This is a genomic window from Kitasatospora sp. NPDC058492 (genome assembly GCF_042720685.1).
GTDB lineage: Bacteria > Actinomycetota > Actinomycetes > Streptomycetales > Streptomycetaceae > Kitasatospora.
Window position 1 is genome coordinate 1 of the sequence record NZ_JBHXMU010000060.1, and the last position, 55,024, is coordinate 55,024.

Here is a 55,024-nt window from a genome sequence, read left to right on the forward strand (position 1 = left end):
CCGACCCGAAGCCCTACGTCTGGACCAAGACCGCCGACGAGATCCTCGAACGCCTCGCCGGATATCTGAAGCGAATTCCAGACTCAAGACACTAGAAGAACACCGACCGGCGCTGCACCAGCAGCTTGTAGAGCGTGTGCTGGATCGTCTCGCGCACCTCGTCGGCCAGGTCGAAGACCAGCATCGGGTCGTCCGCCGCCTCCGCCGGGTACCCGTCGGTGGCGATCGGCTCCCCGAACCGGATGGTCCACTTGGTCGGCAGCGGCAGCACGCCCAGCGGCCCCAGCCACGGGAAGGTCGGCGTGATCGGCACGTACGGCAGGCCCAGCAGCCGGGCCAGCGTCTTCACGTTGCCGATCATCGGGTAGGTCTCCTCGGCGCCGACGATCGAGCACGGCACGATCGGCACCTTCGCGCGCAACGCCGAGGAGACGAAGCCGCCGCGCCCGAAGCGCTGGAGCTTGTACCGCTCGGCGAACGGCTTGCCGATGCCCTTGAAGCCCTCCGGCCAGACCCCGACCACCTCGCCGCGCTCCAGCAGCGCCTGGGCGTCCTCGTTGCAGGCCAGCGTGTGGCCGGCCTTGCGGGCCAGCTCGTTGACGCCCGGCAGCACGAACACCAGGTCGGCGGCGAGCATCCGCAGGTGCCGGTGGTGCGGGTGGTGGTCGTGGATGGCGACCTGGGTCATCAGGGCGTCCAGCGGGATCGTCCCGGAGTGGTTGGCGACGATCAGCGCGCCGCCCTCGGCCGGGATGTTCTCGACGCCCTGGACCTCGATCCGGAAGTACTTCTCGGACAACGGGCGCAGCAGGGCGAGCAGCACCTCCTCGGTGAGCTCCCGGTCGAAGCCGAACTCGTCCACCTCGTAGTCGCCGGTGATCCGGCGGCGCAGGAAGGCCAGCCCGTCCGCGGCCCGGCCCTCCCAGCCCTTGCCGAACAACCGGGTGGCCGCCGAACCGAGCTGCCCGGACAGCGCCCCGCCGACGGCGTCGGCGAGCCGGTCGGCTGGCCGGTCGGCGGGCCCGGGGTCGTCGGGCGAGGTCCAGCTGGGGGCGGACTCGATCGGGATGACCCTGGCCTCGCCCGGCGCGTTCTCGGCTGCGGCACTCATCGCGGGTTCAGCTCCTGGGTCGGCGGGGGCGGTCGGTACGGACGGTGGGGACGCCGGCGGCCGGGGCCCGCACCGGGCCGAGCAGGGCGGCCAGCCGGTCGGTGACGGCGGCCAGCCGCTCGGGCGGCAGCAGGCCGGACCCCTGCGCGGCGGCGAAGTCGGCGAAGGCCTCCGGGGTGGTGAACGCCGGGCGGTAGCCGAGCGTCTCGCGCAGTCGCGTGGTGTCCACCACCCGGCCGTGGGTGAGCAGCCGCAGCTGCTCCGGCGAGACGTCCAGCAGCCGGGTCTGCCGGGCCAGCCCGGCCATCCAGCTGACCGCGGGCAGCAGCAGCGGCACGGTCGGCCGGCCGAGCCGGCGGGCGCACTGGGAGAGCAGCAGGACGCCCTCCCCGGCCACGTTGAAGGTCCCGGTGTTGACGGTGCCCGGTTCGGCCTCGGCGGCGGCCCGGCAGAGCACCGCGACGGCGTCGTCCTCGTGCACGAACTGCAGCCGGGGGTCGTAGCCGAGGACGGTCGGCAGCACGGGCAGCGCGAAGTACTCGCTGAGCGGGGTGTCCGCGGCGGGGCCGACGATGTTGGCGAAGCGCAGGACCGTCACCGCGACGTCCGGGCGGCGCCGGGCGAAGCCGCGGACGTAGCCCTCGACCTCCGCCGCGTCCTTGGCGAAGCCGCCGCCGGGCGGGTTCTTCGGCTGGATGCGCTCGGTGAACACCGCCGGGTCGCGGGGCGCGGAGCCGTAGACGCCGGTGGTCGACTTCACCACCAACCGGCGCACCCCGGGCGCCTTCTGGCAGGCGCCGAGCAGCTGCATGGTGCCGATGACGTTGGACTCCTTCACCGCGGAGCGGTTGGTGGAGCCCAGGCCGGTGGCGCTGACGCTGAGGTGGACCACGGTGTCGACCCGGTGCTCGGCGATCACCCGGGAGACCGCCGGGCGGCGCAGGTCGAGCTGGTGGAAGCGGTACTCGGCGGCCGGTCCGTCCGGCTCCTCGACCGGCAGCCGGGGCGGCTGCACGTCCACGCCGACCACCAGGTCCACGCCCGGACGGCGGCGGACCTCGGCGGCGAAGCGGGCACCGAGATGGCGTGCCACGCCGGTGACGAGCACGACCACGCCCACGGTGTGCACCCCATTCCCTCGGCCCGAGCGGCCTGCGTGCACCGTACCGCGCCGCCCTGCCGGGCCGTGAAACGACACCGCCCGCCCAGGCCGAGGCCTGGGCGGGCGGTGGAACGCCTGAACCCCGCCAAGGCGGGGCGCACTACTTCTTCCTGCGCCGTTGTACGCGAGTCCGCGAATAACCCCCGCCTGGGCGGGGCCGAAGCGCAGGCTCAGGCGTTACTTCTTGTTGCGACGCTGGACCCTGGTCCTCTTCAGAAGCTTGCGGTGCTTCTTCTTGGCCATACGCTTGCGACGCTTCTTGATGACAGAGCCCACGGAACAACCCTCGCTCACTGAGACTCGCGCCCGTGAGAGACGGAGTCCATACGACTGACGGACGGCCTAGCCTACCGTCCACGGGCCCTGGGCCGTAATCGTGCTCCCGGTGACCGGGAAACTCGCGGGGAATCCCCGGCGAACGGGGGTGGGATCCGCAGCTGCGGCCCCACCCCCGCCCACCCGGAACTACGCGCTCTCAAGCCTCACGTAGGACTCCTTGAGGTACTCGTGCACCGCCTGCTGGGGCACCCGGAAGGACCGCCCGACCCTGATGGCCGGCAGCTCTCCGCTGTGCACCAACCGGTACACCGTCATCTTCGACACCCGCATGACCGAGGCAACCTCCGCCACGGTCAGGAAGACGACTTCCTGCAAGGGGCGTTCGCCGGAACTCATGACCATCACCCGACCCTTCACCCGTGTGCAAGGCACCGGCTTCCCCTCCGGTGACTCCACCGGCACACGTGTATCCCCAGAGTAGTTATGGGTGGTACCAGTGGGAAGAGGGGAGGTGCGGTCCTCGTACGGTGAGAGATAGGACTGTTGCAGTACGTAGTCACTCGGCGGAACGCGGGAGCGGGCATACGCACGGCCCACCCGCACCTGGGCCGGGAGGCCGGTCTCAGGCCAGGAGTCCGAGGTGGGGGAACACCGCGCGGCGGCTGGCGAGGATGGCCTGATCGAGTCGGTCGGCCGGATCGTAACCCGCGTCGAAGTCGCGCCAGACCGGTCGGGCGCCGTCGGTCATCCGCAGCGGGGCGGGCCGGCGGGTGCGGCGGTAGACCTCGGCGCGCCAGGACTCGGGGGTCTCGGTGGCCGGGTCGACGGGCCGTCCGGCGGCGGTGGCGACCAGGTGGGTCCAGGTGCGCGGGACGACGTCCACGACGGCGTAGCCGCCCCCGCCGGTGGCGATCCAGCGGCCGCCGGTGAGCTGGTGGGCGAGGTCGTGCAGTTCCTCGGCGATCATCCGCTGGGCGTCCAGCGTGACGGCGAGGTGGGCGAGCGGGTCCTCCAGGTGGGTGTCGGCACCGTGCTGGGTGACCAGGACCTGCGGGCGGAAGGCGGTGAGCAGTTCGGGCACCACGGCGTGGAAGGCGCGCAGCCAGCCGGCGTCGCCGGTGCCGGCCGGCAGCGGCAGGTTGGCGGCGGAGCCGGGGGCGTCCGGGCCGCCGGTCTCGGTGGGCCAGCCGGTCTGCGGGAAGAGCGTGGCGGGGTGCTCGTGGAGCGAGATCGTGAGCACCCTGGGGTCGTTCCAGAAGGCCTGCTGGACGCCGTCCCCGTGGTGGACGTCCACGTCGACGTAGGCGACCCGCTCGGCGCCGAGTTCGAGCAGCCGGGCGACGGCCAGCGCCGGGTCGTTGTAGACGCAGAAGCCCGAGGCCTTGGCGGGCATCGCGTGGTGCAGCCCGCCGGCGAAGTTCACCGCGTGCGGGGTCTCCCCGCGCCAGACCGCCTCGGCGGCGGCCACGGACTGACCGGCGATCAGCGCGGAGGCCGAATGGATCGCGGGGAAAGCCCAGTTGTCGTCGGTGCCGAGCCCGTGCCGGGGATCCGACTCGTCGGGGTGGGCGGCGGCGTATTTGACCGCCTCGACGTACTCCCGGGTGTGCACCAGCCGCAGGGTGGACTCGCCGGCGGGCGGTGCGGCCCGCACCGTCACCCCGGGCCCGGCGTCCAGTCCGAGGGCCTCGACCAGGCGCATGGTGAGCGCCAGCCGGGTCGGGTCCATCGGGTGGCCGGGGCCGAAGTCGTAGGCGGTGACGGCCTCGTCCCAGAAGAGGTGCAGGCCGCAGGGGGTGTCACGCTCGGCGTCGGGCATGGCCTCCACCGTAGCGGGTGGGGGTGGCCGGGCCTTGTCCAGGGCGCGCCGGGGGCGGGGCTCAGGGCCCCCGCGGAGGCCCTACAGACAAAACCTTCACGACTTCATATCCTCTCCGCCATGAAGCCATTCAGCGCGCAACGCCTTGGGGTAATTCTCGCTGCATTACTGGGACTTGGCCTGCTCTTTGCCGCCCAGCCGGCCTCCGCCGCGGTCAGCGGCAGCTCGTTCGCCGTCGACAAGAAGACGGCGGCGCCGGGCGACCAGCTGACCCTGACGCTCTCGCTCACCAACACCGAGACCACCGACATCTACTTCGCCTACGAGTACATCCAGCCGATCTGGCCGGCCAACCAGCAGACCGGCGCGTTCACGGTCACCGGGTGCTCCGGTGACTCCACCGACTGCGCCGTCAGCGGGAACAACGCGAACTTCCACTTCCGGGCGCCGATCGCCCCGGGCGAGACCCGCACCGTCGCGGTCACCGTCCAGATCACCTCGGCCCCGACCTGGACCGGGCCGTACACCCTGAACTGGGCACCGTACGTCTACTACGAGTACTACCAGTCGGGTGGTGGCATCAAGGACCAGCTGTGGGCCAACGGCCTGCCCGAGCTGGCCACCGTGATCGGCTGACCTCCCTTCCCGCCCCAGCTCGCCCCCGTCACACCCTGGCGGGGGCGAGCGCCGGGGCCGGGGCGAAGCGCTCGGCCAGCGGCAGGACGGCGAGCACCAGCAGCATCGGGGCGAGCAGCGCCCAGCGGTACGAACTCGCGTCGGCGATCGTCCCGACCAGCGGCGAACCGATCAGGAAGCCCACGTAGTTGAAGAGGTTCAGCCGGGCCACCGCGGCGTCCGAGTCGGCCGGGAACAGCCGGCCCCCGGCCGCGAACACCTGCGGGATGATCGCGCAGATGCCGAAGCCGAGCACGGTGAAACCGGCGATCCCCACCCAGGCGGTGGGCGCGGCGGCGGCCAGCGCGAAGCCGAGCGCGGCCAGCCCGGCACCGGCCCGGACCACCGGGACGGCGCCCCAGCGCTGCACGGCGCGGTCGCCCAGCGCGCGGCCCAGCAACATCGCGACCATGTAGCCGAGGTAGGACAGCTTGGCGACGTCCGCGGCGCTGCCCAGGCCGTCGGTGAGGTACTTGACGCTGTAGTTGGAGACCGAGGCGTCGGCGATGTACGCGAACGCCATCGCCAGGCACAGCGGCAGCAGCGGCCGCCAGGGGATGGACCGCGCGGCGGCCTCGGCGGCCTCCCGTACGGCGTCCCCGAGTTCGGCCGGTCCGGCGAATCGGGTGCCGGTCAGCAGGGCCAGCGGGGCGATCACCGCCGCGGCCGTGCCGAACAGCACTGGCAGGCCGAGGTCGTAGTGCGAGCCGAGGCCGGCGAGGGCCGCCCCGAGGATGCCGCCGAGGCTGAACGCGGCGTGGAAGCCGATCATGATCGAGCGGCCGTAGCGGTGCTGCAGGCCCACCCCCAGCATGTTCATGCTCGCGTCGAGCGCGCCCACCAGCAGGCCGAACGCCCCGAGCGCGACGGCGAGTTGCCAGAGCGTGTCGCCGAGGCCGGCGCCCGCGAGGCTGAGGCAGACCAGCGGCTGGACGACCCGCAGCACGGCCCGCGCGCCGGTGCGCTTCACCAGCTGCTCGGAGGTGATCGAGCCGACCCCGGCGAGGATCGGCACCGCGGCCAGGAACAGCGGCAGCAGCGCGTCGCTCAGCCCGTACCGGTGCTGGATCTCCGGAATGCAGGTGACCAGCAGCGCGAAGGTGGTGCCCTGGAGCAGGAAGCTGACGGCGAGCGCGGCCCGCCCGGCGCGCAGGCCGGGCGGGATCGCGGGTGACGCGGCACTCATGACGGACCTCGCTACTGGCCGGTACGACGATGTTGGCGAGAGCGTAGGCGGTGGACCGCGATTGCGGGAGGGGTCGCGCAGGGACTTTCCTCCGTCGGGCACCAGGCCGGGCGGAGAGCCGGGCGGAACGGGTCGGAGCGGGGCGGGTCGGAGCGGGGCGGGTCGGAGCAGGGCGGGTCAGAGCAGGGCGGTGACCTCGGAGAGGTCGGCGATCAGCCCGGTGGCCCCGGCGGCGGTCAGCTTCGCCGGGTCGGTGAGCGCGGTGTAGCCGTACACGCCCATGCCCGCGGCCCGGGCCGCCAGCACGCCGTTGGGGCTGTCCTCGACGACCAGGCAGCGGGCCGGGTCGACGCCGAGGGTGCGGGCGGCGTGCAGGAAGAGGTCCGGCGCGGGCTTGCCCACGCCGACGTCCTGGGCGCTGAAGATCCGCTCCTCGGCGACGTACCCGCGCAGGCCGGTGACGTCCAGCGCGGTGCGGATCCACACGTGGTGCGCCGAGGAGGCCAGGCAGTAGGGGACGGAGCGCTGCCGCAGTTCCTTCAGCAGCAGCTCCGCACCCCGGACGGCCGTCAGCTCGGTGCCGAACGCGTCGAAGACCCGGCCGTGGAACAGCTCGTCGAAGCCCTCCGGCAGCGTCGCGCCGTCGTACCGCTCGGCGATCACGTCGTGGATGCGGTGGGCGGCGCAGCCCATGAAGTCCCGGTAGGAGTCCTCGACCGTGGTCGGGTAGCCGAGTTCGGTCAGGTACGCGGCCAGCACCCGGTTGGAGAGCGGCTCGCTGTCCACCAGGACACCGTCGTTGTCGAAGATCACCAGGTCGTAGGCCATGCCGTCGAGCCTACCCAGTCGGCTACTTGCCCCCGGAGGCGAGCTCCCGGGAGCGGTCCCGGGCCGCCTCCAGGGCGCCCAGCAGCGCGGCCCGCACCCCGTGGTTCTCCAGCTCGCGGATGGCCGCGATCGTGGTGCCGGCCGGGGAGGTGACGGCCTCGCGCAGCTTCACCGGGTGCTCGCCGGAGTCGCGCAGCATCACCGAGGCGCCGATCGCGGACTGCACGATCAGGTCGTGCGCCACCTGCCGGGGCAGGCCGAGCAGGATGCCGGCGTCGGTCATCGCCTCGACCAGGAAGTAGAAGTAGGCCGGGCCGGAGCCGGAGAGCGCGGTGGCCGCGTCCTGCTGGGCCTCGGGCAGCCGCAGCGCCTTGCCGACCGAGCTGAAGATCTCCTCGGCCCGCTCCAGGTGCTCCTCGGTGGCGTGCGAGCCGCCGGAGATGACGCTCATCCCCTCGTCCACCAGGACCGGCGTGTTGGGCATCACCCGGACCACCGGGGTGCCGGCCGCCAGCCGCTCCTCGAACCAGGCGGTGGGGATGCCGGCCGCGGCCGAGATCACCAGCCGGTCCGCGCCGACGTGCGGGGCCAGCTCCTCCAGCAGGGTGCCCATGTCCTGCGGCTTGACGGCGAGGATCAGGGTGTCGGCGAGCTTGGCGGCCTCGGCGTTGGAGGCGGCCACCACGCCGTAGCGGGCGGCGAGTTCGGCGGCGCGCTCGGGGCGGCGGGCGGTCACCAGGACGTCCGCCGGGTCCTTGCCGGCCCGCAGCAGGCCGGAGAGCAGGGCCTCGCCGATCTTGCCCGTGCCCAGGAAGGCGATCTTCTGTCCGTGTGCTGCGCTGGCGCCCATGGCCGCTCCTTACCTCGGTACTGCGGCCATCCTCGCACCGCGCGGGGGCACCCGCCGGGACCGTCCAGCCCGTGGTCGGCGACGAATTGCCCGACCTCGTCCCTAGGGAGAATCTCGGGGGTTTCCCCTATGGCCTCCGGCGCCGCGCGGGAGCACCGTGGAGTCATGGCACACGACGAAATGTCCCGACGTGAGAACCGGCAACTCGCCGTCGCCTCGGCGACCGTGGGACCGTGGCGGACGGCCGCGGGGGTCGGTGCGGTGGTGGGTGCGACCGCCCTGGGGATCGACGCGATCTCCGGGCACTGGTCACTGGGCATGCTGGCCGGGCCGGCCGGCTGGGCCCTGTTCTTCTTCTTCCTGGTCGGCACCGTCGGCGGGCAGCTGCGCCGCGACACCTCCGAACGGCGGCTGCGCCGCTGGGCGAACGACCACCCGTGGCAGTCGGCCCTCCCGGCGGCCGGCGGGCTGCTGGTGCTGGACATGCTGGCGCAGCTGCTGCTCGGGGACGCGGGCCTGTTCGGCGCGTTCTTCCTGGCGCTGCTGCCGGCCGGCATCCTGCTGGCCGTCGCCGGGATCGTGGGGTCGGTGAAGCAGGCCCGCACCAAGGACTGACGCCCCCACAGGGCGGCCCGGACTCGCCCGGACCCGGCCGGAACGGCACAGGCCGGGACGGATCGCCGCGCCCGCGCACGAGTTCACCACAAGGTGTGCCCCCGATCGACGAATCGTCACACCCCGTCGGCATACTGGCGCGATGCCGATAGCCGAAGATCCACAACCGCGCCCCGCCGAGGGCCGTGAGCCGGGCGGGTCCGACCCGTCCGGAGCGGGCGGGAAGGACCCGTTCGCCGACCTCGTCCTGGACGAGGAGTTCGTCAAGGGGGCCGCCGTCACCGAGCAGTCCGGGCGCACCCGGATGCTGGCCGCCCGATGGAAGCACACCCCGCCGGTCGACCCGGGCGGCCGCCGCTCGGTCAACGACGGCCCGGCCAAGGCCGGCCGCCGGTTCGGCCGCACGCCGAAGCCCCCGGTGACCGACCCCTGGGGCAACCCGCGCCCGCGCCGCCGCCGGCTGGACTGGCGCGCGCCGCTGTACGTCGTGCTGACCATCGCGGTGCTGCTCGCGGCCCTGAACCTCGACGGGCTGCGCAGCTGGTACTCCGACCACTACGGCGGGGGCTCCTCGAACGCCCACACCCCCGTGCCCACCGTCGCCCCGGAGACGGCCCAGCCGACCGCCGCGCCGCCGAAGGTCGACGAGCAGCAGCCGACCGTGGACCACCCGTGGGCCGGTTCCGTCGCCGAGGGCTGGCCGAACGGCGCGGAGGCCTTCGTCCTGCCCGACGCCCGGGCCACCGGCGTGTTCTCCGCCGAACAGGTCGGCGCCCAGCTGCAGTTGGTCAAGGACTACCTGACCGCCGCCAACCTGGACCCGCAGGTGATCGCGGGCGGCCGGCCGGAAGCCGCCCTGGCGCTGCTGGACCGGGAGGACCGGGACCGCGCGATCAACGCGCTGGCCAACCCCGCCAAGGACACCGACCCGACCACCTGGTTCAGCCGCTTCGACCAGCGCGAGGCCGTCCAGGTGGGCGACACGGTCAAGGTGCAGGGCCGGATCACCTTCGAGGGCGACGGGGACAAGGGCCTCCTCGTCCACGCCGACTTCAGCTACGTGTACGCGATGCGCCCCGGCCCGGACGCCGCCAAGCGCGCCGCGTCACCCCAGCCGCCGACGGGCGGGCAGCCGCCGACGAAGCCGGCCGCGCCGAAGGACGGCACGGCCAAGCCGGTGGGTCTGCTGGTGCCGACGGCCGACGTGGCCGGGGACACCTGGACCACGCGCACGATCGTGCGCCGGGTCGAGAACTTCCGCTTCTACGACCCGGCCCGCTACCGGGTCAACCCGAAGAAGCTCGTGTTCGGCGAGGGCGGCGGGTCGGAGTCCGCCAACTCGTCCTGCGACGTCTACGACGGCTACTACCACCCGGAGTTCGACCAGTTCGCGGCGCAGTCGCCGGACGCCCCGGGCAGCCGTCCGACCGGCCCCACGACCGACCCGTACGACCGCCGCAAGGACCTGTCGACCCGCGACGAGTGCGGCGCGGCCAGCCGCCTCTGAGGCTCAGCCCCGGCGCTTGCCCCGGCCCGGCGCCTTGGTGCCGGGCCGGCCGCTGCGGCCCGCCTGGCGCTTCTCGTACTGGGCGACGGCCCGCTCGTACGAGGAGCGCCTGACCGCCTCGCCGGGGGCCTCGACCAGGCTGCGGGCGAAGTAGGCGGCCAGGCTGCCGGCGCCGCCGATGAGCCAGACCGCGCCGAGCGACTTGTCCTCGGCCATCCAGCCGCTCAGCTGGTCCTTGCCCTCGGTGAGGACCTTCCAGGTGCGCATGACGCACATCATCGAGCAGACCGCGATCGCGGCCGTCAGCAGCCCGTTCAGGAAGCCGCCGCCGTCGGAGAGGGCGACGCCCTCGACCCCGAAGCGCAGCAGCAGGACGGCGACGGCGGTCGTGACCAGCGCACCGGCCGACACGGCGACGCGGCGCAGCCAGTAGCCGTTGTCCCGGTTCACCCAGCTGGTGCCGAACCAGCGGATCGGCTCCGGCTCGGGGGCGCCGGCGGGCTTGGGTGCGGGGGTGGGGGGCTGCTCGCTCACGGGGTCGATTATCACCCAACGCGCGAGGAGCCGCCCCGGCCTGCGGGACGGCTCCTGCGGTGCTGCGGTGCCGCGGGGCTCAGCCGAGCTTGGTGACGTCGCGGACGGCGCCCTTGTCGGCGGAGGTGGCCATCGCTGCGTAGGCGCGCAGGGCCTGGCTGACCTGGCGGTCGCGGTTCTTCGGGCGGTAGCCGCCCGCGGCCTCCAGGGCGCGGCGGCGCTCGGCCAGGACCTCGTCGGGCACCTCCAGGGAGATGCTCCGGCCGGGGATGTCGATGGCGATGGTGTCGCCGTCCTCGACCAGGGCGATGGTGCCGCCGGAGGCGGCCTCCGGGGAGGCGTGGCCGATGGACAGGCCGGAGGTGCCGCCGGAGAAGCGGCCGTCGGTGACCAGCGCGCAGGCCTTGCCGAGGCCGCGGCCCTTGAGGAAGGACGTCGGGTAGAGCATCTCCTGCATGCCCGGGCCGCCCTTGGGGCCCTCGTAGCGGATGACGACGACGTCGCCCTCCTTGACCCGCTTGGCGAGGATCGCCTCGACGGCGTCGTCCTGGGACTCGACGACCACGGCCGGGCCGCTGAAGGTCCAGATCGACTCGTCGACGCCGGCGGTCTTCACGATGCAGCCGTCCTCGGCGAGGTTGCCGTGCAGGACGGCGAGGCCGCCCTCGACCGAGTAGGCGTGCTCGACGCTGCGGATGCAGCCCTTGGCGGCGTCGGTGTCCAGCGACTCCCAGCGCTCGGACTGCGAGAAGGCCTCGGCGGAGCGGACGCAGCCGGGGGCGGCGTGCCACAGTTCGACGGCCTCGGCGGAGGGCGAACCGCCGCGCACGTCCCAGGTCTTGAGCCACTCGGCGAGCGAGTCGGAGTGGACGGTGTGGACGTCCTCGTTGAGCATTCCGCCGCGGTACAGCTCGCCGAGGATGGCGGGGACGCCGCCGGCCCGGTGCACGTCCTCCATGTAGTACGAGCCGTTGGGCGCGACCTTGGACAGGCAGGGCACCCGGCGGGAGACGGCGTCGATGGCCCGCAGGTCGAAGTCCAGCTCGGCCTCCTGGGCGGCGGCGAGCAGGTGCAGGATGGTGTTGGTCGAGCCGCCCATGGCGATGTCCAGGGCCATCGCGTTCTCGAAGGCGGCGCGGGTGGCGATCGCGCGGGGCAGCACCGAGGCGTCGTCCTGGCCGTAGTGGCGGTCGGCGATCTCGACGACCGCCCGCCCGGCCCGCTCGTACAGGGCCTTGCGGGCGGTGTGGGTGGCGAGGACGGAGCCGTTGCCGGGCAGTGAGAGGCCGATGGCCTCGGTGAGGCAGTTCATCGAGTTGGCGGTGAACATGCCGGAGCACGAGCCGCAGGTGGGGCAGGCGTTCTCCTCGATGATCGCGATGTCCTCGTCGGAGACGTTCTCGTTGGCCGCCTGGGAGATCGCGTCGATCAGGTCGAGCCTGCGCACGGTGCCGTCGACGAGGGTGGCCTTGCCGGCCTCCATCGGGCCGCCGGAGACGAAGACGGTCGGGATGTTCAGGCGCAGCGCGGCCATCAGCATGCCCGGGGTGATCTTGTCGCAGTTGGAGATGCAGATCAGCGCGTCGGCGCAGTGCGCGTTGACCATGTACTCGACCGAGTCGGCGATCAGGTCGCGCGAGGGCAGCGAGTAGAGCATGCCGCCGTGGCCCATCGCGATGCCGTCGTCCACGGCGATGGTGTTGAACTCGCGCGGGATGCCGCCCGCCTGCTTGATCGCCTCGGAGACGATCCGGCCGACCGGCTGGAGGTGGGTGTGGCCCGGGACGAACTCGGTGAAGGAGTTGGCGACCGCGATGATCGGCTTGCCGAAGTCCTCGCGGGCTACGCCGGCGGCCCGGAGAAGCGCCCGGGCGCCTGCCATGTTGCGACCGTGGGTGACCGTACGGGACCTCAGCTCGGGCACTGTGCTCCACTCCTTCGGGGCTCTCGCCGGCGCCCCGCCGGTAGGAGGATGCGGGGGCCGCTGTGGCTACCGAGCCTACGCCCGCCGTCCAGGCGGCGGACGGTCCGTCCGCGATGCGGGCACGCGGGCGGGCCGTCCGGGCGCGGCGTGTTCCGGGCGGGGTGCGGGTCAGGCGGGGTGTGGGTCGGGCAAGGTGCAGGTCAGACCGGGGTGATGCCCACCGCCAGCTCCAGGACGTAGGGCTCGACCACCCAGCCGTCGGGGAACTCGGCGATCATCGCATGCCGCTCGACGGCCAGCACCGGTTCGCGCTCGGCGGGGGACAGCGCGGCCATGAACGAGCGGGAGACCAGGTCGTCGAGCACGTGGTCGACGGTGGCCCGCCGCTCCCAGCGCAGCACCGCGCGTTCGACCGTCAGCCCGGCCGGGGCGAGGAGGGCGGTGAACTCGGCGACCCGGCCGTAGCCGTGGTAGTTGGGCAGCGCGGCGCTCAGCCGCTCCACCCGGGCCCGGACCCAGGGCACGGTCTCGTCGTGCACGTTCCACCAGACGGCGAGGGCGCCACCGGGCCGCAGCACCCGGATCGCCTCGGGGATGGCCCGTTCGGTGCGGGTCCAGTGGAAGGACTGGGCGTAGCTGATCAGGTCCGCGGAGTCGTCGTGGAACGGCAGTTCGTCACCGCCGGCCCTGACCAGCGGCAGGCCCGGCGAGGAGGCCAGGAACTGGGCGGCCATGCCCGCGTTGGGCTCCACCGCGACGACGTCGGCGCCGCGCGCGGCCAGCAGCCGGGTGGCGATGCCGGTGCCGGCGCCGATGTCCAGCACCCGGGCGCCCTTGAGGCTGCGGCCGGACAACCGCTCCAGCGCCTCGAACAGCCCGTCCGGGTAGCCGGGGCGGCCCCGGTCGTACTCGGCGGCAACCCCGCCGAAGCTCTCGGCGATCTCCCGGAAGCCCTGTTGATCCGTCATCTCTCCCCCTACCCAAGGAAGTTCGCACCCAGCCGGGCGCGGCTCCTCAGCGTACGCGCGAGGGGGTGGCCAGGTGCAAGCGGGTGAAGGCGAGCGCCTCGGCCAGGTCGGCCTCGCGTTCGGCGGGGGACGCGGAGCGGCGGGTGTTGACCTCCAGCACCACGTGGCCGTCGAAACCGGTACGGGCCAGGTGCTCCAGCAGTTCGGCACAGGGCTGCTTGCCGCGGCCCGGGATCAGGTGTTCGTCCTTGCCGGAGCCGCTGCCGTCGGCGAGGTGGATGTGGGCGAGCCGGTCGCCCATCCGCTCGACCATGGCGAACGCGTCGATCCGGGAGGTGGCGACGTGCGAGAGGTCGATGGTGAAGTGCCGGTACTCCTCGTCGGTGACGTCCCAGCCCGGCGCGTAGGCCAGCACCTCGCGGTCGCGGTAGCGCCACGGGTACATGTTCTCCACCGCGAAGCGGACGTCGGTCTCGCCCGCCATCCGGTTGATGCCCGTCACGAAGTCCCGGGCGTACTGGCGCTGCCAGCGGAACGGCGGATGGACCACGACGGCGCTCGCGCCGAGCTTCTCGGCCGCCGCCCGGGCCCGGACCAGCTTGGTCCACGGGTCGGTGGTCCACACCCGCTGGGTGATCAGCAGGCAGGGCGCGTGCACGGCCAGGATCGGCAGCTGGTGGGCGTCGGAGAGGCGGCGCAGGGCGTCGATGTCCTGGCTGACCGGGTCGTTCCAGACCATCACCTCGACCCCGTCGTAGCCGAGCTTGGCGGCCAGCTCGAAGGCGACGGCGGTGCCCGCCGGGTACACCGACGCGGTGGACAGGACCACCTTGGTGTCGGGGATGTGCAGGGCCGGGTGCGAGGGCAGCACCAGCCGGTCGGTGGTGCGCAGCAGCGGCGGGCGGGCGGCGTCGCGCCGGGCGGCCTTGACCGAGCGCACCGACTGGACGGCGGCCTTGGCGGCGCCGGCGGCCCGGGCGGTGCGGGTCTCCCGGGGGGCGGCCGTCGCGGCGGCCTTCCGCGTCCCGGACTTCCGCGCGTCGGGCTTCGCCCCGGCAGGCTGCTTCGCCTCGGACGTGTCCCCCGCGGGCCTCTTCGCCTCGGGCGCGGGCGACTGCTCGGCGGCCTTGCGCGCCGCGCTCTTGCGCCCGGTGCGCCGGGCCGCCTCGACGGCCTTCGCGGCCTGCGCCCCGGTGGCACCCTTGACGGCCTTGCCGAGTTTGCGGCGCGGGCCGTCCGGCCGCGGCTGCCCGTCCCCGGGAGCGCGGCCCTCCCGCGTCCCGTCCTCACCCGCTGGTTGCGCCACGGGAGACAGCGTAAGCGGACCGCGCTCCGAACGGGACCGGATCCCCGGCCGGCCCCGGCGGGAGCCGCCGGACGGGCCATGGGGCCCACGGTGTGGAGCCCTGCGGCGCGCGGGCCCTACGGGGTGAGGGCCGGGCGGCGGCGGTCGGCGGCGCCGTCCATGGCGTCCAGGCGGCGCAGGATGATGCCCTCGCGCAGCGCCCACGGGCAGACGTCCAGCTCGTCGAGGCCGAACAGGTCCATCGCGGCGTCCGCGACCAGTGCCCCGGCCAGCAGCTGCTTGGCGCGGCCCTCGGAGACGCCGGGGATCCGCGCCCGTTCCTCGACGGTCATCGAGGACAGTCGCGGCAGCCAGGCGGACAGCCCGCTGCGGGTGAGCCGGCGGTCGGCGTACGGGCCGGCGTCGGCGGGGGCGGCGCCGGTCATCCGGGCCAGCTGCTTGAAGGTCTTGGAGGTGGCGACGGCGTGCTGCGGCGCGCCGAGCCGGGCGACCTCGCCCACGACGGTGGCCATCTCGGCCCGGATGTGGCGTCTCAGCCCGCGCAGCCCGTCCGGGTCGGCGATGTCGCCGGGCAGCCAGCGGGCGGTGAGCCGGCCGGCGCCCAGCGGCAGCGAGCAGGCGACGTCGGGCTGCTCGTCCTGACCGCAGGCGATCTCCAGCGAGCCGCCGCCGATGTCCAGGTTGAGCAGTCGGCCCGAGGACCAGCCGAACCAGCGCCGGACGGCCAGGAAGGTGAGCCGGGCCTCGTCCTGCCCGGACAGCACCCGCAGCTCCACCCCGGTCTCCGTGGCGACCCGGCGCAGCACCTCCTCGCCGTTGGCGGCCTCCCGGACGGCGGAGGTGGCGAACGGCAGGATGTCGACGACGCCCTTGTCCTCCGCGACCCGCAGCGACGAGGCGATGTGGCCGACCAGCCGCTCGACGCCTGCCTCGCTTATCGCGCCGTCGTCGTCGAGCAGTTCGGCCAGCCGCAGCTCGGCCTTGTGCGAGTACGCGGGCAGCGGGGCGGCACCCGGATGGGCGTCCACCACGAGGAAGTGGACGGTGTTGGAACCTACGTCGAGTACACCGAGTCGCATAACTCTCCACGCTACGCGATCCGGCCCCGGACGAAACCGGTCTCGACCGTCTTCACACTGGTCCCGCCCGTACCCCGCCTCCGGCGACCGGACGCCCTCAGTGGCCGCGCGGTCCGGCCCGGCGCTCGGGGCGGCAGTTGGTGTCCACCCAGCGGCGGGCCCGGCCCGGGGTGTCCGTGATCAGGCCGTCCGCGTCCCGGGCCGACATCAGCTGCCAGGACTCCTCGTCGTCGAGCGTCCAGACGTACACCTCGCGGCCCGCCTTGCGCTCGGCGGCGATCCGGGAGGCGCTGGCCAGCGCCGCGTCCAGGGCGATGCCGCGCAGCGGCAGGTCGCCCGGGTCCTCGGCGATCGCGGAGCCCTGGATCAGCACGACCGGCAGGGCGGGCGCGGCGGCGTGGGCCTGGCGCAGGTGCTCCGCCGAGAACGAGTAGAGGACGACCCTGGCACCGCTGGCGGCGGCGATCCGGGCGATCCGGGTGACGTCCTCGGCGCGCTGCCACTTGATCTCCATCAGCAGGGTGGCGTTGCTGTCGGAGAGGCGCTTGAGCAGTTCCTGGAGGGTGGGGACGGGCTCGGTGGGGCCGGGGCCGACGGTCACTCCGAGGGCGGCGATCTGGGCGGCGGTGAGGTCGGCGACGGCGCCCTTGCCGTTGGTGGTGCGGTCCACCGTGGGGTCGTGCATCAGCACCGGGACGCCGTCCCTGGTGGTCTGGACGTCGGTCTCCAGCCAGTCGGCGCCCTGGTCGAGGGCGGTTTCGAAGGAGGCCATGGTGTTCTCGGGGGCGTTGCGCGGGGCACCCCGGTGACCGATCACCACCGGGGCGTCGCACGGCGGAGCGGCGGCGGCCGTCCGGGCCCGCAGCGCGGGCGCGGAGGCGCACCCGGCGGCCAGGACCGCGAGGGCGGCGAGGACGGCCGTGTGGGCGGCGCGGGGCGAGGCGGTCACGGCTCGGTGCTCCAGTGGTGATCCGGGGTGTTCCAGGGCATCCAATACGGGTCGACGCGAGATCATCAAACTGATCTGACAACCCGACAGTGGCGCCCGGTTCCCTCCAGCCTGCGGTCGGCCGGCCCTCGCCGACGCCACGGCGCACCCCGGATCACCCGGACGGGTCCCGGCCGGCCGGCCCGAAGGCTCTACCCTTGCCGGGTGGCACCAGCAGAAACGTCCAAGAAGAAGTCCAAGGCCTCCCCCGCCCCCGTCGACCTGGCGATGCCGACCCTGCGCGGCGAGAGCCCGCTCGGCGGGATCCCCCGTGACGAGGTCCCGCTCGACTTCCCGCGCGCCTGGGTCGAGTTCGCCGACCCCGACGACGAGGAGCAGGTGTTCCGCTGTGACCTCACCTGGCTGACCTCCCGCTGGGGTTGCGTCTTCGGCCAGGGCTGCCACGGCATCCGCGAGGGCCGCGGCGAGTCGGACGGCTGCTGCACGCTGGGCGCGCACTACTCGGACGAGGACGACGAGAAGCGCGTCCTCGGCCACGCGGCGCGGCTGACGCCCGAGCTGTGGGAGAACTTCGCGCACGGCACCGACGCCGCGGGCCGGATCACGTCCGACGGCGGCATCACCATGCTCGACGAGGACGGCGACCGCCAGACCCGCCGGGTCGGCGGGGCGTGCATCTTCGTGAACAGCCCCGGCTTCGCGGGCGGCGCCGGCTGCGCGCTGCACGCGCTGGCGCTCAAGGAGGGCCGGGAGCCGCTGGAGACGAAGCCGGACGTCTGCTGGCAGCTGCCGGTCCGCCGCACCTACGACTGGATCGACCGGCCGGACGACACCCGCTACCTCCAGGTCTCGATCGGCGAGTACGACCGCCGCGGCTGGGGCCCGGGCGGCCACGACCTGCACTGGTGGTGCACCGGCAGCCCGGCGGCGCACCAGGGGCCGGACCCGGTGTACGTCAGCTACCGCCCCGAGCTGACCGAGCTGATGGGCAAGGCGGCGTACGACGTGCTGGCCGGCCTGTGCGCGGAGCGGATCGCCACCAAGGGCGACCGCAAGGTGGCCCCGCACCCGGCCGACCCGGCCAAGCGGCCGAAGAAGGGCTGAGCCCGGGAAGCACCGGGCCCGAAAAGCACGGGCCTGCGCAGGCCCGGCCCGCGAAGGGCCGGGCCCTACTTGTCGATGTCCCCGACGACGAAGAACATCGACCCGAGGATCGCCACCATGTCCGCGACCAGCGTCCCGGGCAGCAGCTCGGTCAGCGCCTGGACGTTGTTGAAGGACGCCGAGCGCAGCTTGAGCCGCCACGGCGTCTTGTCGCCGCGCGAGACCAGGTAGTAGCCGTTGATGCCGAGCGGGTTCTCGGTCCAGGAGTAGGTGCTGCCCTCGGGGGCCTTGAGCACCTTGGGCAGCCGCTGGTTGATCGGGCCGGGCGGCAGGGTGGCGATCTTGTCGAGGCAGGCGACGGCGAGGTCCAGCGAGTTGAGGGTCTGCTCCAGCAGGCACTCGAACCGGGCCAGGCAGTCGCCCTCCTCGCGGGTGACCACGGTGAGCACCTGCCGCAGCTCGTCGGAGTCGTACGCGAGGTAGGGCTCGTCGCGGCGCAGGTCGAGGTCGAGGCCGCTGGCGCGGGCGATCGGGCCGCTGACGCCGTACGCCTGGGCCTGGGCCCGGGTGAGGATGCCGACGCCGGCGGTGCGGGCGCGGAAGATCTCGTTGCCGAGGACGAGGTCCTCGAAGACCGGCAGCTGGGAGCGGACGGTGGCGACGGCGGTGCGGACGCGGCCGAGCCAGCCGGCCGGGAGGTCCTCCTTGAGGCCGCCGACCCGGTTGAACATGTAGTGCATGCGCCCGCCGGAGGCCTCCTCCAGGACGTGCTGGAGGTCCTCGCGGCCGGTGAAGGCGTGGAAGATCGGGGTGATGCCGCCGAGTTCCAGCGGGTAGGAGCCGAGGAACATCAGGTGGTTGAGCACCCGGTTGAGTTCGGCGAGCAGGGTGCGGATCCACACCGCCCGCTCGGGGACCTCCATGCCGAGCATCCGCTCGACGCCGAGGACGACGCCGAGCTCGTTGCCGAAGGCGGAGAGCCAGTCGTGCCGGTTGGCCAGCATGATGATCTGCCGGTAGTCGCGGGCCTCGAACAGTTTCTCCGCGCCCCGGTGCATGTAGCCGATCACCGGCTCGGCGGTGATGATCCGCTCGCCGTCGAGCACCAGCCGCAGCCGCAGCACGCCGTGCGTGGCGGGGTGCTGCGGGCCGATGTTGAGCACCATGTCGGTGGTGCCCGCCTCGCCGGTGAAGTTCTCGGCTCCCGCCCCGATGCCGACCGTGGTCTCCCTCATGGGGTCAGAGTCTGCCACCCCGGCAGGGCGGCCAGGGCCTCCGGTACCGGCATGCGGACGGCCTGGGCGAGCCAGCCGAACGCGCCGAGCCCGGCCGGGTCGATCAGTTCGGCGCCCTCGCCGGCCCCGCCGAGCGCCCGCAGGTAGCCGGCCGGGTCGCTGGAGGCGAGCGCGAGCGGCGGCCGGGCACCGCTCACGCCGAGGGCGCGCAGGGCGTCCCGCTGGGTTGTCCACAGGCTGTGGAGACCAGGTGCGGCGACGGAGTCCAGAGCAACGTGCGCGGTGACGTCGCAGGAGCCGTCCGGCACCGGCGAAACCTCGCGGCCGCCCCGGAAGCCGGTCAGGGTGCCGAACAGCGGGCGCCGGTCGGCGGTGTGCCCGTAGTCGACGGCGACGGCCAGGCCGCGCTCCAGCCCGGCGACGGCCCGCGCCCAGGCGGCGTCCCGGGTACCGCCGAACTCCACGGAGTCCCCGGGGTGCCCGACCGGCCACCAGCGCTCGGCCCAGGCCGCGTCGGCCGCCGAGGCGGGCCCGCCGAGCCGCTCCCCGCCGGTCGCGGTGTCCACCTCCCGGTAGCGCAGCACCCCGCCGTCGTCGACCTCGCCGACGTCCAGCGGCACGTTGTCCAGCCATTCGTTGGCGAACAGCAGCCCGGTGACGCCGCGCGGCACCTCGTCCGTCCACAGGGCTGTGGACGGCAGGTCCGCCGGGCGCCGCGCGATCTCCACGCCGTACGGGCGCAGCCGCGCCAGCACCTCGCCGGGCAGTTCGGCCAGCACCCCGGTGAGCAGTTCACCGCGCCCGGCCCCGACGTCGACGAGGGCCAGCTCCTCCGGACGGCCTAGGACGGCGTCAACCTCCAGCAGCAGCCGGGCCACCGCGCGGGCGAACCGCGGCGAGGCGTGCACCGAGGTGCGGAAGTGCCCGGCCGGGCCCTCCGACCTGCGGTAGAAGCCGCCGTCCGGGTCGTACAGGGCCTGCTCCATGGCGGGCGCCCACCGCATCCAAGTCATAGCGCGGGACGCTACCCGCAGCCGGGCGCGCCCTCCCCACCGGTACGGTGCGTCTCCGACCTACGGAGTAGGACGGATCGCCCTACCGGCGGACCTGAACACGCCAGGTGACTGCCTAGGCTGGAGACGTGCATCGACTCAACGCCTGGCTCCGCCGTCACCCCGTGGTGGTCGACGCCGCCTGGGCTGCGATGGTGCTCTTCGTCGGCCTGCTGCCGAACGACAGTTTCAGCGACGGCTGGCGCTTCGACGCACAGATCCTGATCGCGGTGCTGCTGCCCGCGCTGATGGTCTTCCGCCGACGCTTCCCCGACGTCACCGTGGCGGCCGCCACCGGCCTCGGCCTCGGCCAGGTGGCCGCCGACGTTCTCCCGGCCGCCTCCTCCCTCGCCTACCTGGTGTTCGCGTACACCGGCGCCGCCTTCGGCCAGAAGTGGACGTCCCGGCTGGCACTGGTCGCCGGGCTGGCCGCCGGGCCCCTGGTGTTCTGGCAGCTCCACCCGCTGAAGACGGTCGCCAACGGCGCCGGGGACTACCACACCCGCCCGTACTCCTTCGGCGAGGCGGCGCTGATCACGCTGCTGATGAGCACCCCGTTCATCCTGTGCTGGGCATGGGGCCGGCTGACCAGGGTGCGCCGCGCCTACCTGACCGAGCTGGAGGACCGCGCCGCCCGGCTGGAGCGCGAGCGGGACGCCCAGTCCAAGGTGGCGGTGGCCGCCGAGCGCGCCCGGATCGCCCGCGAGCTGCACGACGTGGTCGCACACAACGTCTCGGTGATGATCGTCCAGGCCGACGGCGCCGCGTACGTGCTCGACAACTCGCCGCAGCAGGCGAAGGAGGCGCTCGGCACGATCGCGTCCACCGGCCGGCAGGCGCTGGTCGAGATGCGCCGCCTGCTGGGCGTGCTGCGCACCGCCGACACCGCCGAGGAGTACGTGCCGCAGCCGGGCGTCGAGGAGCTGCCGGAGCTGCTGGAGCAGGTCCGCACGGCCGGGCTGCAGGTGGACTACGCGACCTCCGGGCATCCGCGCGAGCTGCCGCGCGGCGTCGAGCTGACGGTCTACCGGATCGTCCAGGAGGCGCTGACCAACGTCCGCAAGCACGGCGGCCCCGACGTGCACGCCCGGGTCGCGGTCGACTTCGGCGAGCGCGAGCTGGCCGTCCTGGTCGAGGACGACGGCCGCGGCAGCACCGACGAGCAACTGGCCGTCGGCGGCACGGACGGCCTCGGCCACGGCCTGATCGGCATGCGCGAGCGGGTCGGCATGGTCAGCGGCAGCCTCGACGTGGGCCCCCGCCCCGGCGGCGGCTTCCGGATCCGCGCCATCCTGCCGCTCAAGGCGGCCCACTAACCCCCCGGTCCCCCCGACGCCCCCTGAAGGAGCCACCTTGACCATCCGCGTGATGCTCGTCGACGACCAGGAACTGCTGCGCACCGGCTTCCGGATGATCCTGCAGTCGCAGGGCGACATCGAGATCGTCGCCGAGGCCGGCGACGGCGCCCGGGCCCTGGAGGAGCTGCGGCACACCCAGGTGGACGTGATCCTGATGGACGTGCGGATGCCGCGCCTGGACGGGGTGCAGACCACCCGCCGGATCTGCCTGGCCGAGGACGGCAGCCCCGTACCCAACGCCCCGCACGTGCTCATCCTGACCACCTTCGACCTGGACGAGTACGCCTTCGCCGCGCTCAAGGCCGGCGCCAGCGGCTTCCTGCTCAAGGACGTCCCGCCGACCGAGCTGGTGGCCGCGATCCGCGCGGTGCACGGCGGGGACGCGGTGGTCGCGCCGACCACCACCCGCCGCATGATCGACCGCTTCGCCGAGGTGCTGCCGACCCCGCAGAGCGCGCCCGGCTCGGACGCCCTCGGGCCGCTGACCGAGCGGGAGCGGGAGGTGTTCCTGCTGGTCGCCCAGGGGCTGTCGAACGGCGAGATCGCGGCCCGGCTGGTGCTCTCCGAGGCCACCGTGAAGACCCACGTCGGCCGGATCCTGGCCAAGCTCGGCCTGCGCGACCGGGTCCAGGCCGTGGTGCTCGCCTACGAGGCCGGGCTGATCCGGGCCGGGGCGACGGACTGAGCGGCCCCGGGCACCCCGGGCGTCCCGTGGAGGACCCCGTGGAGGACCGGCTGAGCGCCCGTAGAATGGGCCGGTACGTCCGGTACCCGAAGAGGACCGGAACGAGGAGCTAAGGACGAGGGCCGGGCCGTGAACACGTCCGACAGTGCCGACCACGCCGCCGACGGCGGGTTCGCCCCGCTCGCCGACGGCTTCGGCGATCCGAGCCACCTGAACGACCCGCGCCACCCGAGCTACCCCGACGACCCGGCCGACCCCGGCAACCGCCCGGCCCGGCTGGCCGTCGGCGTGGTCGGCACCGGCCGGGTCGGCCCGGCACTGGGCGCCGCCCTGCAGCTCGCCGGGCACACCGTGGTCGCCGCCTCCGGGGTGTCCGCCACCTCCCGCCGCCGCGCCGAGGCACTGCTGCCGGGGGTGCGGATCGTCACCCCGCCGCAGGTGCTGGCCGCCGCCGACCTGGTGCTGCTCACCGTGCCGGACGACACGCTGGCCGACCTGGTGGCCGGCCTCGCCGCGACCGGCGCCGTCCGCCCCGGGCAGCTGCTGGTGCACACCTCCGGCGCACACGGCGTCGGCATCCTGGAGCCCGCCACCCGGGCCGGGGCGCTGCCGCTGGCGCTGCACCCGGCGATGACCTTCACCGGCACCTCCGTCGACCTGGACCGGCTGGCCGGCTGCCCGTTCGGGGTGACCGCCCCCGAGGAGCTGCGGCCGGTCGCCGAGGCGCTGGTGGTGGAGATGGGCGGCGAGCCGGAGTGGGTGCCGGAGCAGGTCCGCCCGCTCTACCACACGGCCCTCGCGCACGGCGCGAACCACCTGGTCACCCTGGTCGCGCAGGCGATGGACCTGCTGCGCACGGCCGGCGTCGCCGAGCCCGGCCGGCTGCTCGGCCCGCTGCTCGGCGCCGCCCTGGACAACAGCCTGCGCTCCGGCGACGCGGCCCTCACCGGCCCGGTCGCCCGGGGCGACGCGGGCACCGTGCGGCGCCACCTGGCGCAGCTCAGTACGGTGTCCCCGGACATCCCGGCGGCCTACCGCGCGATGGCCCGCGCCACCGCGCAGCGGGCGCTCGCCAACGGGACGATCGACGAAGCGTCGGCGGCGGCGCTGCTGGACGTACTGAACGAGGAGAATCGCTAATGGCACGCGGAAAGCAGCCGGTCAGGACCCAGCGGGCGCCGAAGGTCCACCGGGCCGTCGTCACCCGCACCGTGGACGACTTCGAGGCCGCGTTCTGGCCGGACGAGCGCCCGGTCGACAACGCCGTCGTGATGACCATGGGCGCGCTGCACGAGGGCCACGCCGCGCTGATCCGGGCCGCCCGCAAGCAGGTCGGCCAGGAGGGCCGGGTCGCGGTGACGGTCTTCGTCAACCCGCTGCAGTTCGGCCCGGCCGAGGACCTGGAGCGCTACCCGCGCAGCCTGGACGAGGACGTGAAGCTGGCCGAGGAGAACGGCGCCGACGTGGTGTTCGCGCCCTCCGTCGACGAGGTGTACCCGAACGGCCGGCCGCAGGTGCGCCTGTCGGCCGGCCCGATGGGCGAGCGCTTCGAGGGCGCCACCCGCCCCGGCCACTTCGACGGCGTGCTGACCGTCGTCGCCAAGCTGCTGCACATCACCGACCCGGACTTCGCGTTCTTCGGCGAGAAGGACGCGCAGCAGCTCGCGATCATCCAGCGGATGGTCGCCGACCTGGACTTCGACGTCGAGGTGGTCGGGGTGCCGACCGCCCGCGAGGAGGACGGGCTGGCGCGCTCCTCGCGCAACCGCTACCTCTCCGCCGACGAGCGCGAGCAGGCCCTCGCCCTCTCCAAGGCGCTGTTCGCCGGCCGGGACGCCGCCGCCCAGGGCCCGAAGGCCGTCCGCGAGGCCGCCTCGGCGGTCCTGGACGCGGCCGAGGGCATCACCCTCGACTACCTCGCCCTGGTCGACCCGCACGACTTCAGCGAAGCGGCGGACGACTTCCAGGGCGCGGCGGTGCTGGCCGTCGCCGCGACGGTGGGTTCCACCCGCCTGATCGACAACGTCCACGTCATCTGCCGCTAGGTCCTGTCCGGCCGGACAGGACCTGGGCAGCCGGCCACCCGGCACGGACCCGTTCGGTAAGAGCTCCCCTTTAGGCATGCACTCACAGGAGGCGTGACCCGCAATGCTCCGCACCATGCTCAAGTCCAAGATCCACCGGGCCACCGTGACCCAGGCCGACCTGCACTACGTCGGCTCCGTCACGGTGGACGAGGACCTGCTCGACGCCGCCGACCTGCTCCCCGGCGAGCTGGTCCACATCGTCGACATCAACAACGGCGCCCGGCTGGAGACCTACACCATCGCCGGCCCGCGCGGCTCCGGCGTGATCGGCATCAACGGCGCCGCCGCCCGCCTGGTCCACCCCGGCGACCTGGTCATACTCATCGCCTACGGGCAGATGGACACGGCCGAGGCCAAGGGCTACGCACCGAGCATCGTCTTCGTGGACGAGCGGAACCGGATCACCGGCCTGGGCGGCGACCCCGCCGAGGCCCCGGAGGGCACCGGACTGCTCCGCGGCGACGAGGCGTACGGTGACGGCAACGGCGCGGCCCCGACCGCCGCGCGCTGAAGGAGCCACTGACGCCATGTCCGCCACGCACCGCCTCACCGCCCCGGCCCCCGGCTGGACCGCCACCACCGACGTGGTCGTGGTCGGCTCCGGGGTGGCCGGCCTCACCGTCGCCCTCAACGCCCGCAAGGCCGGTCTGCGGACCATGGTGGTCACCAAGGCGATGCTGGACGACGGCTCCACCCGCTGGGCCCAGGGCGGCATCGCGGCCGCCCTGGGCGAGGGCGACACCCCCGCGCAGCACCTGGACGACACCCTGGTGGCCGGCGCCGGGATCTGTGACGAGGAGGCCGTGCGCACCCTGGTCACCGAGGGCCCGGACGCCGTCCGCCGGCTGATCGCCGTCGGCGCCGCCTTCGACCGCGGCACCGACGGCGAGATCCTGCTCACCCGCGAGGGCGGCCACCACCGCCGCCGGATCGCGCACGCCGGCGGGGACGCCACCGGCGCCGAGATATCGCGAGCCCTGGTGGAAGCCGTCCGCAGCGACCCCGGCGTCGAGCTGATCGAGCACGCCCTCGTCCTCGACCTGCTCACCGACGCCGACGGGCACGCCGCCGGCCTCACCCTGCACGTGATGGGCGAGGGCCAGCGCGACGGCGTCGGCGCCGTCCGGGCCCGCGCGGTGGTGCTCGCCACCGGCGGCATGGGCCAGGTCTTCTCCGCCACCACCAACCCGGCGGTCTCCACCGGCGACGGCGTGGCGCTCGCCCTGCGGGCCGGCGCCGCCGTCACCGACCTGGAGTTCGTCCAGTTCCACCCGACCGTGCTCTGGCTCGGCCCGGAGGCCGAGGGCCAGCAGCCGCTGGTCTCCGAGGCGGTCCGCGGCGAGGGCGCCCACCTGGTGGACGCGCAGGGCACCCGCTTCATGCTCGGGCAGCACGAGCTGGCCGAACTGGCCCCGCGCGACATCGTCGCCAAGGCGATCACCCGGCGCATGCAGGAGCAGGGCGCCGAGCACATGTACCTGGACGGGCGGCACTTCGGCGCCGAGATGTGGGAGCAGCGCTTCCCGACCATCCTCGCCTCCTGCCGCGCGCACGGCATCGACCCGGTCACCGAGCCGATCCCGGTCGCCCCGGCCGCGCACTACGCCTCCGGCGGCATCCGCACCGACCGGCACGGCCGCACCAGCGTCCCCGGCCTGTACGCCTGCGGCGAGGTCGCCTGCACCGGGGTGCACGGCGCCAACCGGCTGGCCTCCAACTCGCTGCTGGAGGGCCTGGTCTTCGCCGAGCGGATCGCCGCCGACCTCGCCGACCGGCACCGCCACGGCGCGCTGCCCGAGCGCGCCGTGGACGTCGCCGCCGCCCGCGCCGCACGGCCGGTGCCGCTGCCCGCCCCCGAGTCGCGCGCCGAGATCCAGCGGCTGATGTCGCGCGGCGCCGGCGTGCTGCGCTCGGCCGCCTCGATGGCCGGCGCCGCCGCCGGGCTGGCCCTGCTCGCCGAGCAGGCCCACACGCACGTCGCCGAGGAGAAGCCCGCCGACCCGCGGGTGGAGACCTGGGAGGCCGCCAACCTGCTGCTGGTCTCCACCGCGCTGGTCGCGGCCGCCGCGCAGCGCGAGGAGACCCGCGGCTGCCACTGGCGCGAGGACTTCCCCGAGCGCGACGACGCCCACTGGCGGCGCCACCTGATCACCACCCTCACCGCCTCCGGCGACCCCGTCAGCACCCCTGAGGAGCAGTAGAACCATGACCCACTCCCACGAGGAACTCCCCCTGGCCGACGCCCAGGGCGGCTGCGGCGACGGCTGCGCCTGCGGGGACGGCGAGGGCTACGAGACCGGCCTGGACCCGCAGTTGGCCGAGCTGCTGGAGCAGGCCGGACTGGACCCGATCGAGGTCGAGGACATCGCCACCCTGGCGCTGGCCGAGGACCTGGCCGGCGGCGAGGACGTCACCTCGGTGGCCACCGTGCCCGCCGAGGCCGTCGCCACCGCCGACTTCACCGCCCGCCAGGCCGGCGTGGTGGCCGGCCTGCGGATCGCCGAGGCGGTCGTCTCGCTGATCTGCGAGGAGGAGTTCGAGGTCGAGCGGCACGTCCAGGACGGCGACCGGGTCGAGGCCGGCCAGGTGCTGCTGTCGGTCCGCTCCCGCACCCGCGACCTGCTCACCGCCGAGCGCAGCGCGCTCAACCTGCTCTGCCACCTGTCCGGCATCGCCACCGCGACCCGCGCCTGGGCCGACGCCCTGGAGGGCACCGGCGCCGTCGTCCGGGACACCCGCAAGACGACCCCGGGCCTGCGCGCGCTGGAGAAGTTCGCGGTGCGCTGCGGCGGCGGCGCCAACCACCGGATGGCCCTGTCCGACGCCGCCCTGGTCAAGGACAACCACGTGGTCGCGGCCGGCGGCGTCGCCGAGGCCTTCCGGGCCGTCAAGGCCGCCTACCCCGACCTGCCGGTCGAGATCGAGGTCGACACCCTGGAGCAGATCCCGCCGGTGCTGGCGGCCGGGGCCGACCTGATCCTGCTGGACAACTTCACCGTCCCGCAGCTGAAGGAGGCCGTCGAGCTGGTGGCCGGCCGGGCGAAGCTGGAGGCCTCCGGCGGCCTGACCCTGGCCACCGCGCGCGAGGTCGCCCAGACTGGTGTCGACTACCTGGCGGTGGGCGCGCTCACCCACTCCTCGCCGATCCTGGACATCGGCCTCGACCTGCGCGCCTGACCCTCGTCCCGACTCGCAGAAAGCGCCCCATGCTCCTCACCATCGACGTCGGCAACACCCAGACCACGCTCGGCCTGTTCGACGGCGAGGACGTGGTGGAACATTGGCGGATCTCGACCGATTCGCGCCGCACGGCCGATGAACTGGCAGTGCTGCTACAGGGGTTGATGGGCAACCACACCGCGGTCCGGGAGGCCGCGGTGGAGGGCCTGGCGATCTGCTCGTCCGTTCCCGCCGTGCTCCACGAGCTGCGCGAGGTGACCCGCCGCTACTACGGCGACGTCCCCGCGGTGATCGTGGAGCCCGGCGTGAAGACCGGGGTGCACGTCCTGATGGACAACCCCAAGGAGGTCGGCGCCGACCGGATCGTCAACGCCCTGGCCGCCAACCACCTGTACGGCGGCCCGTGCATCGTGGTCGACTTCGGCACCGCCACCACCTTCGACGCCGTCAACGCCCGCGGCGACTACGTGGGCGGCGCGATCGCCCCCGGCATCGAGATCTCGGTCGAGGCGCTCGGCCTCCGCGGCGCCCAGCTGCGCAAGATCGAGCTGGCCAAGCCCCGCAACGTGATCGGCAAGAACACCGTCGAGGGCATGCAGTCCGGCATCCTGTACGGCTTCGCGGGCCAGGTCGACGGCCTGGTCGACCGGATGGCCAAGGAGCTGTCCAAGGACCCGGACGACGTCCAGGTGATCGCCACCGGCGGACTGGCCCCCCTGGTCCTCGGCGAGGCCTCCACCATCGACGTGCACGAGCCCTGGCTCACCCTGATCGGCCTGCGCCTGGTCTTCGAGCGCAACCGCCCGGCCTGACCGGCCCCCAGGGCCCACCGTCGGCGCCCCCCCGGTCCGTCCGGGGGGCGCCGACGCGCGTCCTCCCCCACCCCCGCGGCCGATTCCGCCGGGCCGAACGTGGGGCGTCGGCGCGACGCTACCGACAAATCGGATATTCCTCACGTAGTGTCAGCCCATGCCTACGCCACACGGATCGCGCGGCGGCATGGCCTTCAGCGCCGACGAAGTCCGCGTGCTGCGCCGCGCCCTCGCCCAAGCCCTGCACCCCGCCGTCCCCGTCCACCTCCAGCTCCCCGACCGTCCGGTGTTCGCCGGGCCGGGCGCCGAGCTGTGGGCGGAGGACGTCCAGGACGCGCTGCGTCTGACCGAGGCGATCGACGAGGCCGTCCAGGAGGGCGGCCGGCTGCGCGCCTTCCTGCTCGCCGACCTCGGGCGCTACCGGGCAGCCCTGCCCGGCAGTGCCCCCGGCTACCTGGAACGCCTGGAGGAGGCCGTGACCGACGGCTACCTGCCCGGCCCGGAGGACCTCACCGCGCTGCGCGGGCTGACCCGCCAGCCGTGCGGCCACGGCGAACGCGCCCGCCGCTCCCGGCTGGCCGGCCGCTGCCACGCGCTGGCCGAGGCCGCCGTCCGCGAACGGCTCGCCCTCACCACCGGGCAGCCCCGCCACCTCGTCGTCGTACCGAGCCCCGCCGCACCCCCGAGCAGTCTCCCCACCCCTGTTGGAGGACGGATCACGATGAGCAGCACCGACTCCCCCGCCGAGCGGCCCACCGCCCCCCAGAACCCGCCCCGCCCGCACCGGATGCCCACCCCGGCCGAACTCTTCGGGCGCCGCCCCAAGCCCCCCGCCCACCCCGCGCCCCCGGCCGCCCCGGATCCCGACGAGATCGAACTCGCCACCGGCACCGGCTGAGCCGCCCGCGCCCGAGGAGGGGGACCGCCGACGCGGTCCCCCTCCTGCGTTATCCCGTGGCGGAGCACGGTGTGTGGCTGGCTACCCTTGTGGGGTGAGCGATCAGAGCCCCATCCCCGCGACCGACGACCTTCCCGAGCAGATGCGCGTCCGGCGCGAGAAGCTGGACCGGCTCCGGGCGGCCGGTGTCGACCCCTACCCGGTCGGCTTCCCCCGCACCAGCACCATCGCGGACCTGCGCGCCAAGCACCCCGACCTGGAGCCCGACACCGCGACCGGTGAGCGGGCCGGCGTCACCGGCCGGGTGATCCTCTCCCGCACCGGCGGCAAGCTCTGCTTCGCCACGCTGCGCGACGGCACCGGCGACCTCCAGGTGATGTTCTCCCTGGACAAGCTGGGAGCGGAGCGGCTGGCGGCCTGGAAGACGGACATCGACCTGGGCGACCAGGTCGGCGTCGAGGGCGAGGTGATCACCTCCAAGCGCGGCGAGCTGTCCGTGATGGTGGACCGCTGGGAGCTCACCGCCAAGTGCCTGCGCCCGCTGCCGGACAAGCACAAGGGCCTGACCGACCCGGAGGCCCGGGTCCGCCAGCGGTACGTCGACCTGATCGTCAACCCCGAGGCCCGCGAGATCCTGCACCTGCGCAGCAAGGTGGTCCGCTCGATCCGCCGCACCTACGAGGACCGCGGCTACATCGAGGTCGAGACCCCGATGCTGCAGCCGGTGCACGGCGGCGCCAACGCCCGCCCGTTCAAGACGCACATCAACGCGTACGACATCGACCTCTACATGCGCATCGCCCCCGAGCTGTACCTCAAGCGGCTGGTGGTCGGCGGCGCCGAGAAGGTCTTCGAGATCAACCGCAACTTCCGCAACGAGGGCGCGGACTCCACCCACAACCCGGAGTTCACCTCGCTGGAGTCGTACGAGGCGTACGGCGACTACGACACCCAGGCCGAGCTGATCCGCGAGACGATCGTCAACGCGGCCCGGGACGCGCTGGGCACCACGGTGATCAAGGGCCTGGACGCGCACGGCGTGGAGCACGAGATCGACCTGGCCGAGCCGTGGGAGGAGGTCTCCGTCTACCCGGGCATCTCCGCCCGCCTGGGCGTCGAGGTCACCCCGGAGACCGGCGTCGAGGAGCTGCGCAAGCTGGCCTTCGACCACGGCATCCCGTTCGACAAGGACTGGGGCCACGGTCAGATCGTGCTGGAGATGGTCGAGCGCCTGCTGGAGGAGAACGCCGTCCGGCCGACCTTCATCAAGGACTACCCGACCGAGGTCTCCCCGCTGACCCGCCAGCACCGCTCGGTGCCGGGCGTGGCCGAGAAGTGGGACCTGGTGATCTTCGGTACCGAGATCGGCACCGCCTACTCCGAGCTGGTCGACCCGGTCGAGCAGCGCGCCCGCCTGACCGCGCAGTCCCTGCTGGCGGCCGGCGGCGACGTCGAGGCGATGCAGATCGACGAGGACTTCCTGCGGGCCCTGGAGTACGCGATGCCGCCGACCGGCGGCCTCGGCCTCGGGGTGGACCGCCTGATCATGCTGCTGACCGGCAAGAACATCCGGGAGACCGTGCTCTTCCCGCTGGTGAAGCCGGAGGCGAAGGCTTCCGCCGCGACGGCGGAGAAGACCGAGGAGGAGTGACTGATGGACTACGTCAGCGCGATCGTGCCGCCGCTGGTCATGGCGATCGGCTTCGGATTCCTGGTGCGGGCCATCATCCGCAGCCAGGGCGGAGCCCAGAAGGCCAAGGAAGACCTCGACTGACCCGCGAGCGAACCCGCGACTGACACCGTCAGCCGCCGAACCACCGACGCGCCGCCATTCCCGATTCCGGGGGTGGCGGCGCGCCGGTTTGGCGCACTTCACAAGATTTGCCCCATTCACTCCCTATCCTGGCCGCACTATGGTCCGGCAACTCGGTGAACTTGAGAACGCCATCATGACCCGGGTGTGGCGGTGGAACCGACCGGTGACGGTTCGCGAGGTTCTGCTGGATCTGCAGTCGGAACGCGAAATCGCGTACACCACGGTGATGACCGTCCTGGACAAGCTCCACAGAAAGGGCTGGCTGCGCCGCGAGCGGGTCGGCCGGGCCTATCGATATGAACCGGTCTCGTCCCGCGAGGCGTACACCGCGGCGCTGATGAACGACGCGTGGGCCACCAGTGACAATCCGGCCGCGGCCCTGGTGCACTTCTTCGGCCTGATGTCGCCCGGCCAGCGCGAGGCACTGCGGGACGCCTTGCGGGTCGCCGCGCTGTTCCCGTCGGATCCGGCCCCCGCCGAATCCGCGGAGCCGGGACCGGATACCGGGGAGACCCCGCCGGGCGCGACACGATAACGTCCCGGCCATGGAGGTCACCATCCGCCGTGCGCGGACCACGGACGTGCGGACCGTACGCGGGCTCATCGACGCCTACTCACGCGACGGCATTCTGCTCGACAAGCCCACAGTCACACTGTTCGAATCCGTCCAGGAGTTCTGGGTCGCCGAACGCGACGACACCGGTGCGGTGGTGGCCTGCGGCGCCCTGCACGTGATGTGGGAGGACCTGGCCGAAGTCCGCACGCTCGCCGTCGATCCGTCCTGCCGGGGCTTCGGGGTCGGACATCTGCTGCTGGAGAAGCTGCTGCAGACCGCACGCTGGCTCGGCGTCCGTCGGATTTTCTGCTTGACGTTCGAGGTTCCGTTCTTCGCGAAACACGGTTTCGTCGAGATCGGTGAGCTTCAGGAAACCGATGATGGTACGACAGACCCGGCGGCGATCGCTACGGATGTCTATGAAGAACTTCTCCGCTCGTACGATGAAGGTGTCGCGGAGTTCCTTGACCTGGAGCGGGTGAAGCCCAACACACTGGGCAACTCGCGCATGCTGCTGCACCTCTGAGCGGCTCCGCGCCGGTCAAGGGTTTGTGTTTTCCGGAGAAAGGCGCTTTCCTTTCCTTAGGCAATGGGTCGTTTAGCGGAAAGGGAAGCCCGTGGCACAGAGGGTGCAGGTCATTCTTGAAGACGATCTCGACGGTGGTTCGGCGGACGAGACGGTGACGTTCGCGCTCGACGGCGTTGCCTACGAGATCGACCTGAAGAGCGCCAACGCGGACAAGCTGCGCGGTCTGCTGGCGCCGTACGTGGAGAAGGGCCGCAAGCAGAGCGGCCGGCTCGCCGGCCCGCGGCGCCCGGGTCGCGGCACCGCGCCGCGCCCCTCCGGCAGCGCGCCGGACACCGCGAAGATCCGCGCGTGGGCCAAGGAGCAGGGCATGGAGGTCAACGACCGCGGCCGGGTGCCGAGCACCGTCCGCGAGGCCTACGACAAGGCCAACGCGTCCTGACCCCGGCGCCGCCGGAACGCCGGAGCGGATGCGGGGCCCCGGCGGCCGCACACGGCGCCGACGACACACGCGCGGGGCGCGGAGGACTCTCCTCCGCGCCCCGCGGCGCGCACCCCGGGGGCCGCAGCAGCACCGGTACCGGGGGGCGTCCGGGGCGCGGGCTCGGGCGGCGGAACAATCACGAGCTGTGCAACGCTGTAAGGGCGAAGCGGTAACGCCGGCACCACCGGGCGGCGTACCTGCCGCACCGGCCGTGCCGAACCGCCGTCGCCGCGACGCGACTTCTCGCCAGGCGAACACCGCCACCGCGGAAACTGCGCGAGAAGCGCCCCGATACCGGGTATGAATGCAGGTGGACGGGTTCTCGGACCCGTCCAGGGGCAGCATGCGTGACCGGCCGGAGACGGCCCGGCTCCGCCCCGGCGGTTCTTGTTCGCCGATGGCGTAGCGGTATCCGGTGCATCCGGGCCACCTGTGGGAACACCGTTTCCCAGCATCAGGTTGGGATTGGTGTCGGATGGTCGCGCAGCATCTCGCTCCCGTACCGGGGAGTGAATCCGTGGGCCGCGCCGCTGAGCGGGACTAGCATGCGGAAGGACAGGGCGGGGACCGACCCCGAACTGCCCGACCGCTCTGAGGAGCGATAAACGATGTTCGAGAGGTTCACCGACCGCGCGCGGCGGGTTGTCGTCCTGGCTCAGGAAGAAGCCCGGATGCTCAACCACAACTACATCGGCACCGAGCACATCCTCCTGGGTCTGATCCACGAGGGCGAGGGCGTCGCCGCCAAGGCCCTGGAGAGCCTCGGGATTTCCCTTGAGGCCGTGCGCCAGCAGGTCGAGGAGATCATCGGCCAGGGGCAGCAGGCCCCGTCCGGCCACATCCCCTTCACCCCGCGGGCGAAGAAGGTCCTGGAGCTGTCGCTCCGGGAGGCGCTGCAGCTCGGCCACAACTACATCGGCACCGAGCACATCCTGCTCGGTCTGATCCGCGAGGGCGAGGGCGTCGCCGCCCAGGTCCTGGTCAAGCTGGGCGCCGACCTCAACCGGGTGCGCCAGCAGGTCATCCAGCTGCTCTCCGGCTACCAGACCGGCGGCGGCAAGGAGTCGGCCACGGCCGGCGGGCCCGCCGAGGGCACCCCGTCGACCTCGCTGGTCCTGGACCAGTTCGGCCGCAACCTCACCCAGGCCGCCCGCGAGGCCAAGCTCGACCCGGTCATCGGGCGCGAGAAGGAGATCGAGCGGGTCATGCAGGTGCTGTCCCGCCGCACCAAGAACAACCCGGTCCTGATCGGCGAGCCCGGCGTGGGCAAGACCGCCGTGGTCGAGGGCCTGGCGCAGGCGATCGTCAAGGGCGAGGTCCCGGAGACGCTCAAGGACAAGCAGCTCTACACGCTGGACCTGGGCGCCCTGGTGGCCGGCTCGCGCTACCGCGGTGACTTCGAGGAGCGCCTGAAGAAGGTGCTCAAGGAGATCCGCACCCGCGGCGACATCATCCTGTTCATCGACGAGCTGCACACCCTGGTCGGCGCGGGCGCCGCCGAGGGCGCCATCGACGCCGCCAGCATCCTCAAGCCGATGCTGGCCCGCGGCGAGCTGCAGACCATCGGTGCCACCACCCTGGACGAGTACCGCAAGCACCTGGAGAAGGACGCCGCGCTGGAGCGCCGCTTCCAGCCGATCCAGGTCGCCGAGCCGTCGCTGCCGCACACCATCGAGATCCTCAAGGGTCTGCGCGACCGCTACGAGGCCCACCACCGGGTCTCCATCACGGACTCCGCGCTGGTCGCCGCCGCCACCCTGGCCGACCGCTACATCTCGGACCGCTTCCTGCCGGACAAGGCGATCGACCTGATCGACGAGGCCGGCTCCCGAATGCGCATCCGCCGGATGACCGCGCCGCCGGACCTGCGCGAGTTCGACGAGAAGATCGCCGACGTGCGCCGCGAGAAGGAGAGCGCGATCGACGCGCAGGACTTCGAGAAGGCCGCGTCCCTGCGCGACGACGAGAAGCAGCTCCTCCAGGCCAAGGCCAAGCGCGAGAAGGAGTGGAAGGCCGGCGACATGGACGTCGTCGCGGAGGTCAACGAGGAGCTCATCGCCGAGGTCCTGGCCACCGCCACCGGCATCCCGGTCTTCAAGCTGACCGAGGAGGAGACCTCGCGGCTGCTGCGCATGGAGGACGAGCTGCACAAGCGCGTCATCGGCCAGAAGGACGCCATCAAGGCGCTCTCCCAGGCCATCCGGCGCACCCGTGCGGGCCTCAAGGACCCGAAGCGCCCCGGCGGCTCGTTCATCTTCGCCGGCCCGTCCGGCGTCGGTAAGACCGAGCTGTCCAAGACGCTCGCCGAGTTCCTCTTCGGCGACGAGGACGCGCTGATCGCGCTCGACATGTCCGAGTTCTCCGAGAAGCACACCGTCTCCCGGCTCTTCGGTTCGCCCCCCGGATACGTGGGCTACGAGGAGGGCGGCCAGCTGACCGAGAAGGTCCGCCGCAAGCCGTTCTCCGTCGTCCTCTTCGACGAGGTCGAGAAGGCCCACCCGGACATCTTCAACTCGCTGCTGCAGATCCTGGAGGACGGTCGCCTGACCGACTCCCAGGGCCGCGTGGTCGACTTCAAGAACACCGTCATCATCATGACGACCAACCTCGGCACCCGGGACATCTCCAAGGGCTTCAACCTGGGCTTCGCGGCCACGGGTGACTCCACGACCGGGTACGAGCGGATGAAGGCGAAGGTCGGCGAGGAGCTCAAGCAGCACTTCCGCCCCGAGTTCCTGAACCGCGTCGACGACATCGTGGTGTTCCACCAGCTGTCCGAGGAAGACATCATCCAGATCGTCGACCTGATGATCGACAAGGTGGACGGCCGCCTCAAGGACAAGGACATGGGCCTGGAGCTCAGCGTCGAGGCCAAGAAGCTGCTGGCCAAGCGCGGCTACGACCCGATCCTGGGTGCCCGGCCGCTGCGTCGCACCATCCAGCGCGAGATCGAGGACCACCTCTCCGAGAAGATCCTCTTCGGCGAGCTGCGGGCCGGCCACATCGTGGTCGTCGGTGTCGAGGGTGAGGGCAAGGAGGCCAAGTTCACCTTCCGCGGTGAGGAGAAGTCGGCCGTCGCGGACACCCCGGCCGAGGTCGCCTCGTCCGGTCCGGACCTGACGAAGTAGCAACATTTAACAGACAACTTCACAGCTACCGAGCCCCCGGCGTCCGCGCCGGGGGCTCGGTGCGTTCCGGTCGGCCGGACCGGGGGTGCCCGTGGGCGAGGGCGGATGGCCTCGCGGCGGGCTGGTGCGGGTGCGTCCGATTTCTCAGTAAGCTTTAACGGACATACGGTTGACATATGGTCAGCTGATGGGAAGTTGCGCAGGATAGCGCCGTGGCCATGTCATGGTCAAGGGCTATCTTTTTTGTCCACGCTTGTATCAAATGACGTCCACCTGTCTTTCATTTTGGTTTGCCGGGCTTTGGCCAAGAGCTGGCCCCGGTCGGGGAGGACGTCACAACTTTGAAGAACATCAGGAGATCCGCTGCGGCTGCCACGGCCGCAGCGGTCATAGTCGCGCTCGGCGCGGGCCTGTTCCCGGCCACCGCCGTCGCCGCGGGCTCGGCTCCCGCACCCAGGGACCCGGCCGACGCCGTCCAGTCCGCCAACATCGAGCACAACCTGCCGGGCCCGCTGACCGAGAAGGTCGAGGCCGAGCAGAAGGCCGCCACCGAACAGCTGATCGCGGGCACCGCCCAGGTCGAGCAGCACAACGGCAGCAGCAGCATCAAGCTGGGCAAGGACAAGTACGTGGAGCTCGGTCGCGAGCGCACGGACAAGATCTTCACCATCCTCGTCGACTTCGGCGACCAGGTGGACAACACCACCAAGACCGCAGACGGCAAGGTCATGTACGGCGGTGAGGCCGGCCCGAAGCACAACGAGATCGAGAAGCCGGACCGCGCCAACGACAACTCGACCGCCTGGCAGGCCGACTACAACCAGCAGCACTTCCAGGAGCTGTACTTCTCCAAGGACAAGCCCTCGCTGAAGACCTTCTACGAGAAGCAGTCCTCGGGCCGCTACTCGGTCGACGGCGTGGTCTCGGACTGGGTGCGGGTGCCGTGGAACGAGGCCCGGTACGGCTCGGACTACTGCGGCTCCAACGTCTGCGACAGCGCCCAGGACCTGATCCGCGACGCCGTGGACATCTGGTACAAGGACCAGCTGGCCAAGGGGCAGACCAAGGAGCAGCTCAAGGCCACCCTGGCGTCGTACGACCAGTGGGACCGCTACGGTTCCCACAACGACGGGAACTTCAACCAGCCCGACGGGTACATCGACCACTTCCAGATCGTGCACGCCGGTGAGGACAAGTCGGCCGGCGGCGGCAAGCAGGGCAGCAAGGCCCTGTGGGCCCACCGCGCTTACGCCTACGGCAACCTGAACGGCCAGGCTGGCCCGGCCGACAACAAGCTCGGCGGCATCCAGGTCGGCGACTCCGGCTTCTGGATCGGCGACTACACGATGCAGCCGGAGAACGGCGGCCTCGGCGTCTTCGCCCACGAGTACGGCCACGACCTCGGTCTGCCGGACCTCTACGACACCGCCGGCACCGGCATCGACAACTCGGTCGGCTTCTGGTCGCTGATGTCCTCCGGTTCCTGGCTCGGCGAGGGCAAGGGCGCCATCGGCGACATGCCGAACGACCTCGACGCCTGGAGCAAGCTCAAGCTCGGCTGGCTGAAGTTCGACAAGGCCAAGGCCGGCACCGAGTCGACCCACCACATCGGCCCGGTCGAGTACAACAGCAGCCTCCCGCAGGCCCTGGTCGTCGAGCTGCCGAAGAAGACCATCCCCACCGACATCAACAAGCCCGCTTCGGGCAAGAGCGAGTGGTGGAGCGGCAGCGCCGACAACCTGAACGTCACGCTCACCCGTGACATCGACCTGACCGGGAAGACCAAGGCCAGCCTGAACGCCAAGGCCTGGTACGAGCTGGAGGCGAACTTCGACTACGCCTTCGCCGAGGTCTCCACCGACGGCGGCACCAACTGGACCGCCCTGGACGGCACCTGGAACGGCAAGCCGATCACGAAGGACGCCGGCGGCCGCGCGGCCCTGACCGGCCTCACCGCCGCCTGGGGCGACGTGTCCTTCTCGCTGGACGCCTACGCCGGCAAGGCCGTCAAGGTCCGCTTCCACAACACCACCGACGGTGGCCTGCACTACCGCGGCTTCGCCGTCGACGACATCTCGGTGACCGCCGACGGTTCGACGATCTTCAGCGACGACGTCGAGAACGGCGACAACGGCTGGGTGGCCAAGGGCTTCACCCGCTTCGCCGGCAGCTACACCAAGGACTACGGGCAGTACTACATCGCGGAGAACCGCCAGTACGTCTCCTTCGACCAGACCCTGAAGACCGGCCCGTACAACTTCGGCTGGGGCAACAGCCGGCCGAAGTGGGTCGAGTACTACCCGTACCAGCCCGGTCTGCTGATCTGGTTCTGGGACGAGTCGCAGCCCAACAACAACGTCAGCGCCCACCCGGGCCACGGTCTGATCCTGCCGATCGACTCGCACCCGACCCCGCTCAAGTGGAGCGACGGCGCCCTGCTGCGTCCGCGCATGCAGGGTTACGACTCGACCTTCGGCTCGCGCAAGACCAGCCAGCTGACCCTGCACAAGAACGGCGTCGAGACGGTCGTCCCGAAGGCCAAGGGTGTCGACGAGTTCTCGGACCTGAAGTCGTGGTGGTCCAAGGACAACCCGTACAGCGGCGTGGACGTCCCGAAGACCGGTACCAGCATCGAGGTCGAGAACGAGTCCTCGAACTACCTGGAGACCTGGATCCGGGTCCGCCCGGTCGACAACTGATCGGTCGAGCAGTAGCGATCAGCCTGTGACCAGGCGGTTCTGACCCACCACGTCCGGCCCGTCCCCGCATCGCGCGGGGGCGGGCCGGACGCTTTCCGGTCAGGCCCCGCCGCGGCTCCCGCCGGCCCCGGCGCCCCGGGCCGGCAGCCGGTCCAGGAAGGCGGCGGCCGCCTCGGCGACGTCCGCCGGCGTCCAGTCGAGCGCGGACGCCGACACCGTGACCTCCGTCATCGCCAGGCCCGGCAGGTCCCGCTCGCGCCAGCCGCCGAACAGGGCGACCCCGGTCTCCTCGGCCAGCCCCAGCCCGGCCTCGTCCAACTCCCCGGCGGCGTACGGCAGCCAGAGCTGGAACTGGTGGGTGTGCGGCGGGGCCGGGTGCACCCGGGCGCCGGGGACCGCCGCGAAGGCCGCGTCCAGCGCCTCGGCGACCACCTTGGCGTGCGTCACGTACCGCTCCAGCAGCGGGAGTCGGGCATCCAGCCCGGCCAGCGCGGCGAGCGCCGCCGGCCACTGCTGGTAGAGCTGGCCGCCGTACCGGTGCCGCCAGGCCTTGGCGGTGCGGACGAAGCCCCGCGAACCGGCCAGCGCGGCGCCGCTGATGCCGCCGAGCGTCTTGTAGAAGGACACGTAGACCGAGTCGGCCAGCGCGACGATCTCCGGCAGCGGGTGCCCGAGGTGGAACACCGACTCCCAGATCCGGGCACCGTCCAGGTGCAGGGCCGCGCCGCACTCCTCCCGGACGACCCCGGCCAGCGCCGCCAGCTCCGCCCAGTCGGGCAGCACGAAGCCGGCCTCGCGCAGCGGCAGCTCCAGGCTGAGCGCGGCGTACGGCTCGTCGAAGGAGCGCAGCTCCGCGACGGTGGGCTGGCGCGGGGCCATGGTCGGCCAGACGCTGCGCAGGCCGGTCAGCACGCCGAGCGCGTGCCGCTCGTGCTGGTCGGTGTGGGCCAGCGGGTGGGTCGCGACGGTGCGCAGCCCGGCCGCCTCGGCGTGGATCCGCAGGGCGACCTGCTGGGCCATGGTGCCGGTGGGGAAGAAGGCCGCGTCCTCGGTGCCGAGCAGGTCGGCGACCGTGCGTTCCAGGGTGCGGACCACGCCGTCGCCGTACTGGTCCGGGCGGTGGTCCAGGTCGTGGCCGCCGCCCTCCCCCGCGAGGGCGGCGAGGCGTTCGCGCATGCTCTGCGGCCGGTCGCCGGACAGGATCCGCTCGCAGCCGCGCAGGGCGGCGAAGCGGCGGTCCGGCAGGCTCGGGCGGTCATTGCCGTCGAGGTCTTCGCTCCTGTTGCCATACATGCGTCGATGGTCCCCCAGCGGGCCCGCCAGGTCAGCGGGGCGGACGGCGGAAAGGGGTGTGCGGCCGACCCAAACCCTGGACGGGCATGGCGCTGGTCACACCGGCCGGGCTCCCGCCGGGCGCGGTACGACTGGCGGTAGTAGCCCGGCCGCGGGCGCGGGCGGCCTGCCGCGGACCGGTGGCAGACGATCGGATCTCATGATCATTACTCCGTCAGCTTGAATCTCCGGCGCAACGCCGACTACACGCCGTAGTACGTCACGCCGTTTGGGACTCCGCTCGGTGACCGTTACACCTGAGTGGTCCCCCGCTCAGCACGCGCCCGAACGGGCACTTCGTGCTGCCCTCGTCCACCGTGAGGTACGGCTACCGATGTCCTCTGTCCCGCCCGTAGGGCCGGTCCTGCGCCGGCTCGCCGCCCGTACGGCGGCCCAGGCGGCGGCCTGGCAGCCCCGGCTCGGCCATGCCGCCCGCACCCATGCCGCGCCGCTGCGCGCGCTCGCCGCGCCCCGGCACCCGCTGCCCGGCGGGCACCCGCAGGCCGAACGGGAGCGCGCGGTGGTCGCCGCCGGGGCGGCCGCGGTACTGCTCGCCGGCGCGCTGCTGGTGGCCGCGCCCGGCAGCGCCTCGGCGCAGACCGTCCGGCCCACCACGCCCGGCAGCTCGGCCTTCACCGCGCCGCAGGCCGCCGTGCCCAGCCCGGGGCTGGTCCAGGTGGCCGGGCCGAGCCCGTACCGGCTGCCGAACGACGGCGACTCGGCGCAGGAGTTCGTGGCGGTGGCCGCCAACCTGCTGCCGGTGGAGCCGCCCGTCGCCGGCGCGCCGGCCGAGGCCCCCGCGCCGGGGCCCGAGGCCGCGCCCGCACCGGAGCCGGCTCCGGCTCCGGCTCCGGCTCCGGAGTGGTCGGCCCCGGTGCCGGACGCACCGACCAGCAATCCGTACGGGGCGGCCAACTCCGAGTACGCCGCCGGATACCACACCGGGGTGGACTTCGCGGTCGACCCGGGCACGCCGCTGCTGGCGGTCGGGAACGCGACCGTGGTGTCGGCCGGCTGGGACGGCTCGTACGGCAAGGAGGTCGTGCTGCGGCTGGCGGACGGGCACTACGCGCAGTACGCGCACCTGTCCTCGCTCGGGGTCGCGGCCGGGGACCAGGTGTCGGCCGGCGAGCAGATCGGGCGGTCCGGGAGCACCGGCAACTCGACCGGGCCCCATCTGCACTTCGAGATCCGCACCAGCAACCGCTACGGCGCGGTGGTGAACCCGATCGCGTTCCTCGCGGGGCACGGCGTCACCGACTTCTGAGTCCGGCCCCGGCTACCGGTCCGCCCGCCTGCCCGTCCGTCTGTCCGTCCGTCCGCCTGCCCGCCCGCCCGCTCAGGAGTGGGCGGGGGCCGGGTGGCCGATCCGGCCGCCGATCTCCAGCGCGACCTCCCGGGCCGCCCCGATCGCGTCCTCCAGGGTGGCCGCCGGCGGCCAGGGCTCGCCCCACACGTTGTCGCCGTGGTCGCAGTCCGCGGCGTCCTGCTTGAGCAGGAACATCGCCGAGTGGACGGTGAACAGCGACATCGTGGCGCGCAGCCGCTCCCGGAAGTCGGCGTCCGGCCCGTGCACCAGCTGGATCATCGTGATCATGCGGTCCTTGAACGCCAGCCCGGCCGCGGACTCGCGCAGCGCGGGCTGGTTCTCGTGGAAGAAGCGCAGCAGCGGCGCCCGCTCGGCCATCCCGTCCGCGAAGCGGCGGATCAGCTCGTCGCGCATCTCCGGGCTCCAGGACTGCTGCCGGCCCCACGCGATGGTCTCGTCGATCGGCGCGGCCATCCGCTCCACGATGCCCAGGACGATGTCGTCCTTGGTCTTGAAGTGGTAGTAGAGCGCGGCCTTGGTGACGCCGAGGCGGTCGGCGATCTCGCGCAGCGAGGTCTGCTCGTAGCCCTGCTCGGAGAAGAGCTCCAGGGACACCTCGATGATGCGGGACCGCGTGTCGCTGCGGGGGCTGTGCGGAGTGCCCATGGCCTGCCTCATGAGTGCGTCGGTGACTGCTGCGGACCCCGGTGGCGTCCGCCCCGGGCCTATTCTCCCTGCCCAGGCAGCCGGGCGGGAAACTGGCTTGACGACCGGCTAGTAAACAACTTACCGTGCCGACGGTCCACAAACTAGCCGGGCGTCAAGTAAGTGAATCACTGCGCGGCCTCCGCCCGTCCGAAACACCCCTCCGGGAGACACCACCTCATGTCACAGTCCAAGACCACCGGCCCGGTACCGGAGGAGAAGTCAGCCGAGGAGGAGCAGCCGCGGTCACCCCGCGAGATCCGCCTCGTCATGGTCGGCCTGGTCGTCACCATGCTGCTGGCCATGCTCGACAACCTGATCGTCGGCACCGCGATGCCGACCATCGTCGGCGACCTCGGCGGCGCCGAGCACCGGTCCTGGGTGGTCACCGCCTACACCCTGACCACCGCCGCCTCCACCCCGATCTGGGGCAAGCTCGGCGACATGTACGGCCGCAAGGGCAGCTTCCTCACCTCGATCGTGATCTTCCTGGTGGGCTCGGCACTGTCCGGTCTGTCGCAGAACATGACCGAGCTGATCGGCTTCCGCGCCGTACAGGGCCTGGGTGCCGGCGGTCTGATGGTCGGCGTCATGTCGATCATGGGCGCGCTCGTCCCGCCGCGCGACCGCGGCAAGTACCAGGGCATGTTCGCCGCGGTGATGGCCCTCGCCACCGTCGGCGGCCCGCTGGTCGGCGGCTTCATCACCGACCACCTGAGCTGGCACTGGACCTTCTACATCAACCTGCCGCTCGGCGTGGTCGCGCTCGCCGTGGTCATCGTCACCCTGAAGCTGCCGAAGGTCCGCAACACGGCCCGGATCGACTACCTGGGCGCGATATTGCTCACCACCGGCATCACCTCGCTGGTGCTGATGACCACCTGGGGCGGCCAGCAGTACGCCTGGGGCTCCAATGAGATCCTCGGCCTGATCGCGCTCTCCGTCGCCTCGCTGATCGGCTTCTGCTACGTGGAGCAGCGTGTCGAGGAGCCGATGCTGCCGCTGGCCCTGTTCAAGAACCTGAACTTCACCCTGGTCTCGATCATCGGCTTCATCGTCGGCTTCGTGATGTTCGGCTCGACCTTCTTCCTGCCGTTCTACCAGCAGATCGTCCAGGGTGCCTCGGCGACCAACTCCGGTCTGCTGCTGATGCCGTTGATGTTCGGCATGCTGGTGGTCTCGCTGGTGGTCGGCCAGGCCGTCACCAGGACCGGGAAGTACCGGATCTACCCGATCATCGGCACCATCGTGATGACCGGTGGCATGATCCTGCTCTCCACCATGGGCGTCGGGACCAGCAGCTTCACCTCGGCCTGCTGGATGGTCGTGCTCGGCGCCGGCATGGGCTTCCTGATGCAGATCACCATGCTGGTCGCCCAGAACAGCGTCGAGCTCAAGGACATGGGCGTGGCCAGCTCCACCGCCACCCTGTTCCGCACCATCGGCGGCTCCTTCGGTGTCGCGCTGTTCGGCGCGCTGTTCAACAACCGGGTGAAGGACACCATGACCGCGCGGCTGGGCGAGCAGGCCTCGGCCGGCGGCGGGGCCAAGGACCCGGGCGAGATGAGCCCGGCCGAACTGCGCAAGCTGCCGGAGCACGTCCAGGACGCCTTCCACCACGCGGTGTCCAACGGCACTCACACCGTCTTCCTGTGGGGCGCCGGGTTGGCCGTGGTCGCGATCGCCGCCGCGGTGTTCATGCGCGAGGTGCCGCTGCGCGGTACCGGCACGGGCAAGGCGGACAAGTCCGCCGAGGCCTCGCTGGAGGCGGCGGCCGTCTGACCGCCCTCCCGCCGACACGACGGCGCCCCCGGAGGAATCCTCCGGGGGCGCCGTCGTGCGTTCGTGGCCGACTACTGGGGAAGCCGGTAGACGCCCTGCTCGACCGGCTCCACCAGGCCGTCCGCGACCAGGCCGTCCAGCGCCCGGGCCCGCTGCACCGCGTCCGGCCAGACCGCGTCCAGCCGGGCCTGCGGCACCGAGCCGTGCGACTCCCGCAGCACCGCGAGCAGCTTGCCGCGCACCTGCCGGTCCGTCCCCTCGTAGGTCTGGCCGCGCCGGGCCGGGCCCTCGTACGGCGGGCGGCCGGCCCGCTGCCAGGCGCAGTGGGCGAACAGCGGGCAGCCCCCGCACTCCGGGCCACGCGCGGTGCAGACCAGCGCGCCCAGCTCCATCACGCCGACCGCCCAGGTGGCCGCGGTCTCGGCGTCGTCGGGCAGCAGCGCCGTCGCCGTGCGGCGCTCGGCGGCCGTGGTGGCCTGGGCCGGGTACTCGACGCCGGACACCGCGCGGGCGAACACCCGGCGGACGTTGGTGTCCAGCACCACGTGCCGCTGGCGGAAGGCGAAGGAGGCGACCGCGGCGGCCGTGTACTCCCCCACCCCGGGCAGTGAGAGCAGGGTGGCGTGGTCGTCCGGCACCTCGCCGCCGTGCTCCTCGGTGATCGCCACCGCGGCCCCGTGCAGCCGCAGCGCGCGGCGCGGGTAGCCGAGCCGGCCCCACATCCGGACCGCCTCGCCGGGCGCCTCGGCCGCGAGGGCCGCCGGGGTGGGCCAGCGGGTCAGCCACGCCTCCCAGGCGGGCAGCACCCGCTTCACCGGAGTCTGCTGGAGCATGAACTCGCTCACCATGATCGCCCAGGGCGTCGCCTCGGGCGTCCGCCAGGGGAGGTCGCGCTTGTCGGCCTCGTACCAGTCGAGGACGGTCGCGTGCAGCAGCGGCAGCGGCATCGGCGGCCGGACGGCGTCCGGCGCGGCGCCTGCCGGGGGGACGGGGGCGGGGGTGACGGTGATGGCAGCCATGGCCCTTCGATCCTCCCATGTCGACGGGCGCGACCGAAGCGGAGAAAAGCGCTCCGGATACCCCCGTGGATCTCCCGGAAACTTACCGCTTCCGAGCTCCCTCGAACGGCGCAAATGGCGGATCATGTGAAGGAAGGGGCGACTGTGCGGTGTTGGTGCGTCAAGCGGCACACACAGTCTCGTAGAGTTTGGGCGTGCCCTCTCTGCGTCAACCCGTGGGACCGCTGCCGGCCTCGATCTACTGGCGTCGGCGCGTCGTCGTGCTCGTCGCCGTCGCGGCGGTCGCCGCCCTGATCGCCTGGCTGATGATCGATCAGGACAGGGGCGGTGACGGCGGCTCATCGAGCAAGGCCGCACAGGCCGTTCCGTCCCAGAGCCAGACCCCCGCCCAGTCCATCACGCCCGGCGCGTCCCCGAGCGGCCCTGCGGCGCGCCCCGGCGGCGGCAGCGGCGGCAACGCGAGCGGCGGCCCGGTGGCCGGCTCCGGCGGCGGCGAGGTCAGCCTCAGCACCGGCGGCACCGGCGGCGGTGCCAACCCGGCTCCTGCCACCGGCGGGAGCACGGGTGGCGGTGCGGCGGCGGGCGGCGGTGCAGCCGGCGGTTCCGGCGGCACGGGCGGCACGGGCGGGGGCGCCCCGGTGGTGAACACGCCCGAGGTGATGGCGCTTCCGGTCTGCGCCTCCTCGCAGGTCACCCTGGAGCTGGCCAGCGCGCAGAACTCGTACCAGCCCAAGGACAAGCCGCGGCTCTCGCTCACCGTGAAGAACGCCTCCGGCGCCAACTGCCGGGTGGACCTGGGCCGGGCGGCCTCCGCGATCACCGTGACCGCCAGCAACGGCGACCGGGTCTGGTCCTCCGGCGACTGCCCGTCCGACCGCGGCAGCAGCTGGGTGCAGATCCCGGCCAACAACGGCCTGACCGAGACGTTCACCTGGGACCGCAGCCGCAGCAAGCCGCAGTGCGCCACCGCCGACCCGGCGCCCCCCGCGGCGGGCACCTACCTGGTGGTCGCCGACCTCACCGGGCTCTCCGGCGGCCAGGTCTCGGCGCGCTCCTCGATCCGCCTGGACAGCTGAACCCCCCTCAACTCGACTCGAAGCCCCCGGCCGCGGCCGGGGGCTTCGGCGCCTCACGGGCCGGTCGGGGGGTGCCGGTCGGGGTGGCTCGACGAGGGGGGACTCGGCGGGGGGACTCGGCGGGGTGCACGACAGCCCCCGGGGCGTTCCCCGGGGGCCGTGCGCGGCGGTGCGTCAGGTCGGACGTGGCGCCTGGTCAGACGTAGCGCTCCAGGATGGACGATTCGGCCAGCCGGGACAGGCCCTCGCGGACCGAGCGGGCCCGGGTCTCACCGACGCCCTCGACCGTCTGCAGGTCGTCGATGCTGGCGGCGAGCAGCTTCTGCAAGCCGCCGAAGTGCTCGACCAGGCGCTCTATCACCGTGTTGGGCAGGCGCGGGATCTTCGCCAGCAGCCGGTAGCCGCGCGGTGAGACCGCGGAGTCCAGCGACTCCGGGGAGCCCGAGTAGCCGAGCGCCTTGGCGACCGTCTGAAGGTCCAGCAGCTCGGCGTGGGTGAGCGCCTCCAGGTCGGCCAGCACCTCGTTGACCGTCCGGCCCTTCTTGGCGGCCCGCTCCGGGAAGTAGTCCCGGGCGACCAGTTCGCGCTCCGGCTCCACGCCCGCGATCAGCTCGTCCAGCTGGAGCGAGAGCAGCCGGCCGTCGATACCGAGTTCCAGCACGTAGCCGGCGATCTCGGTGGCGATCAGGCGGACCATCTCCAGCCGCTGGGCGACGGCGGTGACGTCCCGGACCGTCACCAGGTCCTCGATCTCCAGCGCCGACAGCGTGCCGGCCACCTCGTCCAGGCGCAGCTTGTAGCGCTCCAGGGTGGCCAGCGCCTGGTTGGCGCGGGACAGGACGGTGGTGGAGTCCTCCAGCACCCGGCGGGTGCCGTTGACGTACATCGCGATCAGCCGCATCGAGTGCGAGACCGCCACCACCGGGAAGCCGGTCTGCCGGTTGACCCGCTCCGCGGTGCGGTGGCGGGTGCCGGTCTCGTCGGTGGGGATGGTGGAGTCCGGCATCAGGTGCACGCCGGCCCGGACGATCTTGGTGATGTCCTTGTCCAGCACCACCGCGCCGTCCAGCTTGCACAGCTCGCGCAGCCGGGTCGCGGTGAACTCGACGTCCAGGACGAAGCCGCCGGTGCAGATCGACTCGACCGTCTTGTCGAAACCGAGCACGATCAGGCCGCCGGTGTTGGCCCGGAGCACCCGCTCCAGGCCGTCGCGCAGCCCCGTGCCGGGTGCGATGGCACTGAGGGAGGCCCGCAGCAGGGCCTCCTCACGGGAGGCCTTGTCCGCCCCCCGGTCGCTGGCTGCCACGTGACTCCTCCGGTCGACCCCGTGCCGCGCGCCTCGCGCCGTGCGCCGGTCCGCGGTCTGTTGCTCTGTCGCTCAGTACCGCTCGGTACTGCCTTCTGGCCAATGAGACTGGGGAAAGTCTAACTGCGTGCGGCATCGACAGGGCTTGGGTCAGCGCAGTTCGTCGGAGTCGACCGGCTCCCAGCCCTCCATCAGCTCCTCCGGGTGCGCGACGACCCGGGCCGCGCGCGGGGCCGGCGGCGCCGACGGCGCCTCAGCACGCGCCTCGGCGCGCGGCTTGGCGGCGGCCCGGCGGCGGCCCGGGATGGCCCGCAGCGCCTCGCCGATGTCGGCCACCTCGACCACCTTCATGCCCGGCGGCACCTTGCCCGGATCCGGCGGGACGAGGGCGTGCGTGAAGCCCAGCCGGTGCGCCTCGGCGAGCCGCCGCTGCACCCCCGTCACCCGCCGTACCTCGCCCGCCAGACCGACCTCGCCGATCGCCACCAGGTTGCTGGGCAACGGGGTGTCCGAGGAGGAGCTCGCCACCGCGAGCGCGATCGCGAGGTCGGCGGACGGCTCGCTCAGCTTCACCCCGCCCACCGTCGCGGTGTAGATGTCCTGCTTGCCGAGCTTCACCCCGCCGTGCCGCTCCACCACGGCCAGGATCATCGCGATCCGGGGCGACTCCAGGCCCGAGGTGGTGCGCCGCGGGGACGGGATCTGCGAATCCACCATCAGCGCCTGCACCTCCGCCACCAGCGGGCGCTTGCCCTCCAGGGTGACGGTGAGGCAGGTGCCCGGGACGGGCTTGTCACGCCTGGTCAGGAAGAGGCCGGACGGATCGGCCAGGCCGACGATGCCCTCGTCGTGCAGCTCGAAGCAGCCCACCTCGTCGGTGGCGCCGTAGCGGTTCTTGATCCCGCGGATGAGCCGCAGCCGGGCGTGCCGGTCCCCCTCGAAGCTGAGCACCACGTCCACCAGGTGCTCCAGCAGGCGCGGGCCGGCGATCTGGCCGTCCTTGGTGACGTGGCCGACCAGCAGCGTCGCCATGCCGCGCTCCTTGGACACCCGGATCAGCGCGCCCGCCACCTCGCGGACCTGGGCCGGACCGCCGGGGGCGCCGTCCAGCTCGGCGGAGGCGATGGTCTGCACCGAGTCCAGGATCAGCAGACCGGGGTTGACCGCGTCGATGTGCCCGAGCACCGCGCCGAGGTCGGACTCGGCGGCGAGGTAGAGGTGCTCGGAGAGCGCGTTGATCCGGTCGGCGCGCAGCCGGACCTGACCGGCCGACTCCTCGCCGGTGACGTAGAGCGTGCGGTGCCGGTCGGTGGCGGCCTTGGCCGCGACGTCCAGCAGCAGGGTGGACTTGCCGACGCCGGGCTCGCCGGCCAGCAGGACGACCGCGCCGGGGACCAGCCCGCCCCCGAGCACCCTGTCCAGCTCCGGCACGCCCGTCGAGCGGGCCGTCGCGACCTGGCCGTCCACCTGGCCGATCGGACGGGCCGGCGAGCTGACCGGGCCCGCGGCCGTCGTCCGGATCGGCACCGCGCCGTACTCCTCGACCGTGCCCCAGGCGTTGCACTCCGGGCAGCGGCCGACCCACTTGGGCAGCTGGTTGCCGCACTCGGTGCAGCGGTACGCCGGGCGCGGCTTGGCGGTGGTCTTGGTACGGGCAGCCATGCGGCCCACCGTAGCGCCTGGGTCCGACAACGCCCTGCTCCGCCGGAACCGGGCCCGAACTCCACCGGAACCGGGCCCAAACCCACACAGATGGGCGATGTTGTTACCCGAAAGAAGTACATACACGGCGAATGGCCGAGGTACGCCGCCCGCCGTCTCTACCGTCGGACGGGTGACAACGCGTACTGAAGGACCGCCGGCCGCCGTGCTGGCGGCGTACGACCGGCAGGTGGACGGCCTGTTCACCTACTGTCTCTCGGTGCTGTGCGAGCACGACGCGGCCACCGGCGCCCTGCGCGAGGCCCGCGAGCTGGCACGGCGGCACGGCGCCCGACTGACCGAGCCCGGGCTGGTCCGGGCCTGGCTGTTCTCACTGGCCCGGTACTGCTGCCTGCGGCGGCTCGCGGACGGCGCCGGGCGGGACGCCACGGCGGAGCCGACCGAGGCCGAGGCGGCCCGGCGGCGGCGCGAGCTGGCCTCGCTCGCCTGGCCGGAGGCGGCCGGCACCGACCCGGAGCAGCGCGAGGCGCTGGAGCTGTCCGTCCGGCACCGGCTGACCCCGCACGAGGTGGCGGCGGTGCTGGGCCTGCCGTTCGAGCGGACCCGCGCGCTGCTCGCCGCCGCCGAGGCGGAGGTGGCCCGGACCAGGGCGGCGCTGCTGGTGCTCGGGGTGGGCAGCTGCCCGGAGCTGGACCGGCTCGGCGGGGCCGGGGCGGAGTCCTGGCGGGACTGGGTGCTCGGCCCGGCGCTGCGCCGGGAGCTGGTGCAGCACGTGGTGGACTGCCCGACCTGCCGGGGGACGGCGGAGCGGGTGGCCGGCGACGTGCCGGAGGGCGCGGCGGAGCTGTCCGGGCTGCCGTTGCTGGCGGCGCCCGCCCCGGCCCCGGCGCCAGCCCCGACGCCCTCGGGCGAGGGAGGCGAGGGAGCGGCGTACCTGCCGTCGGCGGCCGGTGCGGTGCGGCGGGCGGGGGCGGTGCCGGCGGCCGAGTCGGGGCTGCGGTTCGACCAGGGCGGCTTCCCCCGGCACCGGGCGCCGGACGCGGGCCGGGCACTGGCGGTGCGTCGGCGGGTGGTGACCACCGGGGTGCTCGCGGCCGTCCTGGCGGCGCCGGTGGTCGCCCTGTGGGCTGGGCACCGGAGCAGCGGGGAGGGGACGGCGGCCGCAGTGTCCACGGTGCGGGTGGAGGAGGCCGGGCGGACGGGCGGGCAGCAGCCGTCGAAGCCGTGGCCGGCGGCGGGCACGACGGCGGGCACGGGGCTGCCGGGGGTGCCGGGGATGGAGTTGGCGGGTGCGGGGGCGGGGGGTGCAGAAACGTTGCCCCTCGGCTTTCCACGGCTGACCCTCCAGGGCCCGGCGGTCCCGGTACCGGCCCACGGGGCGACCCCGATCGGCAGTCCGACCCTGGTCGCCGCCCCCGCCCCCGCCGTCGGCCAGGCACCCGCGCCCGGGGGCGGCCCGGGCGAAGCCGAACCGGCCCCGGCCGGGCTGCTCACCGTCGAGGCCGCCGAGTACGGCAGCCGGACCGTCCTCACCCTCACCGACTCCGGCACCACCGAGATCCATTGGCACGCCGTGACGGACGCCGGCTGGCTGCGGCTCAGCCGCGACTCCGGCACCCTCGCACCGGGCCAGCGGATCACCGTGACCGTCACCGTGGACGAGGACCTCGCGCCCACGGCGCACTGGACCGCCCGGATCGCGCTGCCGCCCTCGCAGGCGGTGGTCACCCTGGAGGGCGGACCGCACAACCGGGGCGGCTCGGCCTCCTCCCCCGCCGCTCCGGGGACGTCGGCGTCGGCGTCGGCGTCGGCGTCGGCCACGACGGACCCGCAGCCGAGCAGTTCCCCGCAGCCGTCGGTGACGGCCACGGCGGCTCCGTCCCCGTCGGGGTCGCCGTCGTCCGGCACTCCCTCGTCGTCGCCGTCCTCCTCGGCATCGTCCTCGCCTTCGCCTTCGTCGTCAGCATCGGCATCGGCATCGGCGTCCGCGCACCCGTCCTCGCCACCGCCCTCGGGCACCCCGACGGGCACCGCGACCCCGGCTCCGCACTGAGCGTCCGGTGTCCCCCTCGACGTCCGCGCCCGGTGGCGACGGCGGTCAGCTCCGGTCGATCGGCGGCACCCGGTAACTGCCGTCCAGCACGGCCGGCTTCGGCTGGTAGAGCCGGATGATCGGCCGGAACTCGCCGACCGGGGCGGGCAGCCAGTTGGCCGCCTCCACCTCGTCCTCGGGCTGCTCGTGCTGGAGCGTCAGGGTGAGCGAGCCGTCCGCGCCGTACACCAGGCCCGGGGTGCGGTCGCCGATCGTGTAGCGCTCGATCGGGTTGTCCACCAGGTAGTAGTCCGGCAGCGCGTACATCGTGACGGACCAGAACGCCTCGGCGGGCGGCGGCTGGTCGAACCGCAGCGTGTAGCGGTGCGCACCGCTGAGCGGGCGGCCGCCGGAGTCGTCGTAGGTCATCGCGAACGAGGCCTCGTAGGCGTGGTTGCCCCAGAGACCGGCCCGGGCGGCGGCGGCCCGGCTGAGGTAGCCGGCGCGGCGGTCGGGGATGCGCCACTCGGGGTCGTCGAGGGTGCCGGGGCCCAGGTGGTCGATGTTGTAGTCGAACAGGTGGAGCGCCGAGCGCCACTCGCCGGGCGGGCGGTCCTCGGGCGGGCGGGTGGCGTCCTCGACCCGTTCGCGGCCGGCGGCCAGGCCCTTGGCCAGCGCGAGGGTCCAGTCCGCGGCGGCCGCGCGGTACGGCGAGGTGCCCTCGTCGAGCAGGCCGAGCGGGGCGAAGCGCTGCTGGTACTCGACGTCCGGACCGGCCGGCGGGAAGGCCTGCATCCAGACCCGAAGCCGTTCGAAGAAGGCCAGCCGCTCGGGCACCTCCGGATCGGGCTCGGGCAGTCCGGCGACCAGCCCGCCGGGCTCCAGCGGCTCCAGGGTGAGGGCCTTCTGGAGGGCCTTGACCCGGCGGAGGTCGTCCGGCCCGGTGCAGGCGAAGCGGCCGACGATGGTCGCCACCGTGGTCGGCGCCTCGATCACCCGGGCCGGGTCGGACGGGGTGCCGTGCCAGCCGGGCGGGACGATCAGCCAGGTCTGCTCGCCGGTGCCGGTGGCACGGCTGCCGACGTAGGCGACGTTGTCCGTCCACGCGCCGACGACCTGCAGCACGTAGTAGGCGCCCGCGGTGTCCGGGACGCGCAGCACCTGCGGGCCCTCGGAGAGGTCGAGCTGGGCGATCGAGTAGAGGGTGTCGTTGTTGACCGAGACGAAGTGGTCCTTGGGCCCGGCCAGCCGGGTGGCGTGGCTGAAGTGGTTGAACGACGCCGCCGGCAGGGTGCCCAGGCCGCCCCGGGAGAAGCGCTCGACCATGGTGAGGTCGGCGACGATCGGGTAGCCGTAGACGTAGGCGTCGGCGGCCAGGGCCTCCAGCTCGGGGTGGTTCATCGGGGTGTCCTTCGTCCGGTCGGCGCGGTCTCTGCGGTGCGGATCTCTGCGGTGCCGATTTCTGCGGTGCGGGTCAGCTCGGGCCAGCTCGGGTCAGCTCGGGTCAGCTCGGGTCGAGCGGCGGGAGGTGCCAGCGGCCGTCGAGGACGGACCGGTCCGGGCCGTGGAGCCGGACGACGACCGTGAACGGGCCGTCCGGGGCAGGCAGCCAGTTGGCGGAGTGCTGGGCGTCGGCGGGCCGCTTGTGCCGGAGGTGGAGGGTGAGCCCGCCGTCCGGGTCGCGGACCAGGCCGGGGGTGCGGTCGCCGATCGCGTAGCGGTCCAGGGTGTTGTCGACCAGCAGGCGGTCCGGGAGCGCGTACATGGTGGCGGACCAGAAGTACCGGGCCGGCGGCAGGTCGTCCGGGCCGAAGCGGACGGCGTAGTCGCGGTCGCTGGCGTTCGGCGGCCGGTTGCCCGCGCTGTCCGCTGCCCAACCGCCGTACCAGGCTTCCTCGGTGGGCAGCCCGTAGCGGCCGAGCCTGGCGCCGAGGGCCTGGCGGAGGAAGTCCCCGCCGATCCGCTCACGGGTGCCGAAGAGTGCGGCCGGCGTGGTGGGTTCGGATTCGGCGGCGGCGCGCTCCAGCCGTGCGCGGCCGTCCGCGATACCGCGCTCGATCTCGGCCCGGACCTCGATCGGCAGCGTGGCGGGCTCGAACTCGCCGCGCCCGTCGACGCCGAGGTCGGTGAGGCGGCCGCGCAGGTCGAGCTCGGCGGGCGGCAGCTCGACGGGCCCGCGGAGCGGGAAGAAGCCGAGCAGGAAGTCGAGGAAGCTGAGGAACTCGACGGTGTCCAGCACCTCCTCGCGCCAGACCGGCCAGACCGGCTCCGGCGCGGGGGCGGGCGCCGGGGTGCCGGCATACTCGTGCAGCGGGCGCAGCCGGTACTGCTGCTGGACGGTCTTCAGTTCGGCGATGTCCGCGGGGGTGTCGCCGGTGAGGTGGGTGCGCCCGAGGATGCCGACCAGGCGGGTGGCGGTGCGGAGCACGCCCCGGATGCCGGGCGGGGGCTCGCCCTGCCAGTCGGGGCCGGCCACCAGGTAGTCGCCGGCCTCCTGGCCGGTGCTCCGGGCGCCGACGAACCCGGCGTACACGGTGTCGAGTTCGTGCAGCGGGAGGACGTAGTAGCGGTCCGCGGCCGGGACGGACACCACCCACGGTTCGGCGCGCAGGTCGAGCCAGGCCCAGGAGTGCGGGGTGTCGTTGTCGGGGGAGGCGACGTCGGTGTCGGCCGGGGTGAACGGCTGCGAGCGGTGGCGGAAGACGCCGAAGCCGCCGACGTACCCCGGATCCGCGTCGTCCAGTGCCTGCGCGTACAGGGTGCGGTAGTTCTGCAGGATCGGGTACGCACGGATCCAGGCCTCGGCGGCGGTCGCGCGGATCGTGGCCGGGTCCACGAGTGCCGGGTTGGCCATGCTCGTCGCTCTCCCCAGTGCACGGAAGGCCGGCGGCGCAGGCGCGCACCGGAATTCGGGACATACGAGTACATAGGGGATGCTATGCGGGGTGGGGCGGGTCAGCATGTCGGGTGGCCCGATGCTTCCCGGGCGCCCGTCGGCCACCGGCTACCGGCGCTGACACGGGTACGGGTGTGGGTGCGGGCGCGGGCGCGGGCGCCGGGCCCGGAGTGGGAAGTCGGACCGGCCGACTTCCCACTCCCGACGAGTCCGGTCAGCCGAGTCCGGCCGGACCAGCCCGGTCGGACGAGCCCGGTCAGTGGCTGCGGCGGGTGACCAGTTCGGCCAGCACCAGCAGTTCGTCGGCCGCCGACGGCTCCGGGACGGCCGTGGCCAGCTGCGCCATCGCCGCCGCCATCCGCTCGCAGGACTCGCCCTGCGCCCAGCCGCGGCCGCCGGCGCCTTCGACGGACGCCGCGCACTGCGCCAACTCCTCAGGGCTGAGCTGGCGTTCGAGGGCGTACAGCCCGGCGAGCCGGGCCCCCTCGGGGGTGCCGGAGCCCAGCGCCGCGACCACCGGCAGCGACTTCTTCCGGGCGACCAGGTCCGCGCCCACCGGCTTGCCGGTCACCGCCGGATCGCCCCAGATGCCGATCAGGTCGTCGATCAGCTGGAACGCCAGGCCGATCTCCCGGCCGAAGCCGTCCATCGCCTGCGCGGCTTCCTCCGACCCGCCGCCGTACAGGGCGCCCATCGCGCAGGCGGCGCCGAGCAGGGCGCCGGTCTTGGCCTCCGCCATCGCCAGGCACTCGGCGAGCGAGACGTCGCTGCGCTGCTCGAAGGCGCAGTCGATCTGCTGGCCCTCGCACAGCTCGACCACGCAGTCGGTGAGCCGGCGGACCGAGCTCCGGGCGGCCGGGTGGGCGTCCTCGGCGAGCAGGCGCAGCGCCAGCGAGTGCATGGCGTCCCCGGCCAGGATGGCCTCGGTGGTGCCGAACACCCGCCAGGCGGTGGGCCGGTGGCGGCGCGTCTCGTCCCGGTCGATGACGTCGTCGTGGAGCAGCGTGAAGTTGTGCACCAGCTCGACGGCGGCGGCCGCGGCGGTGGCCTCGGCGGTCGTGCCGCCGAGTGCCTGGGTGGCGGCGAGGACCATGGCGGGCCGGATCGCCTTGCCGGAGGGGGCGTCGGCGGGCGAGCCGTCCGCCTCCCACCAGCCGAAGTGGTAGCCGGCGACCTTGCGCATCGCGCCCGGCAGTGAGTCGACGGCGGCCCGCAGGACCGGGTCGACCAGGTTGCGGGCCCGGGCGAGGACGTCCGCCGCCTCGTTCCCCTCTTTGTGGTCCCGCTCCAGTGTGGAGCTCGTCATGGGTTTCTCCCCCTGTCGGCCTGCGGTGAGGCGGCCTGGTGTGAGGTGCCGGTCGTGGGTCGGCCGGACCGGGGGGGGGGGGGGTGGGGGGGGGGGGGGGGGGGGGGGGGGGCGGGGGGGGGGGCGGGGGGCGGGGGGGGGGGGGGGGGGGGGGGCCGGGGGGGGGGGGGGGGGGGGGGGGCGCGGG

Annotated in this window: 47 protein-coding genes; 23 read left to right on the plus strand and 24 right to left on the minus strand. The window is 73.1% G+C overall.

Annotation, left to right across the window (positions count from 1 at the left end; genetic code table 11):
• Positions 1-91: 91 nt before the first annotated feature.
• The 5 genes from ACFWPI_RS31025 to ACFWPI_RS31045 all read right to left on the minus strand — a co-directional run bounded on the left by ACFWPI_RS31025 (position 92) and on the right by ACFWPI_RS31045 (position 4,371).
• On the minus strand, positions 92-1,111 hold the full coding sequence (locus ACFWPI_RS31025; protein ID WP_063348850.1) for a lysophospholipid acyltransferase family protein: 1,020 nt from the start codon (positions 1,109-1,111) through the stop codon (positions 92-94).
• Between the two features lie 7 nt (positions 1,112-1,118).
• A complete protein-coding gene (locus tag ACFWPI_RS31030) occupies positions 1,119-2,231 on the minus strand; it encodes an NAD-dependent epimerase/dehydratase family protein (protein WP_063351306.1) in 1,113 nt (370 codons plus the stop codon).
• 219 nt (positions 2,232-2,450) lie between these two features.
• Positions 2,451-2,549: a 30S ribosomal protein bS22 gene (locus ACFWPI_RS31035; protein WP_003948845.1), complete on the minus strand. Its 99-nt coding sequence runs from the start codon at positions 2,547-2,549 to the stop codon at positions 2,451-2,453.
• A gap of 189 nt (positions 2,550-2,738) precedes the next feature.
• Complete coding sequence (locus ACFWPI_RS31040) at positions 2,739-2,948, minus strand: helix-turn-helix domain-containing protein (RefSeq protein ID WP_063351305.1); 210 nt, start codon at positions 2,946-2,948, stop codon at positions 2,739-2,741.
• 226 nt (positions 2,949-3,174) lie between these two features.
• Positions 3,175-4,371: an acetoin utilization protein AcuC gene (locus tag ACFWPI_RS31045; RefSeq protein WP_380375916.1), complete on the minus strand. Its 1,197-nt coding sequence runs from the start codon at positions 4,369-4,371 to the stop codon at positions 3,175-3,177.
• A 120-nt stretch (positions 4,372-4,491) separates the two neighbouring features.
• Between ACFWPI_RS31045 and ACFWPI_RS31050 the strand changes: the two genes are divergently transcribed.
• Positions 4,492-5,007, plus strand: a complete 516-nt coding sequence (locus ACFWPI_RS31050; RefSeq protein WP_380375915.1) for a hypothetical protein — start codon at positions 4,492-4,494, stop codon at positions 5,005-5,007.
• 28 nt (positions 5,008-5,035) lie between these two features.
• On the opposite strand, the gene ACFWPI_RS31055 is transcribed toward ACFWPI_RS31050, so the two are convergent.
• The 3 genes from ACFWPI_RS31055 to proC form a co-directional block, all read right to left on the minus strand.
• Positions 5,036-6,232: an MFS transporter gene (locus ACFWPI_RS31055; RefSeq protein ID WP_380375913.1), complete on the minus strand. Its 1,197-nt coding sequence runs from the start codon at positions 6,230-6,232 to the stop codon at positions 5,036-5,038.
• A 177-nt stretch (positions 6,233-6,409) separates the two neighbouring features.
• Positions 6,410-7,060, minus strand: coding sequence for an HAD family hydrolase (locus ACFWPI_RS31060; protein WP_380375911.1), 651 nt, complete (start codon positions 7,058-7,060; stop codon positions 6,410-6,412).
• Between the two features lie 22 nt (positions 7,061-7,082).
• Positions 7,083-7,910: a pyrroline-5-carboxylate reductase gene (gene proC / locus ACFWPI_RS31065; RefSeq protein ID WP_063348845.1), complete on the minus strand. Its 828-nt coding sequence runs from the start codon at positions 7,908-7,910 to the stop codon at positions 7,083-7,085.
• A gap of 165 nt (positions 7,911-8,075) precedes the next feature.
• Here proC and ACFWPI_RS31070 point away from each other — a divergent pair, with 165 nt between their 5' ends.
• On the plus strand, positions 8,076-8,525 hold the full coding sequence (locus tag ACFWPI_RS31070) for a hypothetical protein (RefSeq protein WP_159398487.1): 450 nt from the start codon (positions 8,076-8,078) through the stop codon (positions 8,523-8,525).
• Positions 8,526-8,667: 142 nt separating this feature from the next.
• Positions 8,668-10,032 (plus strand): hypothetical protein, encoded by a 1,365-nt coding sequence (locus tag ACFWPI_RS31075; protein WP_380375909.1) that lies wholly within the window; start codon positions 8,668-8,670, stop codon positions 10,030-10,032.
• 3 nt (positions 10,033-10,035) lie between these two features.
• Here ACFWPI_RS31075 and ACFWPI_RS31080 read toward each other — a convergent pair whose 3' ends face one another.
• From ACFWPI_RS31080 to ACFWPI_RS31105, 6 genes are all read right to left on the minus strand, one after another.
• The gene (locus ACFWPI_RS31080) at positions 10,036-10,566 is read right to left on the minus strand and encodes a hypothetical protein (RefSeq protein WP_380375907.1); all 531 of its coding nucleotides are present in this window, start codon (positions 10,564-10,566) and stop codon (positions 10,036-10,038) included.
• A gap of 79 nt (positions 10,567-10,645) precedes the next feature.
• Positions 10,646-12,490, minus strand: coding sequence for a dihydroxy-acid dehydratase (ilvD, locus tag ACFWPI_RS31085; RefSeq protein ID WP_380375906.1), 1,845 nt, complete (start codon positions 12,488-12,490; stop codon positions 10,646-10,648).
• 200 nt (positions 12,491-12,690) lie between these two features.
• On the minus strand, positions 12,691-13,458 hold the full coding sequence (locus ACFWPI_RS31090; RefSeq protein ID WP_380375904.1) for a class I SAM-dependent methyltransferase: 768 nt from the start codon (positions 13,456-13,458) through the stop codon (positions 12,691-12,693).
• Between the two features lie 46 nt (positions 13,459-13,504).
• Positions 13,505-14,332, minus strand: a complete 828-nt coding sequence (locus ACFWPI_RS31095; protein ID WP_079136295.1) for a sugar phosphate isomerase/epimerase — start codon at positions 14,330-14,332, stop codon at positions 13,505-13,507.
• A gap of 548 nt (positions 14,333-14,880) precedes the next feature.
• Positions 14,881-15,843, minus strand: a complete 963-nt coding sequence (locus ACFWPI_RS31100; RefSeq protein ID WP_380375902.1) for a Ppx/GppA family phosphatase — start codon at positions 15,841-15,843, stop codon at positions 14,881-14,883.
• A 97-nt stretch (positions 15,844-15,940) separates the two neighbouring features.
• Positions 15,941-16,792 (minus strand): glycerophosphodiester phosphodiesterase, encoded by an 852-nt coding sequence (locus tag ACFWPI_RS31105; protein ID WP_380375901.1) that lies wholly within the window; start codon positions 16,790-16,792, stop codon positions 15,941-15,943.
• 267 nt (positions 16,793-17,059) lie between these two features.
• Here ACFWPI_RS31105 and ACFWPI_RS31110 point away from each other — a divergent pair, with 267 nt between their 5' ends.
• On the plus strand, positions 17,060-17,896 hold the full coding sequence (locus ACFWPI_RS31110; protein ID WP_063348837.1) for a hypothetical protein: 837 nt from the start codon (positions 17,060-17,062) through the stop codon (positions 17,894-17,896).
• 65 nt (positions 17,897-17,961) lie between these two features.
• Here ACFWPI_RS31110 and ACFWPI_RS31115 read toward each other — a convergent pair whose 3' ends face one another.
• Entirely contained in the window at positions 17,962-19,131 is a 1,170-nt protein-coding gene (locus ACFWPI_RS31115; RefSeq protein ID WP_380375899.1) for an NADH-quinone oxidoreductase subunit D, read from the minus strand.
• Entirely contained in the window at positions 19,128-20,144 is a 1,017-nt protein-coding gene (locus ACFWPI_RS31120) for an SAM-dependent methyltransferase (protein WP_380375897.1), read from the minus strand. The genes ACFWPI_RS31115 and ACFWPI_RS31120 overlap by 4 nt, the downstream gene beginning before the upstream one ends.
• A 128-nt stretch (positions 20,145-20,272) precedes the next feature.
• On the opposite strand from ACFWPI_RS31120, the gene ACFWPI_RS31125 reads away from it, so the two are divergent.
• The 15 genes from ACFWPI_RS31125 to ACFWPI_RS31195 all read left to right on the plus strand — a co-directional run bounded on the left by ACFWPI_RS31125 (position 20,273) and on the right by ACFWPI_RS31195 (position 38,412).
• Positions 20,273-21,499, plus strand: coding sequence for a sensor histidine kinase (locus ACFWPI_RS31125; protein WP_380375895.1), 1,227 nt, complete (start codon positions 20,273-20,275; stop codon positions 21,497-21,499).
• Positions 21,500-21,536: 37 nt separating this feature from the next.
• The gene (locus tag ACFWPI_RS31130) at positions 21,537-22,226 is read left to right on the plus strand and encodes a response regulator transcription factor (RefSeq protein ID WP_063348833.1); all 690 of its coding nucleotides are present in this window, start codon (positions 21,537-21,539) and stop codon (positions 22,224-22,226) included.
• A 210-nt stretch (positions 22,227-22,436) separates the two neighbouring features.
• Positions 22,437-23,366: a Rossmann-like and DUF2520 domain-containing protein gene (locus ACFWPI_RS31135; RefSeq protein ID WP_380375920.1), complete on the plus strand. Its 930-nt coding sequence runs from the start codon at positions 22,437-22,439 to the stop codon at positions 23,364-23,366.
• The gene (panC, locus tag ACFWPI_RS31140; RefSeq protein WP_079135800.1) at positions 23,366-24,271 is read left to right on the plus strand and encodes a pantoate--beta-alanine ligase; all 906 of its coding nucleotides are present in this window, start codon (positions 23,366-23,368) and stop codon (positions 24,269-24,271) included. The genes ACFWPI_RS31135 and panC overlap by 1 nt, the downstream gene beginning before the upstream one ends.
• 103 nt (positions 24,272-24,374) lie before the next feature.
• Entirely contained in the window at positions 24,375-24,824 is a 450-nt protein-coding gene (gene panD, locus ACFWPI_RS31145) for an aspartate 1-decarboxylase (protein WP_380375893.1), read from the plus strand.
• A 16-nt stretch (positions 24,825-24,840) separates the two neighbouring features.
• The gene (locus ACFWPI_RS31150; protein ID WP_380375892.1) at positions 24,841-26,514 is read left to right on the plus strand and encodes an L-aspartate oxidase; all 1,674 of its coding nucleotides are present in this window, start codon (positions 24,841-24,843) and stop codon (positions 26,512-26,514) included.
• Positions 26,515-26,518: 4 nt separating this feature from the next.
• Positions 26,519-27,490, plus strand: a complete 972-nt coding sequence (gene nadC, locus ACFWPI_RS31155; RefSeq protein ID WP_063348830.1) for a carboxylating nicotinate-nucleotide diphosphorylase — start codon at positions 26,519-26,521, stop codon at positions 27,488-27,490.
• 29 nt (positions 27,491-27,519) lie between these two features.
• A complete protein-coding gene (locus ACFWPI_RS31160) occupies positions 27,520-28,305 on the plus strand; it encodes a type III pantothenate kinase (protein WP_063348829.1) in 786 nt (261 codons plus the stop codon).
• A 157-nt stretch (positions 28,306-28,462) separates the two neighbouring features.
• On the plus strand, positions 28,463-29,203 hold the full coding sequence (locus ACFWPI_RS31165; RefSeq protein ID WP_363589008.1) for a hypothetical protein: 741 nt from the start codon (positions 28,463-28,465) through the stop codon (positions 29,201-29,203).
• Between the two features lie 94 nt (positions 29,204-29,297).
• Entirely contained in the window at positions 29,298-30,854 is a 1,557-nt protein-coding gene (gene lysX / locus ACFWPI_RS31170) for a bifunctional lysylphosphatidylglycerol synthetase/lysine--tRNA ligase LysX (RefSeq protein WP_079135798.1), read from the plus strand.
• Positions 30,855-31,116: 262 nt separating this feature from the next.
• Positions 31,117-31,554 (plus strand): BlaI/MecI/CopY family transcriptional regulator, encoded by a 438-nt coding sequence (locus tag ACFWPI_RS31175; RefSeq protein ID WP_380375889.1) that lies wholly within the window; start codon positions 31,117-31,119, stop codon positions 31,552-31,554.
• A 10-nt stretch (positions 31,555-31,564) separates the two neighbouring features.
• Entirely contained in the window at positions 31,565-32,101 is a 537-nt protein-coding gene (locus ACFWPI_RS31180) for an amino-acid N-acetyltransferase (RefSeq protein WP_350878402.1), read from the plus strand.
• A 91-nt stretch (positions 32,102-32,192) separates the two neighbouring features.
• Positions 32,193-32,543, plus strand: coding sequence for an Lsr2 family protein (locus ACFWPI_RS31185; protein WP_063348825.1), 351 nt, complete (start codon positions 32,193-32,195; stop codon positions 32,541-32,543).
• Positions 32,544-33,193: 650 nt separating this feature from the next.
• The gene (locus tag ACFWPI_RS31190; RefSeq protein ID WP_063348824.1) at positions 33,194-35,713 is read left to right on the plus strand and encodes an ATP-dependent Clp protease ATP-binding subunit; all 2,520 of its coding nucleotides are present in this window, start codon (positions 33,194-33,196) and stop codon (positions 35,711-35,713) included.
• A gap of 341 nt (positions 35,714-36,054) precedes the next feature.
• A complete protein-coding gene (locus ACFWPI_RS31195; RefSeq protein ID WP_363375195.1) occupies positions 36,055-38,412 on the plus strand; it encodes an immune inhibitor A domain-containing protein in 2,358 nt (785 codons plus the stop codon).
• Between the two features lie 99 nt (positions 38,413-38,511).
• On the opposite strand, the gene ACFWPI_RS31200 is transcribed toward ACFWPI_RS31195, so the two are convergent.
• Positions 38,512-39,705 (minus strand): threonine aldolase family protein, encoded by a 1,194-nt coding sequence (locus tag ACFWPI_RS31200; protein WP_380375886.1) that lies wholly within the window; start codon positions 39,703-39,705, stop codon positions 38,512-38,514.
• A gap of 373 nt (positions 39,706-40,078) precedes the next feature.
• Between ACFWPI_RS31200 and ACFWPI_RS31205 the strand changes: the two genes are divergently transcribed.
• A complete protein-coding gene (locus ACFWPI_RS31205) occupies positions 40,079-41,011 on the plus strand; it encodes a M23 family metallopeptidase (protein WP_380375884.1) in 933 nt (310 codons plus the stop codon).
• A gap of 72 nt (positions 41,012-41,083) precedes the next feature.
• On the opposite strand, the gene ACFWPI_RS31210 is transcribed toward ACFWPI_RS31205, so the two are convergent.
• Positions 41,084-41,719 carry a TetR/AcrR family transcriptional regulator gene (locus ACFWPI_RS31210; RefSeq protein ID WP_380375882.1) on the minus strand — a complete coding sequence of 212 codons (636 nt, stop codon included), beginning with the start codon at positions 41,717-41,719 and terminating at the stop codon, positions 41,084-41,086.
• A 219-nt stretch (positions 41,720-41,938) separates the two neighbouring features.
• Here ACFWPI_RS31210 and ACFWPI_RS31215 point away from each other — a divergent pair, with 219 nt between their 5' ends.
• On the plus strand, positions 41,939-43,540 hold the full coding sequence (locus ACFWPI_RS31215) for an MDR family MFS transporter (RefSeq protein ID WP_363617784.1): 1,602 nt from the start codon (positions 41,939-41,941) through the stop codon (positions 43,538-43,540).
• Between the two features lie 71 nt (positions 43,541-43,611).
• Here ACFWPI_RS31215 and ACFWPI_RS31220 read toward each other — a convergent pair whose 3' ends face one another.
• Positions 43,612-44,487 (minus strand): A/G-specific adenine glycosylase, encoded by an 876-nt coding sequence (locus tag ACFWPI_RS31220; RefSeq protein ID WP_380375919.1) that lies wholly within the window; start codon positions 44,485-44,487, stop codon positions 43,612-43,614.
• A 266-nt stretch (positions 44,488-44,753) separates the two neighbouring features.
• Between ACFWPI_RS31220 and ACFWPI_RS31225 the strand changes: the two genes are divergently transcribed.
• The gene (locus ACFWPI_RS31225) at positions 44,754-45,635 is read left to right on the plus strand and encodes a hypothetical protein (protein WP_380375881.1); all 882 of its coding nucleotides are present in this window, start codon (positions 44,754-44,756) and stop codon (positions 45,633-45,635) included.
• Between the two features lie 196 nt (positions 45,636-45,831).
• Here ACFWPI_RS31225 and disA read toward each other — a convergent pair whose 3' ends face one another.
• Positions 45,832-46,890, minus strand: coding sequence for a DNA integrity scanning diadenylate cyclase DisA (disA, locus tag ACFWPI_RS31230; RefSeq protein WP_063351299.1), 1,059 nt, complete (start codon positions 46,888-46,890; stop codon positions 45,832-45,834).
• Positions 46,891-47,091: 201 nt separating this feature from the next.
• Positions 47,092-48,603, minus strand: a complete 1,512-nt coding sequence (gene radA / locus ACFWPI_RS31235) for a DNA repair protein RadA (RefSeq protein ID WP_063348817.1) — start codon at positions 48,601-48,603, stop codon at positions 47,092-47,094.
• 172 nt (positions 48,604-48,775) lie between these two features.
• Between radA and ACFWPI_RS31240 the strand changes: the two genes are divergently transcribed.
• Complete coding sequence (locus ACFWPI_RS31240) at positions 48,776-50,656, plus strand: hypothetical protein (protein WP_380375879.1); 1,881 nt, start codon at positions 48,776-48,778, stop codon at positions 50,654-50,656.
• Positions 50,657-50,701: 45 nt separating this feature from the next.
• Here the strand turns inward: ACFWPI_RS31240 and ACFWPI_RS31245 are convergent, their stop codons facing one another.
• From ACFWPI_RS31245 to ACFWPI_RS31255, 3 genes are all read right to left on the minus strand, one after another.
• Positions 50,702-52,036, minus strand: coding sequence for a DUF1254 domain-containing protein (locus tag ACFWPI_RS31245; protein WP_380375877.1), 1,335 nt, complete (start codon positions 52,034-52,036; stop codon positions 50,702-50,704).
• Between the two features lie 103 nt (positions 52,037-52,139).
• Positions 52,140-53,489: a DUF1254 domain-containing protein gene (locus tag ACFWPI_RS31250; RefSeq protein WP_380375876.1), complete on the minus strand. Its 1,350-nt coding sequence runs from the start codon at positions 53,487-53,489 to the stop codon at positions 52,140-52,142.
• Positions 53,490-53,787: 298 nt separating this feature from the next.
• Positions 53,788-54,837: a family 2 encapsulin nanocompartment cargo protein polyprenyl transferase gene (locus ACFWPI_RS31255; RefSeq protein ID WP_063348813.1), complete on the minus strand. Its 1,050-nt coding sequence runs from the start codon at positions 54,835-54,837 to the stop codon at positions 53,788-53,790.
• Between the last annotated feature and the right edge of the window lie 187 nt (positions 54,838-55,024).

Bases quoted from the DNA above. Each gene is read 5' to 3' on its own strand.
- ACFWPI_RS31025 (WP_063348850.1), bottom strand. From the start codon at position 1,111: ATGAGTGCCGCAGCCGAGAACGCGCCGGGCGAGGCCAGGGTCATCCCG.
- ACFWPI_RS31040 (WP_063351305.1), bottom strand. From the start codon at position 2,948: ATGAGTTCCGGCGAACGCCCCTTGCAGGAAGTCGTCTTCCTGACCGTG.
- ACFWPI_RS31045 (WP_380375916.1), bottom strand. From the start codon at position 4,371: ATGCCCGACGCCGAGCGTGACACCCCCTGCGGCCTGCACCTCTTCTGG.
- ACFWPI_RS31050 (WP_380375915.1), top strand. From the start codon at position 4,492: ATGAAGCCATTCAGCGCGCAACGCCTTGGGGTAATTCTCGCTGCATTA.
- ACFWPI_RS31055 (WP_380375913.1), bottom strand. From the start codon at position 6,232: ATGAGTGCCGCGTCACCCGCGATCCCGCCCGGCCTGCGCGCCGGGCGG.
- ACFWPI_RS31060 (WP_380375911.1), bottom strand. From the start codon at position 7,060: ATGGCCTACGACCTGGTGATCTTCGACAACGACGGTGTCCTGGTGGAC.
- proC (WP_063348845.1), bottom strand. From the start codon at position 7,910: ATGGGCGCCAGCGCAGCACACGGACAGAAGATCGCCTTCCTGGGCACG.
- ACFWPI_RS31070 (WP_159398487.1), top strand. From the start codon at position 8,076: ATGGCACACGACGAAATGTCCCGACGTGAGAACCGGCAACTCGCCGTC.
- ACFWPI_RS31075 (WP_380375909.1), top strand. From the start codon at position 8,668: ATGCCGATAGCCGAAGATCCACAACCGCGCCCCGCCGAGGGCCGTGAG.
- ACFWPI_RS31090 (WP_380375904.1), bottom strand. From the start codon at position 13,458: ATGACGGATCAACAGGGCTTCCGGGAGATCGCCGAGAGCTTCGGCGGG.
- ACFWPI_RS31100 (WP_380375902.1), bottom strand. From the start codon at position 15,843: ATGCGACTCGGTGTACTCGACGTAGGTTCCAACACCGTCCACTTCCTC.
- ACFWPI_RS31110 (WP_063348837.1), top strand. From the start codon at position 17,060: ATGCCGACCCTGCGCGGCGAGAGCCCGCTCGGCGGGATCCCCCGTGAC.
- ACFWPI_RS31115 (WP_380375899.1), bottom strand. From the start codon at position 19,131: ATGAGGGAGACCACGGTCGGCATCGGGGCGGGAGCCGAGAACTTCACC.
- ACFWPI_RS31120 (WP_380375897.1), bottom strand. From the start codon at position 20,144: ATGACTTGGATGCGGTGGGCGCCCGCCATGGAGCAGGCCCTGTACGAC.
- panC (WP_079135800.1), top strand. From the start codon at position 23,366: ATGGCACGCGGAAAGCAGCCGGTCAGGACCCAGCGGGCGCCGAAGGTC.
- panD (WP_380375893.1), top strand. From the start codon at position 24,375: ATGCTCCGCACCATGCTCAAGTCCAAGATCCACCGGGCCACCGTGACC.
- ACFWPI_RS31150 (WP_380375892.1), top strand. From the start codon at position 24,841: ATGTCCGCCACGCACCGCCTCACCGCCCCGGCCCCCGGCTGGACCGCC.
- nadC (WP_063348830.1), top strand. From the start codon at position 26,519: ATGACCCACTCCCACGAGGAACTCCCCCTGGCCGACGCCCAGGGCGGC.
- ACFWPI_RS31160 (WP_063348829.1), top strand. From the start codon at position 27,520: ATGCTCCTCACCATCGACGTCGGCAACACCCAGACCACGCTCGGCCTG.
- ACFWPI_RS31165 (WP_363589008.1), top strand. From the start codon at position 28,463: ATGCCTACGCCACACGGATCGCGCGGCGGCATGGCCTTCAGCGCCGAC.
- ACFWPI_RS31175 (WP_380375889.1), top strand. From the start codon at position 31,117: ATGGTCCGGCAACTCGGTGAACTTGAGAACGCCATCATGACCCGGGTG.
- ACFWPI_RS31180 (WP_350878402.1), top strand. From the start codon at position 31,565: ATGGAGGTCACCATCCGCCGTGCGCGGACCACGGACGTGCGGACCGTA.
- ACFWPI_RS31190 (WP_063348824.1), top strand. From the start codon at position 33,194: ATGTTCGAGAGGTTCACCGACCGCGCGCGGCGGGTTGTCGTCCTGGCT.
- ACFWPI_RS31200 (WP_380375886.1), bottom strand. From the start codon at position 39,705: ATGTATGGCAACAGGAGCGAAGACCTCGACGGCAATGACCGCCCGAGC.
- ACFWPI_RS31205 (WP_380375884.1), top strand. From the start codon at position 40,079: ATGTCCTCTGTCCCGCCCGTAGGGCCGGTCCTGCGCCGGCTCGCCGCC.
- ACFWPI_RS31210 (WP_380375882.1), bottom strand. From the start codon at position 41,719: ATGGGCACTCCGCACAGCCCCCGCAGCGACACGCGGTCCCGCATCATC.
- ACFWPI_RS31215 (WP_363617784.1), top strand. From the start codon at position 41,939: ATGTCACAGTCCAAGACCACCGGCCCGGTACCGGAGGAGAAGTCAGCC.
- ACFWPI_RS31220 (WP_380375919.1), bottom strand. From the start codon at position 44,487: ATGCCGCTGCCGCTGCTGCACGCGACCGTCCTCGACTGGTACGAGGCC.
- radA (WP_063348817.1), bottom strand. From the start codon at position 48,603: ATGGCTGCCCGTACCAAGACCACCGCCAAGCCGCGCCCGGCGTACCGC.
- ACFWPI_RS31245 (WP_380375877.1), bottom strand. From the start codon at position 52,036: ATGAACCACCCCGAGCTGGAGGCCCTGGCCGCCGACGCCTACGTCTAC.
- ACFWPI_RS31250 (WP_380375876.1), bottom strand. From the start codon at position 53,489: ATGGCCAACCCGGCACTCGTGGACCCGGCCACGATCCGCGCGACCGCC.
- ACFWPI_RS31255 (WP_063348813.1), bottom strand. From the start codon at position 54,837: ATGACGAGCTCCACACTGGAGCGGGACCACAAAGAGGGGAACGAGGCG.